44 protein-coding genes, 2 pseudogenes and 1 riboswitch are annotated in these 51,264 nt (G+C 71.4%); of the genes and pseudogenes, 10 read left to right on the forward strand and 36 right to left on the reverse strand.

The window, feature by feature from the left end; genetic code table 11:
- Positions 1-183: riboswitch (cobalamin riboswitch) on the forward strand. This riboswitch is flagged as partial in the annotation.
- Between the two features lie 315 nt (positions 184-498).
- Together E1J50_RS08995 and E1J50_RS28015 are read left to right on the forward strand one after the other, a co-directional pair.
- Complete coding sequence (locus tag E1J50_RS08995) at positions 499-2,679, forward strand: TonB-dependent receptor (protein WP_132252659.1); 2,181 nt, start codon at positions 499-501, stop codon at positions 2,677-2,679.
- A 4-nt stretch (positions 2,680-2,683) separates the two neighbouring features.
- Positions 2,684-4,138, forward strand: coding sequence for a PepSY domain-containing protein (locus E1J50_RS28015; protein ID WP_132252661.1), 1,455 nt, complete (start codon positions 2,684-2,686; stop codon positions 4,136-4,138).
- A 68-nt stretch (positions 4,139-4,206) separates the two neighbouring features.
- Here E1J50_RS28015 and E1J50_RS28520 read toward each other — a convergent pair.
- Positions 4,207-4,893: pseudogene (locus tag E1J50_RS28520) on the reverse strand (aminoglycoside adenylyltransferase domain-containing protein); the annotation flags it as partial.
- 126 nt (positions 4,894-5,019) lie between these two features.
- Positions 5,020-5,640 (reverse strand): DUF938 domain-containing protein, encoded by a 621-nt coding sequence (locus E1J50_RS09010; protein WP_132252666.1) that lies wholly within the window; start codon positions 5,638-5,640, stop codon positions 5,020-5,022.
- A gap of 104 nt (positions 5,641-5,744) precedes the next feature.
- On the opposite strand from E1J50_RS09010, the gene E1J50_RS09015 reads away from it, so the two are divergent.
- A complete protein-coding gene (locus E1J50_RS09015) occupies positions 5,745-6,419 on the forward strand; it encodes an HAD family hydrolase (RefSeq protein ID WP_132252668.1) in 675 nt (224 codons plus the stop codon).
- A gap of 7 nt (positions 6,420-6,426) precedes the next feature.
- Here E1J50_RS09015 and E1J50_RS09020 read toward each other — a convergent pair whose 3' ends face one another.
- Positions 6,427-6,714 (reverse strand): hypothetical protein, encoded by a 288-nt coding sequence (locus E1J50_RS09020; RefSeq protein WP_132252671.1) that lies wholly within the window; start codon positions 6,712-6,714, stop codon positions 6,427-6,429.
- Between the two features lie 205 nt (positions 6,715-6,919).
- Positions 6,920-7,579, reverse strand: a complete 660-nt coding sequence (locus E1J50_RS09025; protein WP_132252673.1) for a ParA family protein — start codon at positions 7,577-7,579, stop codon at positions 6,920-6,922.
- 213 nt (positions 7,580-7,792) lie between these two features.
- On the opposite strand from E1J50_RS09025, the gene selA reads away from it, so the two are divergent.
- Positions 7,793-9,187: an L-seryl-tRNA(Sec) selenium transferase gene (gene selA / locus E1J50_RS09030; protein ID WP_132252675.1), complete on the forward strand. Its 1,395-nt coding sequence runs from the start codon at positions 7,793-7,795 to the stop codon at positions 9,185-9,187.
- A 3-nt stretch (positions 9,188-9,190) separates the two neighbouring features.
- Here selA and E1J50_RS09035 read toward each other — a convergent pair whose 3' ends face one another.
- From E1J50_RS09035 to E1J50_RS09065, 7 genes are all read right to left on the reverse strand, one after another.
- Positions 9,191-9,454: a YARHG domain-containing protein gene (locus E1J50_RS09035; RefSeq protein ID WP_132252677.1), complete on the reverse strand. Its 264-nt coding sequence runs from the start codon at positions 9,452-9,454 to the stop codon at positions 9,191-9,193.
- Positions 9,455-9,551: 97 nt separating this feature from the next.
- Positions 9,552-10,601: a selenide, water dikinase SelD gene (selD, locus tag E1J50_RS09040; protein ID WP_132252679.1), complete on the reverse strand. Its 1,050-nt coding sequence runs from the start codon at positions 10,599-10,601 to the stop codon at positions 9,552-9,554.
- Between the two features lie 1,439 nt (positions 10,602-12,040).
- Positions 12,041-14,098 (reverse strand): ATP-binding protein, encoded by a 2,058-nt coding sequence (locus E1J50_RS09045; RefSeq protein ID WP_132252681.1) that lies wholly within the window; start codon positions 14,096-14,098, stop codon positions 12,041-12,043.
- A complete protein-coding gene (locus E1J50_RS09050) occupies positions 14,095-14,625 on the reverse strand; it encodes a hypothetical protein (RefSeq protein ID WP_132252729.1) in 531 nt (176 codons plus the stop codon). The genes E1J50_RS09045 and E1J50_RS09050 overlap by 4 nt, the downstream gene beginning before the upstream one ends.
- Complete coding sequence (locus E1J50_RS09055) at positions 14,625-15,944, reverse strand: SIR2 family protein (protein ID WP_245516499.1); 1,320 nt, start codon at positions 15,942-15,944, stop codon at positions 14,625-14,627. The genes E1J50_RS09050 and E1J50_RS09055 overlap by 1 nt, the downstream gene beginning before the upstream one ends.
- A gap of 276 nt (positions 15,945-16,220) precedes the next feature.
- Positions 16,221-16,889, reverse strand: coding sequence for a uracil-DNA glycosylase (locus E1J50_RS09060; protein WP_132252683.1), 669 nt, complete (start codon positions 16,887-16,889; stop codon positions 16,221-16,223).
- Positions 16,886-18,037, reverse strand: a complete 1,152-nt coding sequence (locus E1J50_RS09065; RefSeq protein WP_050735147.1) for a nucleoside triphosphate pyrophosphohydrolase family protein — start codon at positions 18,035-18,037, stop codon at positions 16,886-16,888. Before E1J50_RS09065 ends, E1J50_RS09060 begins: the two co-directional genes overlap by 4 nt.
- A 204-nt stretch (positions 18,038-18,241) precedes the next feature.
- Here E1J50_RS09065 and E1J50_RS09070 point away from each other — a divergent pair, with 204 nt between their 5' ends.
- Together E1J50_RS09070 and E1J50_RS09075 are read left to right on the forward strand one after the other, a co-directional pair.
- The gene (locus E1J50_RS09070; RefSeq protein WP_007565621.1) at positions 18,242-18,769 is read left to right on the forward strand and encodes a hypothetical protein; all 528 of its coding nucleotides are present in this window, start codon (positions 18,242-18,244) and stop codon (positions 18,767-18,769) included.
- A 7-nt stretch (positions 18,770-18,776) separates the two neighbouring features.
- Positions 18,777-19,370, forward strand: coding sequence for an Nmad2 family putative nucleotide modification protein (locus E1J50_RS09075; protein WP_132252685.1), 594 nt, complete (start codon positions 18,777-18,779; stop codon positions 19,368-19,370).
- 617 nt (positions 19,371-19,987) lie between these two features.
- Here the strand turns inward: E1J50_RS09075 and E1J50_RS09080 are convergent.
- The 16 genes and pseudogenes from E1J50_RS09080 to E1J50_RS09155 all read right to left on the reverse strand — a co-directional run.
- Positions 19,988-20,383: pseudogene (locus E1J50_RS09080) on the reverse strand (efflux RND transporter permease subunit); the annotation flags it as partial.
- Between the two features lie 458 nt (positions 20,384-20,841).
- Positions 20,842-22,701, reverse strand: a complete 1,860-nt coding sequence (locus E1J50_RS09090; protein ID WP_132252689.1) for a TniQ family protein — start codon at positions 22,699-22,701, stop codon at positions 20,842-20,844.
- Between the two features lie 10 nt (positions 22,702-22,711).
- Positions 22,712-23,839, reverse strand: a complete 1,128-nt coding sequence (locus tag E1J50_RS09095; protein WP_132252691.1) for an ATP-binding protein — start codon at positions 23,837-23,839, stop codon at positions 22,712-22,714.
- Positions 23,840-23,849: 10 nt separating this feature from the next.
- Positions 23,850-26,111: a DDE-type integrase/transposase/recombinase gene (locus E1J50_RS09100; RefSeq protein ID WP_132252693.1), complete on the reverse strand. Its 2,262-nt coding sequence runs from the start codon at positions 26,109-26,111 to the stop codon at positions 23,850-23,852.
- Positions 26,093-26,314 carry a hypothetical protein gene (locus E1J50_RS09105; protein WP_007565593.1) on the reverse strand — a complete coding sequence of 74 codons (222 nt, stop codon included), beginning with the start codon at positions 26,312-26,314 and terminating at the stop codon, positions 26,093-26,095. Before E1J50_RS09105 ends, E1J50_RS09100 begins: the two co-directional genes overlap by 19 nt.
- Positions 26,311-27,006, reverse strand: a complete 696-nt coding sequence (locus E1J50_RS09110; RefSeq protein WP_132252695.1) for a TnsA endonuclease N-terminal domain-containing protein — start codon at positions 27,004-27,006, stop codon at positions 26,311-26,313. Before E1J50_RS09110 ends, E1J50_RS09105 begins: the two co-directional genes overlap by 4 nt.
- Positions 27,006-28,205 (reverse strand): hypothetical protein, encoded by a 1,200-nt coding sequence (locus E1J50_RS09115; RefSeq protein ID WP_132252698.1) that lies wholly within the window; start codon positions 28,203-28,205, stop codon positions 27,006-27,008. Before E1J50_RS09115 ends, E1J50_RS09110 begins: the two co-directional genes overlap by 1 nt.
- A 98-nt stretch (positions 28,206-28,303) precedes the next feature.
- The gene (locus E1J50_RS27215; protein ID WP_165937823.1) at positions 28,304-28,474 is read right to left on the reverse strand and encodes a hypothetical protein; all 171 of its coding nucleotides are present in this window, start codon (positions 28,472-28,474) and stop codon (positions 28,304-28,306) included.
- 464 nt (positions 28,475-28,938) lie between these two features.
- Positions 28,939-29,448, reverse strand: a complete 510-nt coding sequence (locus tag E1J50_RS09120; protein WP_132252700.1) for a hypothetical protein — start codon at positions 29,446-29,448, stop codon at positions 28,939-28,941.
- Positions 29,449-29,976: 528 nt separating this feature from the next.
- Positions 29,977-31,383 (reverse strand): serine/threonine-protein kinase, encoded by a 1,407-nt coding sequence (locus tag E1J50_RS09125; RefSeq protein WP_132252703.1) that lies wholly within the window; start codon positions 31,381-31,383, stop codon positions 29,977-29,979.
- 502 nt (positions 31,384-31,885) lie between these two features.
- Positions 31,886-32,761, reverse strand: coding sequence for a 3'-5' exonuclease (locus tag E1J50_RS09130; RefSeq protein ID WP_245516500.1), 876 nt, complete (start codon positions 32,759-32,761; stop codon positions 31,886-31,888).
- Positions 32,762-32,829: 68 nt separating this feature from the next.
- The gene (locus E1J50_RS09135) at positions 32,830-33,810 is read right to left on the reverse strand and encodes a metallophosphoesterase family protein (RefSeq protein ID WP_132252708.1); all 981 of its coding nucleotides are present in this window, start codon (positions 33,808-33,810) and stop codon (positions 32,830-32,832) included.
- Positions 33,807-35,750, reverse strand: a complete 1,944-nt coding sequence (locus E1J50_RS09140; protein WP_132252711.1) for an AAA family ATPase — start codon at positions 35,748-35,750, stop codon at positions 33,807-33,809. Before E1J50_RS09140 ends, E1J50_RS09135 begins: the two co-directional genes overlap by 4 nt.
- A gap of 84 nt (positions 35,751-35,834) precedes the next feature.
- On the reverse strand, positions 35,835-36,620 hold the full coding sequence (locus E1J50_RS09145) for a metallophosphoesterase (RefSeq protein ID WP_132252713.1): 786 nt from the start codon (positions 36,618-36,620) through the stop codon (positions 35,835-35,837).
- A gap of 54 nt (positions 36,621-36,674) precedes the next feature.
- Entirely contained in the window at positions 36,675-37,106 is a 432-nt protein-coding gene (locus tag E1J50_RS09150) for a hypothetical protein (RefSeq protein WP_132252716.1), read from the reverse strand.
- 89 nt (positions 37,107-37,195) lie between these two features.
- The gene (locus tag E1J50_RS09155; protein WP_132252718.1) at positions 37,196-38,224 is read right to left on the reverse strand and encodes a hypothetical protein; all 1,029 of its coding nucleotides are present in this window, start codon (positions 38,222-38,224) and stop codon (positions 37,196-37,198) included.
- Between the two features lie 643 nt (positions 38,225-38,867).
- Between E1J50_RS09155 and E1J50_RS09160 the strand changes: the two genes are divergently transcribed.
- The 4 genes from E1J50_RS09160 to E1J50_RS09175 all read left to right on the forward strand — a co-directional run bounded on the left by E1J50_RS09160 (position 38,868) and on the right by E1J50_RS09175 (position 42,436).
- Positions 38,868-39,653: a hypothetical protein gene (locus E1J50_RS09160; protein ID WP_132252720.1), complete on the forward strand. Its 786-nt coding sequence runs from the start codon at positions 38,868-38,870 to the stop codon at positions 39,651-39,653.
- A 17-nt stretch (positions 39,654-39,670) separates the two neighbouring features.
- Positions 39,671-40,003 carry a hypothetical protein gene (locus tag E1J50_RS09165; protein WP_132252722.1) on the forward strand — a complete coding sequence of 111 codons (333 nt, stop codon included), beginning with the start codon at positions 39,671-39,673 and terminating at the stop codon, positions 40,001-40,003.
- 607 nt (positions 40,004-40,610) lie between these two features.
- Positions 40,611-40,925 (forward strand): ArsR/SmtB family transcription factor, encoded by a 315-nt coding sequence (locus E1J50_RS09170; RefSeq protein WP_053620341.1) that lies wholly within the window; start codon positions 40,611-40,613, stop codon positions 40,923-40,925.
- A 188-nt stretch (positions 40,926-41,113) separates the two neighbouring features.
- Positions 41,114-42,436 carry a type II restriction endonuclease gene (locus E1J50_RS09175; RefSeq protein ID WP_132252724.1) on the forward strand — a complete coding sequence of 441 codons (1,323 nt, stop codon included), beginning with the start codon at positions 41,114-41,116 and terminating at the stop codon, positions 42,434-42,436.
- 464 nt (positions 42,437-42,900) lie between these two features.
- Here the strand turns inward: E1J50_RS09175 and E1J50_RS09180 are convergent, their stop codons facing one another.
- The 9 genes from E1J50_RS09180 to arsH all read right to left on the reverse strand — a co-directional run bounded on the left by E1J50_RS09180 (position 42,901) and on the right by arsH (position 51,186).
- Entirely contained in the window at positions 42,901-44,019 is a 1,119-nt protein-coding gene (locus tag E1J50_RS09180) for a DNA-binding protein (protein ID WP_050735158.1), read from the reverse strand.
- A gap of 637 nt (positions 44,020-44,656) precedes the next feature.
- Positions 44,657-45,391, reverse strand: a complete 735-nt coding sequence (locus E1J50_RS09185; RefSeq protein WP_050735121.1) for a DUF4396 domain-containing protein — start codon at positions 45,389-45,391, stop codon at positions 44,657-44,659.
- 8 nt (positions 45,392-45,399) lie between these two features.
- A complete protein-coding gene (locus tag E1J50_RS09190) occupies positions 45,400-47,841 on the reverse strand; it encodes a heavy metal translocating P-type ATPase (protein ID WP_132252727.1) in 2,442 nt (813 codons plus the stop codon).
- Positions 47,842-47,925: 84 nt separating this feature from the next.
- Positions 47,926-48,423, reverse strand: a complete 498-nt coding sequence (locus tag E1J50_RS09195; protein WP_050735157.1) for a DUF305 domain-containing protein — start codon at positions 48,421-48,423, stop codon at positions 47,926-47,928.
- 56 nt (positions 48,424-48,479) lie between these two features.
- Positions 48,480-48,812 (reverse strand): four-helix bundle copper-binding protein, encoded by a 333-nt coding sequence (locus E1J50_RS09200; RefSeq protein ID WP_050735119.1) that lies wholly within the window; start codon positions 48,810-48,812, stop codon positions 48,480-48,482.
- Between the two features lie 371 nt (positions 48,813-49,183).
- The gene (locus E1J50_RS09205) at positions 49,184-49,660 is read right to left on the reverse strand and encodes a hypothetical protein (RefSeq protein WP_050735118.1); all 477 of its coding nucleotides are present in this window, start codon (positions 49,658-49,660) and stop codon (positions 49,184-49,186) included.
- Positions 49,661-49,754: 94 nt separating this feature from the next.
- On the reverse strand, positions 49,755-49,967 hold the full coding sequence (locus E1J50_RS09210; protein WP_050735117.1) for a heavy-metal-associated domain-containing protein: 213 nt from the start codon (positions 49,965-49,967) through the stop codon (positions 49,755-49,757).
- Positions 49,968-50,098: 131 nt separating this feature from the next.
- Positions 50,099-50,404 (reverse strand): hypothetical protein, encoded by a 306-nt coding sequence (locus E1J50_RS09215; protein ID WP_124262909.1) that lies wholly within the window; start codon positions 50,402-50,404, stop codon positions 50,099-50,101.
- Positions 50,405-50,439: 35 nt separating this feature from the next.
- Positions 50,440-51,186 carry an arsenical resistance protein ArsH gene (arsH, locus tag E1J50_RS09220; RefSeq protein ID WP_050735116.1) on the reverse strand — a complete coding sequence of 249 codons (747 nt, stop codon included), beginning with the start codon at positions 51,184-51,186 and terminating at the stop codon, positions 50,440-50,442.
- Positions 51,187-51,264 lie beyond the last annotated feature (78 nt).

The raw sequence follows: 51,264 nt of genomic DNA on the forward strand, positions 1-51,264 counted from the left end.
TGCTGACGGTTCCCCTCGGGGATCAAAAGGGAACGCGGTGAGGAGCCTGCTCCGAGGCCGCGGCTGCCCCCGCAACTGTCAGCGGCGAGCCCTTCACCACCATGTCACTGGGTCGTGCCCGGGAAGACGGTGCGAGGGCGGCGACCCGTGAGCCAGGAGACCTGCCGTCAGCCGTGGTCACACGCGAAACGCGTCGGGCGGGGTGTCCTGACGGGTGTCGAAGCGCCGTCCATCCCGTGCGGAGACGGCGGCCGAGGCCTCGTTCGCGGTGACGTGCCACACCGAGCGCGCCCGCGTGTCTGCCCCGCCCCCGTCCGCATCTGCCGAAGGCGTCGAGCCGGCGGCCCAGATCCAGGCCGCCGCATTGCGCGGCCGCCGGCTCCGGGCCTCCCGCCTCCCGATCCGCCGGCGCATTGATTGTAATGTTATGACATTGCATCAATGGCGGGGAGCGGCCCGGCATCCGGTCGTGCCTCGACCCTCGGACCCGACACGACCATGCCGTCCCCTCCCCTTTCCCTCACCACCCGGCCGCCCGGCCGGACTCGCGCCCGCCTCGCGCGCCGGCTCCTCCTCGCCGCCGCCGGCCTCGCCGGCTGCCCCGAGGGCGCCGAGGCGCAGGAGACCGTCACCCTGGACACGCTCTCGGTGGCGGGCTCCGGCGCGCCCGCCGGCCTCGCCCTGCGGGCGCCGAGCCGCTCGGCGAGCCGCCTGGGCCTGACGCCGCTGGAGACGCCCGCGAGCCTCGACGTGATCGCGGGCGAGACGGCGCGCCTGCGCGGCCAGAATACGGTGGTCGAGGCGGTGACCCAGAACGCCACCGGCATCACCACGATCGCCTCGCCCGGCAACGGCAACGGCGCCTTCACGGCCCGGGGCTTCGCCGGCCCGAACTCGATCCAGCAGCTCTACGACGGCACCCGCCTCTTCGTCGGCGCCGGCACCGTCAACTTCCCCTTCGACACCTGGAACGTGGAGCGCATCGAGGTGCTGCGCGGCCCGGCCTCGGTGCTCTACGGGGACGGCGCCATCGGCGGGATCGTCAACGTGGTGTCGAAGAAGCCGGTCTTCGTGCCCCTGAACGAGGCGCGGCTGGGCCTCGGCACGGACGGGGTGGCGCGGCTCGCCGTCGATTCGGGCGGGCCGATCGGCGAGTCGATGGCCTACCGGCTGAACGTCAGCGGCAACCGCGCGGGCGGCTGGATCACGCCGGACGGCGATCTCCGCAATCTCGCGGTCTCCGGCGCGCTCACGTGGCGGGCGACGCCCGATCTCGACCTCACCGTCAGCCACGATTACGGCTTCCAGGAGCCGGCCCGCTACTGGGGCACGCCGCTCGTCGAGGGCCGTATCCTCGAATCCTTACGCTTCAACAACTACAACATCCGGGATTCCAAGATCCTCTGGCAGGACAACTGGACCCAGGCGCGGGCGGAGTGGCGCCCGAGCGCCGACGTCACGATCCGCAACACCGCCTACCGGCTGCAGAGCCGGCGCCACTGGCGGGACGTCGAGCAATATGCCTTCAACCGGGGCACCGGCCTGATCGACCGCTCGGACTACATCGAGATCTACCACCAGCAGGAACAGGTCGGGAACCGATTCGACGCCGCCGTCCGGGGCGAGGTCTTCGGCTTCCGCAACGAGTTCCTGGCGGGTTTCGACGTCAACGCGATCCGCTTCCGCCACACGAACAACGCGCCCTATGGCGGCGAGTCGAGCGTGCCGCCGACGGGCTACGATCCGGGCCTGTTCATCAACCTCGCGGGCACGCGGCCCGCCTACGCGACCCGCACGAGCCAAGCCTCGGTCTTCGCCGAGGACCGGCTGATCCTGTCGGACCGGCTCTCGCTCTTGGCGGGCGTGCGCTACGACGCGCCGAGCCTGCACCGGGACGACCTGCGCGCCGGCACGTCCTTCGACCGGGACTTCCGCTCCGTCAGCTACCGCTTCGGCGCCGTCTACAACCCGACCCCCGACACCGCCCTCTACGCGCAATACGCCACGGCGACCGACCCGGTCGGCAGCCTGATCAGCCTGTCGCAGAGCCTCGCGAATTTCGAGCTCTCCACGGGTCGGCAGGTCGAGGTCGGGGCCAAGGGCCTGTTCTGGGGCGGGCTCGGCGAGTGGACGCTCGCGGGCTACCGCATCGTCAAGGACAACCTGATCTCGGCCGTGCCGGGACAGCCGGGCGTCAGCACGCAGGTCGGCCAGCAATCCTCCCAAGGGTTCGAGGCGGCCGTCTCGCTCCAGATCACGCCCCTCTGGCGGGTCGACGCGAACCTCGCCCTCCTCCACGCGCAGTACGACGCGTTCAGCCAGACGGTGAACGGCGCCGTCATCTCCTATGCCGGGCGCCAGCCGGTCGACGTGCCCGAGCGCGTCGCCAATTTCTGGCTCAACTACGCCTTCGCCCCGTCCTGGGAGGCGCGGGTCGGCGTGCAATATGTGGGCGATACGGTCTCCGATTTCGGCAACACCGCCCGGCGGCCGGATTACGCGCTGGTCAATCTCGGCCTCGACCATCAGGTCACGCCGGCCTCGCGGCTCTCCCTGCGGGTCTACAACCTGTTCGACAAGGTCTACGCGGTGAGCGGCAACGCGGTCGACGGCATCGGCACCAACTGGCTCCTCGGGCGCCCGCGCTCCTTCGAGGTCGCCTACGCGGTGAGCTTCTGACGCGATGCGGGGTTTGAAGCGCGTCAAGCGATGGCTCGTCCTCGGCCACCGCTGGCTCGGCATCGGCACGGGCCTGTTCTTCGCGGTCTGGCTGCTGTCCGGCCTCGTCCTGCTCTACGTGCCGTTCCCGGGCCTGACGGAGGCCGAGCGGCTGGCGGGCCTGCGGCCGCTCGCCCTCGACCGCCTCGGCGTCGAGCCGGCGCGCGCGCTGGCGGCCGCGGGGCTCTCGGCCCGGCCCCGCTCCCTCGACCTGGAGATGCGGGGCGACGAGCCGGTCTACCGGATCGTGACGGCGGAGGGGCGGCCGCTCGCGGTCTCGGCGGTCAGCGGCGAGGTCCTGCCCCCTGTCGCGGCCGGGGCGGCTCTCGCCCTGGTCCGAGCCGGCCCCGAGGCTCGCCTGCGCAGCCTCGCGCGCGACCAGTGGACGGTGGCGGGCCGCTACGACGCCCTGCGCCCCTTCCACGTGGTCGAACTCGGCGACGCTGCGGGCACCGAGCTCTACGTCTCCTCCGTCACCGGCGCCGTCGTGCTCGACACGCGGGCGCGCGAACGCTTCTGGAACTGGCTCGGGGCGGTGCCGCACTGGCTCTACCCGACGCCGCTGCGCGCCCGCCCCGACCTGTGGCGCGACGTGGTGCTCTGGGTCTCGGGCATCGGGATTGCCGGCGCCGCGAGCGGGCTCGTCCTCGGCATCTGGCGCCTGCGCCCGCGGCGGCGCTACCCCTCGGGCGCCGCCACGCCCTACCGGGGCATCGGCCGCCTGCACCACCTGTTCGGGATCGTGGGGGGCCTGGGGATCCTCACCTTCGTCGTCAGCGGCTGGCTCTCGATGAACCCGAACCGCTGGTTCTCCGGACCCGCGCCGGACCCGCAGATGCGGGCGGCCTATGCCGGGGCGGCGCCGCTGCCGGGCCTTGCCGGGATCCGGGAGGCCGCCCGGCCGGACACCGTGGCCCTGCGTTTGCTCGGCCTCGGCGGCGGCAGCCATCTCCTCGCCCTCGACGCGTCGGGCGGCAGCCGCGTCAGCCCGCCGGTCGAGGAGGCGGCGATCCGCGCGGCCGCGCCGGGCCTGATGCCGGGCGCGAGCCTCGCCCGCGTCGAGCGGCTCGCGGCCTACGACGCCTACTGGTACGCCCACCACGACACGAAGCCCCTGCCCGTGCTCCGCCTCGTCTTCGACGACGCCGCCGCGACCTGGTTCCACGTCGATGCGGGGACGGGCGAACTTCTCGACCGACTCGACCGGAGCGGGCGCGTCCACCGCTGGCTGTTCGCGGGGCTCCACCGCCTCGACTTTCCTCTCCTGATCGGCCACCGGCCGGCCTGGGACCTCGTGCAAGGGCTGCTGAACGGGCTCGGCCTCGTCGTCGCCCTCACCGGCGTGGTGCTCGGCTGGCGCCGGCTGCGCCGTCCCCGCGGCGGGAGCCGGCCATCCGGGGTGCGGAGTCGGGCGGCGTAGCGGTCCACGACGAGGCGCATGAAGGCGAGCACCCGCTCGCCCCCGTCGAGGCCGGCGCGCGCGACGCGGCCCTCGCGCTGGGCGAGCGCCAGTGCGAGCACGTCGTCCCAGCCGGGGAAGCGCTCGAGCGCCCAACGGCCGGCCGCGCTCTTCGAGACGATCGCGCCGGTCTCGATCGTCGCCGCGATGCGGGCCACGCCGAGGGCGCCGGTGGACAGGGCCGCCGCGTCGACATCCCCGTCCGGCCGCCGCGCGGCGATGGTGCCCGCCGCCGCTTCGATCCAGGGCCGCCAGTAGGTGCCGAGATTGTCGCGGACGTAGCGCTCGGTCGCATCGCGGTCGGCCGCGATGCCGAGCGCCGCGACCGGTGTCCCGAACAGGACGAGGCCGTGCTCGACGAGGCATTGCCGCAGCACCGCGTTGAGGCCGTTGCAGCGCCGATCGGTGTGGAGGATGCCGTCGACCGCGAAGGGCGTCGGCAGCGCGTCCTGCTCCGGCCTGCGGAGGCGATCGAGCGTGGCGTAGACGGCGTCGAGATCGGGTTTCCCCCGCTCCGCCATCGCACGGTGGAGAGATGCGAGCCCCGCGATCGCAGCTTCGTCGGGCGGCTCGGCGAGAACGGCCAGGACGTCGATGTCGCTGTGGCCAGCCTGATAGGCGCCGAGCGCCACCGAGCCGACGAGGTAGAGGCCGTCCAGGCGTGGTCTGCCGGCCCGGGACAGCTCCGCCCGGTAGGCGTCGAGGGTCCGCCTCATCGCATCCTCTCGGCATCCCCCCCGCGCGGGCTGGCCCCGGATCGTCGGAGACCGGAAGCGCAGCCTGCCCCGCAAGGTGGGCGTGGCTGCGGCGGCGTTCTTGGGCTCGTCCTCGTCTCCCGAACCTCAGCCCGCGCGCCGGAACACGAGGGTGAGGTTGTTCGCGGGCATCGCGACGCGCTCCGCCAGGGTCAGGCCGTGCTGCCGGGCGAGATCCGTCACCGCATTGCGGTCGCGCAGGCCCCAGGCCGGGTCGCGGCGGCGCAGGTCCGCGTCGAAGGCACGGTTGCTCTCGGCCGTCTCGATATCCGCCTCCAGGAAGGGGCCGTAGAGGACGAGGGGGGCGCCCGGCGGCAGCAGCCGCTCCGCCCCCGCCATCAGACCTTCCGCCGCGGAAAAGGGCGCGATGTGGATCATGTTGATCGCCAGGATCGCGTCGGCCCGCGCCAGCGGCCAGTCCGCGCTCGCGGCGTCGAGGGGCACGGGCGCGCGCAGGTTGGCGAGCCCGGCAAGGCGCCGGTGCGCCGCGATGCTGGCGAGCGCCTCCCCGCTCGGATCGCTCGGCTGGATCGTGAGGTGCGGCAGGAAGCGGGCGAAATGCACCGCGTGCTCGCCCGAGCCGCTCGCCACTTCCAGCACGAGCCCGGTCGCGGGGAGGATCCGGGCCAGCACCGCGAGGATCGGCTCGCGGTTGCGCAGGGTTGCGGGCGCGTGCAGCGCTCCGTCCGTTCCGTCCCTTTCCTGCATCGCACGCCTCCGCTCCCTCGTCTCAGGCACTTCACGTCCGCGCGAGGCCCTTTTCCCGTCGGCCTCCGGCCCGATCTTCCCTCGGGGGCAGCCCGGAGGCGCCGATGCGGATCGAGACCAACTTCCTGTTCGACCTCGACGGGACCCTCGTCGACAGCGTGTACCAGCACGTGCTGGCCTGGAAGCAGGCGCTCGACGCGGAGGGCATCGCCCTGTCCGTCTGGCGCATCCACCGCAAGATCGGCATGAGCGGCGGCCTGTTCACCAACCAGCTCCTGCGCGAGACGGATCTCGAGATCAGCCCCGAGCGCGTCGACCGGCTGCGCCGCCTCCACGCCGAGGCCTATGCCGGGCTCTCGGGCCAGATCGTGCCGCTGCCGGGCGCGCAGGCGCTGCTCGCCGCCCTCACCGAGGCGGGCATCCCCTGGGCCATCGCCACGAGCGGCCGGATGGAGACGGCCAAGGCCAACCTCGACGCCCTCGGGATCGACCCGGGCGCGGTGCCGGTGGTGACACGGGATAGGGTGAAATATGCGAAACCCGATCCGGACCTGTTCCTGGCGGCGGCCGAGCGGCTCGGCGTGCGCATCGACCATTCGGTGATCGTCGGCGACAGCATCTGGGACATGCTGGCGGCCCGCCGCTGCAAAGGGCTCGGCGTCGGCCTCCTGTCCGGCGGCTACGGCACGGACGAGTTGGAGCGCTCGGGCGCGGTGCGGGTCTACGAGGACCCGGCCGACCTCCTCGTCCATCTCGACGAGGTGGGCGGCCGGCGCTGAGCCGGCCTCATTTCGGCTTGCGGCCTGTCCAGGCGGCCAGCATCGGCGCGGTGAAGGTCTCGTACCACCACGTCGCCGGGGTGGCGGGCCAGACCGGGAACGGCGCCAGGGCGAAGGCCGCCGGCGCGGCGCCCGCGCCCGGCCGCGCCGTCTTCCCCTCCACCACGGGCGGGCGGCGGTGCTTGATCAGGAGGTCGTTCAGCGCCTCGACGCCCAGGGCCTCGACCGGGACGCCCCGCTCCTCCGCGAGCCGGCTGAGCTCGGCGAAGCCCGGTGCGTTCACCCAGAGTTGCATCAGCCTCGGGCCCCCGGAGGCGCCGCGCGCCGGTTCGGGCCGCGGCGGCGTCGTCGAGAGCGGCAGCGGCCGCGGATCGGCCACTTGCGGCCGCGGATCGGCCTCTTGCGGCCGCGACTCATGAGGGCGCGCCTCGGGGCGCGGTTCCTGCGGGCGCGGCGTCAGGCTGGTGAGGGAGGGGCGGCTTCTTCGGGCCATGGGCCATCTACCTTCGGGTTCTGCGAGCCTTGGCGGGCCGGACGAGGTCGACCACCGTCGACCACATCGCGCCGACCTCCTCGGCCGCGCGGCTGCCGGGATCGTACTCGCCGACCGACTGGCCGCTGATCAGCGCATGCGACAGGCTCGCCCGCTGCGAGACCTGCCCGGGCAGGACCGGGGCGCCGAGATCGGTCAGCACCGTGCGGGTCTCGGCGACGATGCTGGTCGGCCGGCCGAGCCGCGTCATCGGGGGCGCGGCGTTGATCAGGCAGGCGATCCGCGCCCCGAGGCTGCGGGCCATGGCGAGCGTCGCGCCGACGGCGTCGAGGTCGAACGGGCCGGGCCGGACGGGGATCAGCGTCAGGCTCGCCCGGCTCATCAGCGAGGAGATCAGGGGCGCGTTGTGCGGCGGGCTGTCGATGACGACCCACTCCGCCCGCTCGGCCTTCGCCCGCTCCAGCGTGTCCGGGACCGCGGCCGCGTCCGCCTGGACGAGCTGCGGCGCCTCGGCGGCGCGCTGGCGGTGCCAGAAGGAGAGCGAGCCCTGCGGGTCGGCATCGACGAGGAGGGTGCGGCCGTCGCGGGCGGCGAGCGCCCCGAAATGCGCGGCGAGCGTGCTCTTGCCCGCCCCGCCCTTCTGCGTCGTGATCAGGATCACCTGCACGGCGGCTCCCCTCCTGCCCGGCCTCGCGCGGAGGTGCCGGCCGTGTCGCATTGCGGCGCGGGTGCCATTTGAGGAGAGATGGCGGGCCCTGGCAAGCCCTCGCCGCCGGCGATCCGCGCCGATGATCGCGATCTACGTCGCGATGTCCGAGTTATGATCGCACGCGATCATCGTCGCGCGTCCCCCTACGCCCCGAAAACGGCCCTCTCCCGCATGTCCCCGAACCCGGCCGGCACCCGGCGCCCCCCTTCCGTCGAGCGCCTGCTCGCGCATGAATCCGCCGCCGGTCCGATCGCCGCCCACGGCCGCAGCGCCGTCGCGGACGCGGTCCGCGCCGTCCTCGACGCCGTCCGCCAGGGCCGCCTCCCCCTCGGCGACGAGGCCGCGCTCCTCGACGCGGCGGCGACGCGCCTCGCCGAGGAGGCCCGGCCCTCGCTGCGCCCGGTCTTCAACCTCACCGGCACGGTGCTCCACACCAATCTCGGCCGGGCGTTGCTGCCGCCGGAAGCCGCGCAGGCGGTCGCCGCGGTCATGACGCAGGCCGCCAACCTCGAATTCGACCTCGACCGCGGCGAGCGGGGCGAGCGCGACAGCCATGTCGAGGCCCTGGTCTGCCGCCTGACCGGGGCCGAGGCGGCGATCGTCGTCAACAACAACGCCGCGGCCGTGCTCCTCGTCCTCAACGCCCTCGCGATGCGCCGGGAGGTCATCGTCTCCCGCGGCGAACTCGTCGAGATCGGCGGGTCCTTCCGGGTGCCCGACGTGATGGCCCGCGCCGGCTGCCGCCTGCGCGAGGTCGGCACCACGAACCGCACGCATCTGAGCGATTACGACGAGGCCATCGGCCCACGCACCGGCCTCGTCCTGAAGGTCCATCCGAGCAACTACGCGATCCGGGGCTTCACGGCGGAGGCCTCCGAGCCCGAGCTCGGCCGCCTCTGCGGCGAGCGGGGCGTGCCCTTCGCGATCGACCTCGGCAGCGGCAACCTCGTCGATCTCGCGGCCTACGGATTGCCGCCGGAACCCACCGTGCAGGCGGCCCTCCGGCATGCCGGCTGCGTCACCTTCTCCGGCGACAAGCTCCTCGGCGCCGTCCAGTGCGGGCTGATCGCGGGGCGCCGGGACCTCCTCGCCCGCATCCGCCGGAATCCGCTGAAGCGGGCGCTGCGGGTCGACAAGATGACCTACGCCGCCCTGGAGGCGACGCTGCGGCTCTACCTCCATCCGGAGCGCCTGCGCGAGCGCCTGCCGACCCTGCGCCTCCTCACCCGAGAGGCGGCCGACATCCGGGCGCAGGCCGAGCGGCTCTCAGGACCCGTCTCCGACCGTCTCCGCGACCGCGCGGCGGTCACGGTCGAGCCCTGCCTGAGCCAGATCGGCTCCGGCGCGCTGCCGGTCGAGACGTTGCCGAGCGCCTGCCTCGTGCTGCGCCCGCCACCGGGCGAGCGGAAGGCCGGTGCGTGGCTGAAGGGGCTCGCCGCCACGTTGCGCGGGCTGCCGACGCCGGTGATCGGGCGCGTCAGCGAGGGCGCGCTGCGCCTCGACCTGCGAACGCTGGAGGACGAGGACGGCTTCCTCGCCGCGATGGCCGTCCTCGCCCCGCCCTGAGGCTCACTCCCGGCAGCCGTTGCGCCGCTCCTCGCGCACGATGTCGGCCACCTTCGCCCGGTCGCGGGCCGAGAGCGGCACGTCGCGGATGTCGTCGTAGCGGCATTGCGCATTGCCGAAGGCGGCGATGCCCCGCGGCGTCCGGAAGCAGTAGCCGGCCTCCGCGTAGACGGCGTTGCGCTCGCCCCAGAGCTCCTCGCAGGGGAAGGCCGCCCGGGCCGGCGAGGCGCAGACGAGGACGAGGCACAGGATCTGGAGGCGGCGCACGGAATCAGCTCCGGGGAAGGCGGGCGGATCCTGTCACATCCGCAGGCCCCTGCGAAACGGGGCGGTCTGCGCAAGCCCCGCCTTTGGCACGATGCCGCTACGCCTCGACCCGCAGCCCGGCAGGCCCGGCCTCGACCCGGCCGACGATCGCCGCCGCAGGGTAGCCCGCCGCCCGGATCCGGTCGCGGATCGACGCGGCGCTCCCCGGCGCGCAGGAGACGAGGAGCCCACCCGAGGTCTGCGGATCCGTGAGGAGGTGGCGCCGCCAGTCCGGAAGCCCCTCGGGCAGCGCGACTTCCGCCCCGAAGGCGGCCCAGTTGCGGTGCGACGCGCCGGTGACGAGGCCCTCCCGCGCCAGCCTCTCGGCATGGACGAGCAGGGGCGCCGCCCCGGCCTCGATCACGACTTTGAGGCTCGCTCCGCGGGCGAGTTCCAGCCCGTGACCGATGAGGCCGAAGCCGGTGACGTCGGTCATGGCGTGGACGTCCGGGTCGGCCGCGAGATCCGTGCCGATCCTGTTGAGGAGCGTGGTGGTGGCCAGGAACTCGGCATATCCGCCCTCGGGCAGGCCATCCCGCCGGATCGCCGCCGAGTAGATGCCGACGCCGATGCCCTTGGTCAGGACGAGGGCGTCACCGGTGACGGCGCCGCTGTTGCGCCGGACCTGCTCGCGCCGGGCGAGCCCGATCACGGCGAGGCCGTAGATCGGCTCCGGCGCGTCGATCGAGTGCCCTCCCGCGATCGGGATCCCGGCCTCGGCGCACAGGCCCGCCCCGCCCGCGAGGATCTCGGCCACCGTCTCCGGCGCGATCTTGCCGACCGGCATGCCGAGGATGGCGAGCGCCAGGATCGGCCGGCCGCCCATGGCGTAGACGTCCGAGATCGCGTTCGTGGCGGCGATGCGCCCGAAATCGCGCGGGTCGTCGACCATCGGCGTGAAGAAGTCCGTGGTGGCGATCAGGCAGGTGCCGTCGTCGAGGGCCCAGACGGCCGCGTCGTCGGCGGTCTCGTTGCCGACGAGGAGACGCTCGAAGGGGCCGGCCGCGGGCTGGTTCGCGAGGAGGCCCCGCAGGATCGCCGGGTCGAGCTTGCAGCCGCAGCCGCCCCCGTGGGCGAGGCTCGTGAGGCGGGGCGGTCGCGCGTCCATGATTCCTCCGGAGCATCGTCCGGACCTGCCTAGCAGGGGGAGCACGCCGTGACGACGGCGAACGCGGCGGTCACGCAGTCGCGCGCCGAGCGGCCGTGCCGTCAGGGCTGGGGCCGGCGGCCAGCCGCCGGCCGTGTCATTTCTCGGCAAAGCTTGTCCTGATTTGAGGGATCCCCACAGGGAGTGCTCTCAAATGAGCTTGGCCCAAAGCACACGGAACTCTGTCCTTACAGATCCATGCTTACAGAGAAGTTTGACCTTGTTCGCGAACGGCCCCTCACGTCCGCTCAGCCTCGCGTTTCCGCGTTCTCGACCGACTGCGGCTTCCTCAATGGCTCGGAGGATAACAGATTGCCCTCGTCTCACCGTCACGCCGGCACAGTTTTTCGGATTGAGGCGGCTGTACTACAGCCTGGTTCCGGAAACGAGTCTGCGCAGCACAGCCCGCAGTAGATCCGACAACCCGCCTTGGCGCAAGCTAACATGAGAATTTGTCTTGATTTCTGTTACTCCCCGAGGGGCGGCCTCATTTAAGTTTATCTCGATTTGTAGGGAACGTGGTCCGCCTGCTCCCTAGACCCGACATGCCCAGGCGCGGATGCCTGGTCCAACCCTTGGAAACAGAGGCCGGCATCAAACCCGATGCCGGCTCGATCATAGGGCCGATGGGTCCAGACCGCACCCTTAGTGTGATCTGCGGACCGGGCCATGCCCTTCGGGTTTCCGTACTTTCTTTTCGGAATGGCCGCGAGGATACCACCGGCCCCCAACGCCGGGGTGGGCATCCGGTCGAGCGCCCAGATCGGTCAGGCCCGCGAAGGCGTCCTGGCGGTCGGCTCGGCTGGCTTCGCCGATACAGTCGCTGCGGTCCTCACGTGGTCGGATCGGCCGCTCCACGATGATCTGGACGGCGGCCCGGCACGCACGAGGAAGCCGCCTCGGGACGAGGCGAGCCGGACGGCTAGGACAGCCGAGGCAGACTATCAGGAAAGCGTGTCCCGATTTGCGGCCCTGCCAATGGTATGCACTCAAGAGAGCTTGTCCCGATTGTCAGGGAATCCTGTCCTCACGCCCGGGATGTGCTTGAACCCGATGGCCTCCGCAGAGGGGCGCCCGTGACCGCGCGCCCCTCTGCGGACATGATGATCCCCGTGTCGGGCTTGAGCCAGGACCGCTGGCCGGGACGAAACCTTTTCGATTTCGCGGCCTGATCGGGCATCCACTCCCCGGAATTGCCGCGCGCAGGAATGCTCTCCGCTTTCGACGGGCAGGGCGCCACCCACGTCGGACGGGGTCTGCGGAGAGCGGGGAGCGTTTGCGAGGCGGTCGTCGAGCTCCCTGCCCTCTTCCCTCGTCGAGGTCACGAAATCGGGGACCGCGGGTCGAAGCACCGGTCCGGGGCGAGCACAGTCCCGACGCCGTCGGTAATCAAGGCCGTTTCAGCTCGCCGCGCTCAGGTCCCTTGCCCTCCTGAGCACGCCGACCATGGCTGGTGCGATGTCCGTCGAGCGAGTGACCGAGGCACCCCCGCCGGGAACAAGATCCAGGTCGTGGCGGCGACCGAGCGCCGTGGGCTCGCTCATGAGGCGCCGGCACAGCAATTCCGCCAACGACGGATCCTCGACGGCACAGACGATCTGCCGGCCCGACCGCTGCAGGGCCGACAGGACCTCGACCAAGTGCAAGGCCCGGAAATCATCGATGTGCTGGACCGGGTCGTCGAGCATGAGCGTCCGCCAATTGCACCACGGCCGGGACAGGTGAACGGAGAGGAGGAAGGCCAGCCCGGCCGCACGCCTCTGCCCGCTGCTGAACACGAATTGCGGGTTCAAGCCGTTGCCGACCCGCAGGCTCAGGAAACGCCTGACGTCGCCGCGTATGCCGTAATCGATGGTCCGCCACTCGGAATGCGGGCGAAGCCGCTGGTACAGCTCGTTCAGCAGCGGGCTGATAACCGCCAGGCGCTCGTCGATGATCTCGGCATTCGTCCTGCGGACCGTACGGTCCAGCGTCCGGGCGGTCGTCACCGCAGCGTGGGCGCGCGCGAGCCGGTCGCTCGCGTCGTCGGCCTCTGCCCGAAGCGCTTCGAGGCGCGCTTCGAGCTCCGTTACGCGTTCCACCGCCTGCGAAGCTTCCAAGGTGAGGATGCTCCGTTCCAGGTCGATCAACCGACTCCGTTCGGCCTCCACCACCTCCTCCAGGGCCTCTGGGTCGTAGGCCAGCTCTCCATCCAGGGAACGTCGCACGAGCTCGGCCGAAAGCGCCTCTTCCCGGGCTTCCAGCTCGGCTTGGGCGGACGCGAGGCGATGGACGACCGTCTCGGCCTGCTTCAGGATCTCGCCGGCATCCTCGACCCGGGTTCGGGCCGCCGCGACCTCGCCTCGCGCCTCCGGCACTGCCGACCGCCGGGCGGCGAGGCGCTGGCGCGCGGATGCGAGCCCCGTCTCGAACTCGGGGGCGCCCTGCGGCGCGCGGCATAGCGGGCAACGGTCGTCATGCAGGCCGATCCGGCTGCCGTGATCGACCAGGATCGCGAGCGACGCGGCGAGGCCGTCGCTTTCCTGTTCCCGGTCCAGGCGCGCCTCGGCGGCCTGCAGCTGGCGGCGGGCTTCCTGGACCGCGACCTCGGCTTCGGCCACCGCCACCGCGTCCCGGCCTGCGCTGTCGCCGTGTCGCGCGACCGTGTCGCGCAATGCGGCCACCGCGCGAGCCTCGTCGGCGACCCATCCCATCTCGCCGAGGTTCGACCGGCGCCTGGCCAGCGTCTTCCGAGCTGCCGCGACCCGAGCTCCCAGGTCGGGGCCGGCCCCAGGCGTAAGCTCGTCCAGGGTGGCAAGGACGGCCGCGACGTCCCCGGCCTGCAGGGCGACGTCCCGGATCTGCTCCAAGTCGGTCAGCGCCGCGGTCAGACGTGCGCGCGCCTCCTCATAGGCCTGCGCGGCGGCGTTGTGTACGGCCTCGGCGGAGGACAGGGCCTCACGAGCCTTGGCGGCGTAATCCGGACCCTCGATGGCGCCCAGGGCCCCGCGAACGAACTCGAACCGTTGCGTTTCCGTCAGGTCGAGGCTGAGCGCAGCGATCCATTCGTCGCGAATGATGGATGTCCTGCAGACCTGCTGGAGGGCCCGCTCGGGCTTCGCGCCCGGAACGCAGAGCATCGCCTCGATGCGTGCCGCGTCCCGGTCTGCGCCGGTCTCGCGCGAGCGCGTCACCGCGAAGCCGCTCCCGTCATCGGCGCGAAATCCCACGGTGACGAAGTGCGCCTCCGGGTGGCCTTCGCCGCGCCACCAAACGTAGTCGTCGAGGCTTTCCTTCGCCGCCTTGTCGACGAGGTATTTGTCGATTTGGCCGGTGAGGGCGAACTCGACCGCGTCGCACAGCGTGCTCTTCCCGACGCCGTTGCGTCCGCAGATCACGGTGAAGCCAGTGCCGAAATCCACCCGTTGGCGCTCCAGGAAGCCCCGGAAGCCGCACAGTTCGAGGTAGTCGAGCCTCATGGCGCATCCACCAGGATGCGCGCCACCTCGGAAGCGCTCGCAGCGCCCAGGAACGCGGCCACCGCGTCGTCCGGCAGGTCGCTCAACCGCGCCCGCAGACGGGCCCGGTAATCGGCCCCGCCGATCTCGGGTGCGCTGAGAACCGGCAGGAGGGGCAACAACGTTCTTCGCAAATCGGCGACCGTGCGCAAGTCGCCGCGCGCGATCTTTCGGGTCATGGAGAAGTCCTCCTCGATCCGCTCGATCTGCCGCGCGAGGGCCGGTTCGGAGCCGCAAGCCAGGAACAAGGCGTAAACGTTCCAGGCCTTTGTGCCTGCAGAGCGCAACGAGGCCGCATGCCGGCCGAGCGTGGCCTGCTGGATTTGCTGCCAATCGGCGAGCAGGCTCTCGCCGCTCGCGAAGACGTGCAGGAATCCGACGACCGCCGCGTTCTCGAAGCAGACGACCGGCACGCTGCCGCCCGGCCAGGTCCAAGTCTCATAGCCTGCCGACCGGAGGAGCACCTCGGATTGAGTCGCTATGTCCATCAAACTTCGAGCTCCCTGCGGGCGGCGGGAAGGTCGAGCCATGCCGCGGAGGCGCTCGGCCGGATTATGTCGCCCGGTCGCCCTTCCCGAACGACGTTCAACGGCAGGCCGACGTCGGTGGCTCCGGCGCAGACCACGATGTCGGCGACCTCGAACGGCGTCTCCCTGAACCGGTCCTGCACCGTCTGGAGCAGCATGCCCGAACCGTTCACGACCCTGATCCGGCGGCCCGCGAGATCATAGCCGACGGGGGTCTGGCTGGCACCGGCACGCCGCAGCAACAGGTGCGCGTAGCCCAGGACCTCGGACGGCCCCGGGTTCCGCAAGGTCGCCGCGGCGGTGGCCGGCACGCCCTCGGCGTCCCGTCGAAGGTCGTAGAGTTCCTCGCTGCCCAGGTCGGGCGGATCGAGCCAGCCCGCCTCGCACTCCGCCCCGAGCTCGCTCTCCAACGCGGCGCGCCCGGCGTGCAGGACCTTGCGTAGGTACGCCTGGGAAAACGCCCTCCGGAGTTCGTCCAGGACTTCGGCCCCCGAACGCTGAACATGCGTGAACCGGACGTTCTCCGAATTGGCCAGGGTCCAGAGTTCGGGCGCCTTGGCCTGCAGGACGTCCTCGGGCGCCAGGTCGACCAGCGTCACCGACAGCGGCGCGACGCCCGTCAATGCCTCGGCGAGAACGGTGTTGAGATAGGACCAATCCGACCAGAAGCCGACGACGAGCAGGTCGCTCTCGCGGAGGTGGTGGGCCATCCACGTCTTAGTCTTCTCGATGCGCGCGGCGATCACCCGGTCCTCGGTGAGCTGTGAGGCCGTCCAGACCGTGGCGCGCCGCTCGCGGACGGAGCAGCCATGAAATTTGAGCAGGGGCGCGTGCTTGCGGGCCTGGACCTTTGCCTCGTCGCCGTCGAGGGAGGCGAGGAGATCGAACCCGTATTCCTGCGCGCGGCGCTCGATCAGGGTGTCGTAATTCGCCGACACGACACCGGCGGCCAAGCGCGTGATCAGGAAGTCCGCCACCGCGGCGTGCCCGACGTTGGGCGGCCGGACGAAATCCTCCCAGGGCACGAGAGCGTCGATGAAGACCGACCCGAGCATGTCCTCCTTGGCGAAGATCTCCGCCAGGGACTCCAGGTCGCCGCGCAGTTCCTGCGGGCACGCCGGATCGATGCTCATGACATAGCGGTCGTAGCACCTGGCGGCCACGGTCCAGGCCGACGGCAGGGAACTCGGCGGCGCCATCGACAGGCCGGCGCCGCAGAGGAGCACGAGGCGCCCGGCTTCCATGGAGGCGAGCAATCGCGCACGAACCGCCGCGTCCAAACCGCCCCCCTTCGTCCGCCGGATCTTCGCCAAGGCGATAGACCGGAGGCACGCCTAAGGTAAAGCAAGGTGATCCGGCTTCCCGTTGCCCGCACCTAGGGTTCACCGGTGCGTCGCACCCTGGAAGTCTCGCCGGCATAGGTGCGCGTGACCGCCGGGGCGATGGGAAGGTTCGAGGCGTCTCATCCCGGGCCAGCATACGAACACGTGCTGGTGCGTCATGCCTGACCTGGAGGCCCGCCAGACCAACGTCGGGAAGATCCGGCTGCGGTTTCCTTACGGCAGCGTGAGTTGCACCGCGCGCGGAGCTTTGGCGGGTAGGCCGTACAACTCGCCCATCCGAGCGACGAACTCGGTCTGACCTCCGTAGCTGGGGTGCCGGACCCGCTCGGCCGCCATACCCAAGTCCGCCAACGCCGCCTCGGCATCCCTCCCGATGGCGACCAGGACCCGGGGCCGCAATTCCGACACCAGCCATTCGAGGAGGTGGCGGGACGCCTGCCGTTCCCGACGGGTGTGGCAGCGATTGGACAGCGGGTCGCCCGACGCGTGCGGATGGAGCGGGAAGACGTTCCAGAGGAAGATCGGACGTCGCAGGTCCCGGAGAACCTGCCAGATCACCGTCGCCGTGCGCTCGGTCATCGCGGGGCCGCGGGTTGCCCGCGCCAGCGGCAATTGACCGTAGAGGCCGGCATGGGCGGAGAGGTGGGCCTCGTCCGTGAGCGCCAGGCCCGTGCGCCGCCCGCCACGGTACCCGAGGTCGCGCGCGATCCAGATCGAGTCGACGCCTCCGGCGAGGGCCGCCTCCAGCACGAGGCGCAGGTTCTCACGCCGGACCTGGGGCGCACCGACGCCGTCGTGGTCCGGGCAGGCCTCGGCGTAGGGGTTGAAGGTGTCGCTGAAGCGAAGCGCCGCGAGGGCCTCGATGAAGGCGCCAGGTGTCATGTCGGCAGGTCCTCGACCAGCATCTTCCGCCCGACCAGATCGAGCCGAAGGCGCCCGCGGCGCTTCTCCCGCAAGAAACGAAACGCTTCGTTACCGGCGAGAATGGCCTCTTCCCAAAGCCAGAGCGGGCAGGCCTCGACCTCGTAGCCGCGCACGAATTGCCTCACCGATTTCAGGAAGGCGAAGCCCAGGTCGCCCGGGCGCTGTCCTTCGAAGAAGCCGAGCTGCTTCGCCTCACCGAAGACGAACGTCGCCACGCCCTCCTCGATCAGGATCGCGCGCGCTCCGTCCTGCCCCTCGTCGACGCGGGCCTCGCTTTTCCTCTTCAGGCGGAACAGCGCGCGCGTCACCGGCGACCAGCCGAGGACGGCGGCGTAGGCATAGTGGAAGGCGTCGTGGAACCGGTAATCGTCCGGCTTCATGATGTTGTCGGTCAGGCGGTCGCCGATGAAGATGCCGTTGCATCGCTGCACGACGTACCGCCTGTCGTTCCCGCCGGTGCGCTCGAAGATGTCGATGGTCAACGCGCGGGGCAGGCGCTCTTCGTCCGGGAACGCCTCGTCGAACAGCGGCGGGGCGACGCGCGTCGCCGGCCAACGGTCCTCGGCCTTCGCGAGGTTGCGCATGGCGGCCTGCTCCAGGGTGACGCCGGCCTCGTTCGCGGCCGCGACGAGAAGGCCGAACACTGCGGAGAGACGCTCCAGGAGGTCCGGGCTTCCCGCGAGGTCGCCCCGCGCCCCCAGCGCGGCCAGCCGGCCGACGGCCCCGGCCAACTGTAGCAGGGTGTGCTCGAAGGCGACGGTCGGGACGTGCAAAGGCAAGGCACGCTGTGGCTGCACGTCCGCGAAGGTCGGCTCGGGTCCGCCGGCGAGGTCCCGGCCGGCGAGATCCCCCAAGCGCAGCCCGGCGTGATCGGCGATCACCGCCAGGTACCAGAGCGCGTCGCCCATCTCCTCGACGACGCTCGCCTCGTAGCCAAGATAGGACCGCGCGTCGCGCTGCTTCTTCTTGGTCTCGCTCAGCAGGCTGCCCGTCTCGCCGAAAAGGCCGAGCACGGCCAGGTCGAGGCCGGTGCCCTTCCCTCGCGTCCGGTCCGTCCGGACCGCCCCGGCTTGATAACCGTTCAGGCTAAGCGGCGCCGTATCCATGTCCCCTCCCCGCTCCAGGTTGGCCTATCCTCAGGTTGCCATCGTCGGACCTTTCCGGCGCTCAGTCCAGGGTTGCCTGTACCCACACACGCGGCGAACGCACCCTTGCCATACCGACCGCGGCTGACCACCTAAGCTTTACTGAGCCAGGCTCCCGGGCGGAATGCGCGACGGAAGGACCTGGGCACCGGGGAGAAGCCGCACATGCCGAAGGTTTGCGTGCTCGGTCCTGTCGACGACGAGGAACGCACGGCCCTGCTCAAGCTCTTGGCCGAGGCGGGCTGCGAGGTCGTGGACGAGGAGGTCGCCGCCGTCGAGCCCGACGAAGGGGACGACGACGAGGAGGAAGACGGCGAGCACGTCGAGGATCCCGTTGCACCGGAAGACGACGAGCCCGCGCCCGCCGATGACGAGGCCCCGGCCGGTCACGCCGAGACGCCGGACGAGGACTTGGGGGTGATCGTGCTGTCTCCCGATTGCCTCGCGGACGAGGAGCTGGGGCGCGTGATGCAGCGGGCCGCCGCCCAGGGTCGTCGCGTGATCGGGATCTGGCCTCCTGGAACCCAGGACGAAACGCTGCCGCGCGCTTTCGAGGATTACGGCGGGGATACCGTTCCCTGGGATGCGGGCAGCCTGCGGGGCGCCCTACCGCGGAGGAACGCGAAGCCCGAGTGGTTGAAGCCCGACGCCCAGCCGCGGGCGGAGCGCCAGACCAAGCGGAACAAGTGCTGAGGCCGGCGTGCGCGTCCACTCCTACGTGATCGACCACGACCTCGGGTTCGCGCCCAATCCGTTCCACCGGGTGTGCACGCTGAGCGCGTGCAAACCGCTGATCCGGCAGCACGCGAGCGTCGGGGACTTCGTGGTCGGGACCGGCTCGATTCCGAACGGGATCAAGGACCGTGTCGTCTACTGGATGCGGATCGACGAGATCCTCACCTTCGACCGGTACTGGGACGACGCTCGCTTCGGCGCCAAGCGACCCGTGATGTCCGGCAGCCGCATGCAGATCTACGGCGACAACATCTATCGACGCTCGGCCGACGGCACCTTCGTCCAGGCCGATTCCTTCCATAGCGAGCCGGGGGGCGTCACCAGCCTGCCGAACCTGGTGCGCGACACCGGTCGGACGGACCGGGTGCTTCTCGGGCGCGAATACGCCTACTGGGGCGGGTCGGGCCCGCTGGTCCCTCAGGAACTGCGCGATCTCGTGCACAGCACGCAGGGCCATCGAAACCAGTTCGCGCCCGAGCGGGTGAGCGCCTTCGTGACATGGCTCCGCGGCATGCCGGGCCGCGGCTTCCTGGGTCGCCCGGCGAACTGGCCAGCCTGAGAGCCGAGCGCCCCGGCGGCCCCACCGCCGGCGAGGACGGCCGGCGAACCCGGCCACGAGGCCATGGGCGTGGCCCGCGGCAAGGTGGCCTCACCCCGGTCCTTCGGCGACATCGACGCCGCGCGCCGGCTGCCCCCGACGGGCGGCTCGGAAGGCGCGGCGCCTGCCGGAATGAGCCTGGCTCAGAAGCCTCTACCGCCGAGTTGTCCCGTGCGATGCCCAGGGGCTTTCGAGTAGGGGCGACGGGCGGAGACCTTTCATCCGGGCCGGTCGGAAGCCCGGGCGGACAGCCGCTCGTGGCACCCGATCTGGCCTCGATCCGTCGAGCCACGGTGGCGGCACGCGATCAGAGACAGGGCGTTCCCAAAGGCGATGAATGACGGCGGCACGCATCGGGCTACGCCGTCCCGCCGCTTGGGTGCCATCTCATTCGGTCCGGGCAGCCTGGGTGATGCCGATCCATGAGCGCGGCTGCGCAGGACACACTCTCATGAAAGCTTGTCCCGTTTTCGGCTCCGCGACAGCGCCGCTCTCAACACAGCTTGTCCCGATTTGCCCGGGACCTTGTCACGCCGCGATGCGGACGCCCTGATCCGACCGCTCACGAGGTCGTCCGGCTAAGGTGTTGGTGTGTCGGTCCACGCCACGACATGGCCTCGTGGAGCGGACGGGAAGGACGCCTTGGCCTTGCCGAACCGGACGTAAAGCGCCGGAAGGACCAGCAGCGTCAGGACGGTCGCGCTGGCCAAGCCGCCGATGACGACGGTCGCCAGCGGCCGCTGCACCTCCGCACCCGTGCCCGTCGCCAGGGCCATCGGGACGAAGCCCAGGGCGGCGACCAAGGCCGTCATCGCCACCGGCCGCAGCCGGGTCAGGGCGCCCTCGCGGACGGCATCCGGAATCGCCGTTCCCTACGCCACGAGCGCGCGGATGTGGTTCAGCAGCACCACGCCGTTCAGGACCGCGACGCCCGAGAGCGCGATGAACCCGACCGCCGCCGAGACCGAGAAGGGCCGATGCCCGAGGCGCGAACCGCGCCCGCCGGCGTCGATGGGCAGGTGCAAGCCTAACCGCGAGGGTGGACGTCGGCACCGGGTCGGCCTCGCAGGCCGGTAGTGACCTCATAAGCGCGTTGGAGGCCGAACCCGAGCGGCGGCAGGACGGAGATCCGATCCAGCCGATGCCGGGCGATCCGGCAGGTCGCCGCCTGCAGCGCCGCCAGCACCGCGACGCCGGTCGCACCGAGGACGGATCCGAGCGCGAGGCCGCGCCAGCCGAACCGATGGGCCGCCGCCGCGATCACGGTCGCGGCGATGATCCGATCTGTTCACGTCCACTGGAAGGCGACGGGGTCCCCGAACCAAGACGGCGTCACATCCTTCCTCGGTCGACGCCCCGCGCAGATCCTCATCGCCCCGCTCATGGCTTTGCGCCGACGGCGCTCGCGCGGCACGGCGGTCCCGGCTTGCTCCTAGGGTCGCGGCGCGTGGGTCCTGGCGATGCGGCGCCGAAGGTCCGTCGGGACATCCATCCGGCGCCATACCGTCGTGGTCTTTCGGCCCGTGATCGCGAAGGCTGGCCCGACGCCGGCCCGATCCAAGGCTTCCCGCACCCACCGCGCGCCGGATCCCATCTCCCTGGCGAGCGCACCCGTGGTGGCGTACTCGGCCTCGTAAGCCGCGAGCGCATCGTCCCTGACGAGGATCTCCCCGCACGGCATCGCTGTCCCCGCCATGAGGCCTGCCCGGACGATCAGGCCGACGCTGTCCGTCGGGACCGTGAGCCGCCGGCCGACCTCTTCGAGGGTGAGACCCCCACCTTCGCGCGAACGCCGCGCGACCCTGATGTCCTCCGGGTCGACCAGGAAGCCCGCGAGGCCGGGTACGTCCCGCAGGACCGCCCTGACCCGAAGCTGGCCGGCCAGGATCATGTCGCAGGTGCCGCGCACGCCGTCGACCTTGCCGTGCTGGCTGGCTCGCGCGAGCGGAAGGAGGCCGGCGGGCATGGCCCCGACGGTCGGCGCCGAGCCACGGATCCGGGATAGCACGGCGGCCACGGCATCCCGGTCGAAGACGTCGGCCTTGATGCCGGCGCGCGCGTGGATCTCGGCGGGCGGGACGATCCGCGCCGCGACCAACATACGCGTCTGGCGCTTCGCCAGCCCGAGCGCCGCCGGCAGATTTTCCGCGCGGAGCGCGCGGTCGAGGATCGCCCGGATCTGGGCGGCGGTCTCGCGGGCGATGCCGATGGGCGTACCCCTCCTCGTCCGTTGCGGCCAGGCGCCCAGGGCCTTGACGTAGCCGGCGATGAACTCCGGCCTTCGGCCGCATTCCGCGGCGATGTCGGCGAGGCTGACCAACGGGACGTCGGTATGCCGGATCACCACCGAGGTCTTGTGAACCGGGCCCCGGCCGGCGTGATGCGCATAGAGGGCCGCCCGAACCGCATCCCCGCTCGCTCCCGCCGGCAGCCGCTTCGCCCAGAGATACAGATAGCCGTAGACCTGTTCGGCCCCCCAGGCGCCGAGGCCGACATGGTCGGCTCGGGCCATCCCGTCGAGCAGGGCGTCGAAGGCGTGCGGCCAGTCCCGGGCGGTGGCGAGACCGGCCGAGAACACCTCCGGATGGCGCTCCGCCGGAAATTTCGAGAGGGCCCCGTCGGCGCCCCCGAGCAGGGCGACGCCGAACCGCTCCATGGCGTCGCAGGCCTCGGCGAGCGTCAGGCCGTCGAGGAGGGGCACGCTGGTCCGGGCCATGCCGCCGAGGCGGCCGACCACGTAGGCGTCCGCCAGCGTCGTCGCGGGCGGGACCCTGGCGCCGTCGCAGGCGAGAAGGGAATGGCCGTTCCTGCAACGGGTCAGCGAGCCGGCTTCCCAGGTGACGCCCGTCCGGCAAATCGGGCAGGACCCCTCCAGGCGGACATGATGGAGGGGACAGGTGCCGACGGCGGCCACGTCCCACCAGAAGCGCCGGTGGATGTTCCAGTGCGCGTGTCGTCCCGACGGCGTCCTGCGAAGGTCGTCCTGCCAACAGCAGGGACACCACCGCCGCACGTTCGTCGTCCAATCGTCCCGGTGGACCACCTCGTCCGCGATCACGACCTTTTTCTTGGTGATCTCGGTGGGCGTCCAACCCCGGAACGCGTCCTCGCCACGGCCGAGCCGATCCGCGAGGGGGCCGGCGGCGCGGCCCTGCAGGATGTCGCTCATGGAATGGCCCGCGGTCCTGAGGCGTTCGCGGCTCCACGGCTCGCCGTTGACGTCGAAGGCGCGCAGCAGGTGCGCCGCGGCGGATTCCCCGTCGATGACGGGCGGGATGATGGTCAGCCGCATCGGTTTCCCCCTACGCGTCGTCGGCTTGCGTCTCGACCCCGGCCTCGGCGGTCCCCGTCAGGCGCGTGAGCCTCTCGAACTCGATCTCCTTCATCTTCGGCAGGGTCGAGATGTCGACCACCAGGAACGGGTTCCTGCGCGGACCGAGCTCGAAGATCTCCTCGAAGACGAAGCCGAGGTGGTCGACCTGCCCGATGCTCGGCTTGCCCGATTGGATGGCGCGGAAGGCCGCCTTCTTGACGAGGTGCATCATGCGACCGGTGTAGCCGTTCGAAGCCTTGAGCATGCGCTGAACCATGTCGTGCTCCGACAGGCCGCACGCGGCCGGGAAGCCGAGCCTTGCCTCGACCAGCGACAGGAATTTCGTGGCCTTCTTCACGCAGGCTTCCGAGTGACCCAGGGGCTTGATCGGCTTGAAGACGCAGCGCCGGAGGAGCTGGAAATCCTCCTTCAGCACCTTCTTGAGCCAGGGCATGCCCGAGAGCACGAGGGAGACGGGGCGCAACTCCGCACCGGGCGGCCGAAGCGGGTCGTCCGGATCCGGGATGACGAGGTTCTTCAGCGTCTCGACCAGGGTGCGCCGCTCGTCACCGGTGCGTCCGCGGAAGGCATGGTGGAATTCGTCGATCATGATGATGGAGACGAGTTGGGCGTGCATCTGGTGGCGCACCCGGGTCCAGATATCGTGCTCCTTCAGGTTGGCGCTGAGCTCCTTCTCCGTCATGGCGAGGTACAGCGCGAGACCCAGCGTCTTCAGCGTGCAGGGGCTCGGCGCCTTGATGTAGACCAGCGGCCGCACGGGGCCGAACTCGTCGCGGAACGGCACGAGCGCCGGGCGGAGCTGTAACCGGGCGAGCAGATGCGACTTCCCGGCCCCGGAAGCGGCCGGGATGACGAGGCACTGTCCCTCGACATCGTCGCCGAGGTCCTTGAGCATCTCGTCGAAGCGCGCGACGGTCTTGATCACGACGTCGGTGTTAACGTGGATGGTGTCGACGCGTCGCTTCCAGGCCCGCCGTTCGAGGTCTTGCGGGCTCAAGCGGGTCGCGAACCGCTCACGGCGGACCGGGGCGGCCTGGGGGCCGGGAAGGATGGTGACGTCGGGGCGGAAGATCTCCCCGTCCTGGCTTTGCGGCATGCGATGGCCCTCACTCGGCAGTCCAGTTGTCGGGATCGTCGGGGTCGAACTCGGCGCCGACATCCGCCGTCACGCTCCGCGGATCGGCCTCGGCGGCGACGGGCCTCGGACCGGCCGGCCGGGCCGCCGGCGCGGCGTCCTGCGGGGCTTCCTGCGGGGCGCTGGCCGGGCGCGGGGCGGTCTTGCGGCCACCCTGCCCGACCCGGGGCGCGGGTGCCGCGTCGGCCGCGGCCGGCGGCGCGGCCTTCCGCGGGCGTCGGGTCCGCAGCCGCTCTTCCTCGTGGGCGCCCTCGTCCGCGACGTCCCAGGCGACCTCGAACATCGGGTCGTCGGCGTGGTCGCGGACCCAGTCGACGTCGGCGCTCGCCAGGCGCTTCGGCTTGACGCCGGCCTTGCGGCATTCGGCGCGCAGCAGCTCCATCGCGCGGACGAGCGTCGCGCGAGCGACGCGCTGGCCTTCCTGCGTCATCCGACGCGCCGTGCGGACCACGTCTCGCCACTCCGCCAGGGACGTCCCGTCGGCCAACCCGTCCTCGCAGGGGACCTTGATCCAACCGGCCTCCTCGTCCACCAGGACGAGGAGGTGGCCGAGATCGGACGCTTCGGCCTTGACAAGGAATTCGTCGCCGAAGTGGAAGCCCTTCCTGCGACGGACGCCCTTCAGTTCGTCGGACTGGTAGGTGAGGCCGAGGAAGGTGATCCCGTTCCGCTGGATGGTCCGCGGGACCACCAGGGCGATGAGCGGGTCGAGGTCGTCGGCCGACGGCGGCAGGCGCGTGCCATAGCCCGCCAGGTCCTGCCAGCGCAGCAGGGGCGTTCGTCCGAGCAGCCCGCCATGCTTGCGGTTGTGGTAGATGTCGACGACCCAGATCGTGAAGAACTCGACGAGTTGGGCCAGGGTCAGGGCGGCCTGCCCGACGCTGTCGTAGTCGCCGCGCTCGCGCACGTCGCGGAAGGTCCGTCCGGGAAGGTAGGCGCAGAAGTCGCGCGCGATGGTGCCGAGGGCGCGCTCGACCTTGCCCTTCAGGTGGGGCTTGCGCCGGGGCATGTAGCGGAGCTCGAACCGCAGCTGCCCGGCGGCCGCCTTCATCGACCGGGAGTGGAATTCCGTCCCGTTATCGAGCTTGACCACCTCCGGCACGCCGAACACGGGCCACGCCGTGTCGACCCGGATGCCGGTCAGGTCCTTCGGCAGCACCGCCATGCGCAGGCAATGCATCACCGAAGTCCAGGAGGGACGCTCGTCACTGAGGTGGAATCCCACGATCATGCGGGTCGCGGCGCAGATCGCGACCGTGAGCCAGACCCGCCTCGTGCGCTTGTCCTTGCGGCGCCGGTCGCGCGCCGGCGTGCCGTCGCCCTCCAGGACCAGGACGTCGAGCGGCGTGTGGTCGACCTCGACGATTTCGAGCGGCCGCGTCGCCTGCGGGGCCTTCTTGACGTGCCGGAACGCCTGCTCCGCCGCCGCGGGGCCCTCGCGATGGTAGATCACGTCGAACTGGCTGACGTTCGCCTTCACCCAGCGCCGAATCGTCATTCCGTCAGGCACGTCGAAGGGCACGGTGCGCGTCTTGTTCTCGCGCTCGATCCTGCCCTGGATGAAGACGATGACATGGCTCAGCGGCGGTCCGTTCCGGGTGAGCCAGTCCTCGCGCACGCGCTCCGCGATGATCATCTCGACCTCGGGATCGAGGCGGAAACCCGCCCGTCCCTTCAGGTCGTCCAGCGGGATCAGCGCCACGATGGACTTGCCGCCCTTGCGCCAGCGCCCGTACCAACCCTTCAGCGAGGAGCCGCTCACCCGTTCGAGCGGCACGTCGTCGGGATGGGAGCCCTCGTTCTCGATGGCCCGCTGCCGGCGCTCGGCCGCGACGAGCCTCGCGATATCGGCGTAGCCCTTCGGGACCTTCCTATGGGTCCGCTCGGCGAAGCACCGGTCGCAGGCCTGCACGTAGTCGAGGCGCATCAGCGCCGCGTCCTGCTGGCGAACGTCGAAGGTGTCGATGTTGCGCAGGAGGTTGTCCCTGACGCCTTGGGGGAGCCCGGCGGCGGTGTCCTCCACCAGTTGGAGCCGCCTGGGCTCGCCGAAGTAGAGGTCGGCCAACTCGGCATGGGTCTTCGTGACCGTGACCGGCCTCGCCCCGAGGGTGCGCAGCGTGACGCCGGCCTCGTCGCGCGAGAGCACCTTGTGGTAGACGCCCTCGACGATGACGAGCGCGTCCGCTTGGAGACGGATTTGGCAGGCGCCCATGGTCAGCGCAGCCCCCCGCATGCACCGGGTCCCGCCATGCGCACCCTCCCGCCGCGGTGGAGGTCCACCAGGACGGCGTCGCTCAGCACGACGGTCTCGGAACCGCCCGCGAGCCTGCGCAGGGCGAGGCCCGCCCGCTCGCGGGCGACGGAGGCGTAGGGGACGCCGTCGACGACGACGACCGCGCCGATGGGAAGGCGGAACTGCTGGTCGAGCCTGTTCAAGGTGCACTCCTGAGGTTCGCGGGGCGGCGGATCATGGCGTGGTCGTCGAAGGGTCGGCCGGGGTCGGCCAGCTCGGCCTCGCCGCGCGCGACCAGGGCCACGACGGCCCGGAAGGCGCGGGCCTGGAGCCCCGATGCCGCCCGGAGGTCCCGGACGAGGCCCTGGCCGCCGAAGCGGTCGAGGACGACGCGCATGGTGTGCTGCTCCGCCTCGTCGGCCACGAAGGTGCGCTCGCTCGCGACGAGCGCGGCGTTCGCGACGCGGAGCGCGTCGACCTCGACCTCGGTCCAGAGCTCGAAGCCGTCGTAGCCGGCGGCCCTGGCGCCGGCCTCGATGCGGGGCCGGATCCCGTCCCAGCCCAGCCTGATCACCCGCTTCCGCGGCTTGACCTCGACGGCGATGCGCCGCCCGTCGTCGATCTCCACGGCGAAGTCGGCCGTGTAGCGGCGCCACCGGACGCCGTCGTGCCACCGGAAGGGAGCGGGCTCCTCCTGGTAGCGCAGGACGGCATCGTCCTGCTCCAGGATCAGGATGAAGTCCCGCGCGAGGAGGCCCTCGTAGGCCACCATGCGGTAGCCCATCCCCACCTTGCCGGAGGGGACCTCGCCCGTGATGCAGTCCCGTCGGCCGGTGACGACCGGGCGCGACGGGCTCGGCTTGCCGACATGGCGGCTTCGCAGGGTCGCCGGCATCAGGGCCTCCGCCGGGTGTCGCGGCCGTCGGGTCCCTCGGCCCCGTCGGCGCCACCCGATTCCTCGCCGGTCGGGATCGCGGGAGCGGCCCCCGGCGACAGCCGGATGGGATAGCGAGCGACCCCCTCCTGCCAGCGGTCCAGCGGGGTCCGCCGGTCCGCTCCGGAGCGGCGGAAGTCCAGATCGGCGAGCCAGGCGTGCGCCCCCGCCATCAGGCCTCCTGCGTCCTCGACCGCCTCCCCCCGGGCCGTCAGCCAGCGCTGCAGGCCCGCTGCCCGGCAGGGAGCGCCCGGATGGTCGACCCCGGCGAAGTGCAGCCGGATGCCGAGCGCCGCCGCGGAATGCTGGAACGTGGCGCCGAGGAAGGCGGGATCATGGTCCAGCACGATCACCTCCGGCAGTCCCATGCACAGGCGGGCGGCGCCGAGCGGCTCCGCGGCAGCCGTCGCGGTCCGCGCCCCGAACAGGCCGAGCAGGTCCTCCCCGTCCGGCGGCGCAATGCCGAGCGCCGCCGCCACGATCACGCCGCTGTAGCTGTCGCGTGCGGTGACCAGGTGGACGCGGTCGGCGCCGAGTTCCGGGATGGCGAGCCGCAGGACTTCCCGGGCGACGACGACCTCGGCGAGAGGACGCCCGCACGAGAGCTGCCGGTACCGATACGCCTGCTGCAGGGAACGCAGACGGTCGCCGACCATCCGCACGAGGGTCCGGAAACCGGGAACGTGGGCGGCCGCGCCGCCCCGCGCAGGCGCCGCTTCCAGGCACCTCGCCTGTGCGAGGCGGGCCATGGCCGTCAGCGTGACGCCCAGGCGCGGGTCGGCCTCGGCCACGACCTGGTCGACCAGCTCGCCGATCCACGGGGCCCAGTGGGTCTGCTGCCGGGGCAACCGCGCCATCCGCCGGTCGGCGAGGCCGGCCGGGTTGCCGCCGGCCTCCCTCAGCCGCGCTTCCCATGTCCTGACCTGGCGCGGCGTGGGCGGATCGACGTCGTCGCTCAGCTCGCAGACGGCGCGGATCGCGGCCCGCATGTGGCGGTCACCCCGCCGTCCCTGCGGGAGGTCCTCGACCGCCCGCACGTAGCGGTGGCGGCGCAGCGCGGCGGCGCGCTCGCGCTCCGTCATCTCGTCGAGGGCCTGGATCTCGGCCCGGAGCCGGTCAGCGTCGGCAGTCGTCGACGGAAAAAGTTCGAGCTGCTTCATGGTCGTATGGGTCCTTGAAAGGCGGACGGGGCCAGCCTTGTTGATGGGATGGGATGGGGCGGCGGCCCCGGCCCGGAGGCCGGGGCTTCGTCGGCGGCTCAGAACTCGGTGGGCTCGCTGGCCTCGGTCTCCGGCTCGAACGTCCCCCGCGGGACGCCGAGCAGCGCGGCGACATCCCCGTCCCAGGCATCGAAGGCCCGGTCGATCAGGGGGGCGAGGGGCGGCTGGAAGTCGGCCGTGAGGGGCTCGACGCGGTACGGCTCGTTCATGATGCTCTCCTCGGATGGGGTCGCGCGGGGCCGGTCCGGATCCGTCGCGGGGACGGTCCGGGCGCGGCCGGCTTGGGCCGGCGGATCCCGAGGAGGCGGAGCGCAGCCCGCTTGCTTTCGCAGGCGAGAGCTGGCATACGTCGTCGGTCTCGAATGTCGGCCTTGATCCCGGTGGTTGGCCGGTCTGGTTTTCGGCAATCGTGATCACGAGGTCTGGCAATGACGCGGTCGAGAGGGCTCAAGCTCTCGGCCGACGGGCCAGTCCTAACCTGCTACGGCTTCGCAGCTCGGTTGCGGGCAAGCTCAAAGCGTGCGGTCCGGATCGGACCGTGCGCTTTTATTTTGCCGCTCCGATCACTTCCCGACCCGGTGGGTCGCGCGAGCGCGCGCGGAGGGCTGCGCGAGATATGTTGCGCATTGCCATTCTCCTCGATGATTGATGAGTTGTTGGATCTAGACTGGTCTTATGACGCCGAGGCCTTCGTTGGATCTTTCAGATACCAATGTTGTGCCTTGCGATCATGGTAAACCAGGTTTTTATTCTTAAGGCGGGTCTTGTTTTTCTCCGAGGCATCGAGCGTAAAACCGGCGTCCCGAACCGCGTCATTGACTTCGCTTCCCGACAACCCCTTGGCGCCTGCCTTCGCGAGTGCGTCGACGATGACTTGGGCAACCAGGCCCGAGACTTGCGGCACCGGCACCCGCTCGGCCCCGCCCGAGACCGGCTCGTCGGCCGGCAGCGGCTGGGCCGGCGCTTCCATCTCGGCCTGGTCGGCCGCCGGCATCGGCTCCGGCGCGTAGGCAGCCCCCTGCCGCAGGGTCGCGATCACCTGGTCGAGGCGGGCCGCCTTGGCGGTCTCCGCCGCGATGGCGCTCACGTGTTCCAACATGAGCTCCTGAAGCTGCCGCGTCCTGTCCGCGGCGGCTTGCCGGGCCCGGTCGCGCTCCTGGCACATCTGGGTGATCACATCCATTCGGCACCCCCGACCAGGTCCAGGTCCGCATCAGGTCCGGAGTAGCTCCGCGACCTGATGATCGGACCATAGACCGGGTGCCCGCCAGGCCGCAAGTTCTTTCGCCCAGGTCCACCGGACGTGGTAAACGGAACCTGACCCGGTCGGACCGGTCGACCGGGTGAGTGAAACCGGATCGCGCACCCGGCCAACCTTGTCCGTCGCGTCCCCGGGGTTATCCTCTGGCCGAGTGTCGCGTGTATCGAACGGCTGGCGACAATCGAAGTGACCAAGGGCGCCCGCAAACGCCACGTCCGCGTTCGTCGATCTTCAAGTCGATGAAGCATTCATTCGAGCACAGGCCGCCGTACCAAATGTCGGTCTGCGTATTCCAATCAGCATCGGCGCCGAGACGAAGGCGTATGCCGCATTTCATCAAGCTGGCCCTCGGGGGTCAGCTGGTATCGCGACCCTCGCACTGGCCGAGCGGCTTTGCCGTCGACAGGGCCCCCGAGCCGGTCGGCGACCCGGCCGTGGTGGACCTGGTCGTCATGGGCCTGGCCGACCGGTGGGTTGGGCCGGGGCGCGGATCAGGCACCGACCGGCCGGCCCGTCGTGCCACTCGAAGCCGATCTCGACCAGGCCGGACGCCAGCACGAGGTCGCGGACCGGGTCGAACCTGACGGCGCTTCCCTCCTCGTCGGCGGTGCGGACAAGCTCCTCCAGCAACCCGGCATCCTGCGTCCGAACCGGCTCAGGAGCGACCTGGAGCTCGCCGGTCCCGTTGACGTGCATGTGGAGGCTGGGCGCGCGGTCCAGCCGCGAGAGGCGGCGCATCGCGCGATGTGCGGGTGTGTCGAGCTCGTCGGGGATGGACGCATCGAGGATTGCATCGGCGTCTTCGGGCGCGAGCGTCGTCGGCGCGCCGTCCGACGAGACGACCGCGGAGGATTGCTCGAACCGCCCGCCGGCGACGTCGAAGCGGACCGTCAGGAGCAGCCTGACGCCGGCGCGGGACAGGGCGAGGTCCAGCCGGCCTCCGTGCCCCTCGCCCCGGGCATAGCGGGCGTCCCCGATCTCCAGGCCGGCATGCCGTCGCAGCAGTCGACCTGCGGCCGGCGCGAGCGCCTCGTCGATCAGGTCGCGGGAGAGCGCGCCGGCGAGGCTCCGGCGCCATTGCGGACCGCCCCGGTCCGATGTCCGGGCGCCGCGCGCGGGCGGCGCGAGGAGCGCGGCGGCCGTCCAGCGCAGCGCGGGGACGTCGGCCGCGGCCGCGGGGCCGCGGTGAACCAGGTCGGCCAGGTCGCCGATCAAGGATGGAAGGCCCGGCGACAGCGCCGCCTTGAGCCGGCGCTGGACCAGTGCGGCGGCGTCGGCGAGGGCCGCGGAACCGGGTCCGGATGCGGGGCGGCCCGTTCGGGTGGCGCCCGGCGCGAGCCCTTCGAGATCGGCGAGGGCCTGCAGGATGAGCGGCAGCATCCGCAGGTACTCGAAGGCCCGCCCGAGGTGCGCCCGCGTGCCGTCGGCATCCTCGGGGACCCAACGGGCGATCCGTTCCAGGGCGGCCAGCACCTCGGCGTGGGCCCTCAGGGCGAAATCCTTCGGGATCGCGTCGAGCACGGCCCGGTCGGCCGGATGGCGCGACCGGGCGAGGGGGGCGACGATGCCATCTATCCAGGCCTGCCTGATGTGTTTGCGGATGGCGCTCTGCAGCCCGGGGATCTTGGAGACCTGGAGACCGCCCCCGGAGAGCGCCGCATGCAGGGTGCCCATGGCCGTGTCGACGATGGGCCGCGTGTCGGGATGGGCCAGGGCGGAGATGGCCTGCCGCGCCCGCGCGAGTTCGTGCACGTCCGCCCGCACCGGGCGGACGCCGGCGGGGGAAACCGGGAATTCGGGGTCGGGATGCATGGCCGGACGGTGCCCCAGGCGCGCGGGCGTCCGGTCGAGGCGCACGGCACGGCCTCGCACCGGGACTGTGCGCGGAGGCCGGGCCGGGTCGGTCCTGTCCTTGGACGGCGCCCGGGAATCGGGCGCACAGCCCATTGTGCGAGGCGCGCGGCAAGGCACAAACGCCGTCCCCGACCCTGCCGGGACGTGCCGCCGCGCCGCCGCCGGCCGCGACGTTCCCGACGGCGACCCCGGTGAAGTTCCGCTCGCGCGTTCCGCCATGTCCCGCCTCGACATCCAGGGGTTCTCGGGGACCGGGCCGCCTCAGGCGGCACGGCGCGAACGCATGGGGCGCCGGACCGCGGCGCGCCGCTTCGGCATCCGTCGCACGACGGCGCCCGCGGTGGGCGTCACCGGTCCGGGCGCGTGCGCCGGCGGCCGGTCCGGTGTGCCGGCGACGCCGCGCGGCCCGGGCCCGAGACGCGGCGATCTGGACCGGGGCCCCGAGCCCGATCCGGGTGCCGCGCCCGCGACCCGGGGAGACGGGACCGGGACCCGAGGGCGAGGGTCATCCGCCCCGGCGGTCCCTGTCGACGACGAACGCCGGCCGCGTGTCGGACAGGCGTCGCCAGGCGTCGAGGTAGGCGCCGAGATGCGGTCTGCGGGTCCGCTCCAGCTCCAGGTAATCCTGGAGGCCTGCGATCGCCCTGTCGTGGGCCGCGGCGTCGGTCCGGCCGGCGAGATACGCATGGCGGACGTAGATGCCGAAGGTCGTCATCGTGTCGGTCTCGCAATACGCCCGGACGCGCTCGATCTCGCCGGCGGCGACCATGTCGGCCACCAGCGACCCGTGCTCGCCGAGTTTGCCCGGCATGCCGACCAGCGCGGCGGCCTCCTCCAGGGTAAGCCGGCTGGCGCACCCGAACCCGGACATCTCGTCCATGACGTCGACGTGGGCGCCGCCGTACCGGTTGCCGTAGCCCGACCAGCGCGTGCCGCGCCGGAACCAGGCTTCCGCCGAGATGCCGTGGAGCATCGTGCGGTGGAGCAGCGTCGGCATGTCGAAGCCGCGGCCGTTCCAGGTGACGAGCCGGAATCTGCCGGAGGCGAAGTGCCGCCAGAAGCCGCGCAGGATGCGGGCCTCGTCCCAGCCCGCCTCGCCGCCGCTCCTGCAGGCGGTGACCCGATAGTCCTCCAGTCCCGTTTCGCCGTCGCGCAGGATCTCCGCCTGCACGAAGCTGACGGCGACCACGGCGTGCCACGCGCATTTCGGAAACTTGTCCCTGGCCCACACCTCGGGCGGCGGCATCAGGGTTTCGTCCGGCACGGTCTCGATATCGACGACGAGGAGCGCGTCCGCATCCGCGCCGGGTTCCGCCGCCGGCCGACGGTCGTGGCGGACGGCGGAGCGCGCGCCGGCCGCGGGTGCGCTCGCGTCGGACATGGAGGGGAGCCGAAGCCGGGGCGACGGGGAGCGGGTCTCGTGCATGGGGCGGTTCTCCGGGGCGGCTGTCAGACCAGGATCGTGCGGCTGGCGTCGAACCCGTTCGTCGGGTCGTCCGGGTCGTAGGGGTTGCTCACGACGCGCGTGCGCCCGAGCCGCAGGTCGCAGGCCTGCGGCACGTTCCCGTGGATCCAGACGGCCGGGGCGCCCCACCCCTCCATCACGGGGTCCAGGGCGGAGGCGTGCCAGCAGACCCGCCACGGGTCGAGCACGGGCCTCGCCAGGGTGGGCGGCAGGCAGGACCGTGATGGGGCGAAGCCGGTGACGACCGCGGCCCGGTCGCCCGGGCCGATGTCGCGCAGGACCGGATTCGGCATATGGCCGTACGAGCCGGCACCGACGGCGACGGCGTTGAGGGCGTCCTCGATGAAGGCCCGCGAGCGGGCGTGCGCACCGGCCGCGTCGTGCGGGAAGAAGGGCACCCCGGGCGCGCTCGCCGCCCTGTCCGTCACCGTCCAGCGGCTCCGGGCGTGGGCGCGGGCGGTCCGGGCGTTCTCGACGCCGTCGAGGGCGAAGTCCGTCCAGAGCGTCGCGCCCAGGATGACCAACCCGGGCCGGAGCGGATCGCCGAGGCGAACGGCGCCGTCGTGGAGCACGGTGATGCCCAGCGCCGCCCCGAGCGGCACGGCCTCGGCGAGCGCCTCGCCCACGGGTTCGCCGTCGAGGTACTCCGCCGGTCCCGGGACGAGGACGACCGGCCGCCGACCCTGGCGGCCGCCGAGCGCGTCCGCAAGCCAGCGCACGGACCGGCACAGGCCGGGCGCGATCCCGCCCGGGACGAGCAAGGCGTCGAAGTCCGGCAGCGGGTCCGGCAGCACGTGGGGCGCCCGGTCGACCCTGAGGTCGGACAGGGTCCACAGACGGAACGGGACGGGCTCCGACGGCGCGGACCGCGCCCCGGGGGCGGCCGGCACGGCGGACGGGCCTTCCGTCGGTACCGGTGCATGCACCTCGGCGCGGGCCACCGGATCGGGAACGTGGAGCGTCACGGCTGTCCTCCGTCCTGCGCGGCGCGGTGTTGGTCCGCCTCGGCGATCAGCGCCCGGAGCGCGTCGCCCGAGACCAGGCGCCGCGCGATCAGCAGCTCGGCGACGGCCGCCACGGCGGTGCGGTTCGCCTCCATGACGGCCAAGGCCTCGCCGCTCAGCCGGTCGAGGTCGCGCTCGACCGCCCCGAGAAGGGCGGGGTCGAGCGACAGCGCGACCGCGACCTCGTGGGGGGCGCCGCGATACGCCAACCGGTCGCCGAGGCCGAGCGAGGCGTGGTTGCCGGCGAGCAGGGTCGTCACGCGCGCGAGGTCCGAGCGGCTATCGCCGCCCGCCCCGGCGCTCGGCTCCCCGAGGAACAGGATCTCGGCAGCCCGTCCGCACAGGAGCGCGACCGCGAGGCCCTCGATCTCCGCGCGGGTCGGCGACTGGCCGAGGCGGGTCGCCACGGAGGTCGCGCCGAGCGAATCCCGGCGCGGGACCAGGTCGACCTGGGCGACGCGGGCGCCGATCCGCTCGAACGCCACGGCGTGCCCCGCCTCGTGGTACGCGCTCCGACGTCGGTCCGCCGGGCTCCCTTGATCCGGCGGCGCGACGCGGCCGAGCAGGTCCTCCGGGCGCATCGGCCGTCCGGCGGCGCGCGCGGCGGCACGGGCCTCGGACACCCACCCGGCGACCTGGGCGCCGCTGGCGCCGAGCGCGAGCGCGCCGAGCGGCGCGAGGTCCATGTCGGGCACCTCGCCGTCGTCGAGGTGTTGCCGGAAGATGACCGCCAGGTCGGCGGCCGAGGGCGGCTTGATCTCGATCACCCGGCCCAGCCGTCCGGGCCTGATCAAGGCGGGATCGAGCCTGTCGCCGTGGTTCGTCGCCGCGATGATGCACACCTCGGGGGCGCCGGGCGCGTTGAGCGCATCGAAACCGAGCAAAATGCTCGTGCACAAGGGGGTCCACCACTCGCGCGCGTGGTTGTCCATCGTGGCCCTGTTAGGAATACTATCAGCCTCGTCTAGGAACAAAATACTAGGAGCTAACGCGCACGCGTGCGTGTACGCGGCATCCCAGGCGCGGAGCACGCCGCCCAGGTGTCCGTCGGATCCGGTGAACCAGGCGCCGACCGAGGTCGCGACCAGCGGCAGGCCCGCGGCCTTCGCGAGCGAGCGGACGAAAGATGATTTTCCTAGTCCCGGGGCGGAGCTGAGGGCGACGTGCCTGTCGAGCCGCTGGAACGCGGGCGCGCCGCCGGAGGCGCGCCAGGTCGCGATCTCGTCGATGAGGCGCGTACCCCAGGCATGGGCATCGCCGAAGCCGACCAGGGTCGCGAAATCGGGCGCCGACCCGACGGCGGGATCCGCGGTGGCCTTCGAGCGCGCCGCCGCGGCGAGGCGCGCGACGCAGGACCGCGCCGTCGTCCCGCGCACCGCGGCGGCGATCTCGAAGAAGTCCAGCCCGCGGGCGATCCCGGGCGGCAGGGTCGGACGCCGCCCCGTGGCGGCCCGGACGACCCGCGCGATCACGGCGTCGGTCGCGCCAGGGAGCCGAACGTGCAGGTCCGCCGCGGCGACGAGGGCCGAAGGCAGGTAGCGCGCGGGCGATTGCGAGACCCCGAGCACCCGGTCGCCGCGGGCGAGCCGGTCTGCCACTCGGTCATTTCCGCGGTCCGCACGGTCCTCGCTTCTCGAACCGCCGTTGCGCGCCACCACGTGACCCCACGCCGCCAGGCGCCCACACGCCTCGCGGACCGGCTCGACCCAGTCGGCGGCCGGAACCTGGACGACGAGGGCGAAGGCGGGATCGGCGGCGATGCGGCGGCGCTGGGCGGGCGAGAGCGCCGCTTCGAGCGCGAAGGCCGCGAGCGTCTCGGTCGCGGGACGGCGCTCGTCGGCGGCGACGTCCCCGGTCTCCGCCTCGTTCAGGTCGTCGCGCAGGAAAGTCAGGTGGGGCATCGTCGCCTTGCTCCGAGGGTGGGTTGGGGTCCGGGGCCGGGGCGCGGCGGGTCCCGTTTCTCGGGACGCATCCGCGGGGGCGGCCTACGACGGCACCTCGACGACGCAGGCCGGGTCGAAGGCGGGGTTCTCGCCGTCGTAGCCGAGGGGGTTGCACAGGATCCGGGTCGGGCCGATCCGGTGGTCTCGACGGGCGTGGACGTGGCCGTGGAGCCAGAGATCCGGGCGGCCGGCGGCGATGAGGCCGCCGAGGTCGCTCGCGAAGGCCGGGTTCAGCACGCTTCCGGCAAAGCTCGGGTCGAGCGAGGCACGGGCCGGGGCGTGGTGCGTGACCACGACGTGCGGTCGCACCCGCGCGTCCGGCGGGTCGACCTCCAGCAGCGCGCGGAGCAGGAAGCCGCGGGTGGTGGCGTGCAGGGCAGCTGCATCCCCCGGCCGGAAGGTGCGCCAACCTGGATTTCGGGTCGTCGCCACGCAGCGGTGGTCGTTGAGACCGGCCTGCGCGGCCGCCATGGCCCGCCGGCGGTCGCCGTCGAGGCCGTAGTCGGTCCAGAGCGTGCCACCGGAGAAGGCGACGCCGCCGATCTCGACGGTATCGTCGTCGAGCAGGGTCACGCCGTGCCGTTCCGCGGCCCGGCGCCCGAGCGCGCGCTCCTCGTCCACGGCCGAGCCGTAGAATTCATGGTTTCCCGCGACGACCAGGACCGGCATGAGCGGACGGATGGTTTGGCCCAGCCATAGGACGGTGTCCGCCAGGCCCTGCCCGACGTCGCCCGCGACGACGGCGACGTCGGCGTCGGGGATGTGCGCGGGTGCCCAGGGCGCCCGCGACAGGTCGCGGTGCAAGTCGCTGAAAGTCCAGATTCGCACGTGTTTGGCTCCTGGGTTCTCAGGATCGTCTCGCTGTTCGGGAGGCGGCGGCGGTCACCGCCGCGGCGGGGGGCGGCGCCTGGGCCGCAACCTTTCGCGTCGGACCGGACGACCGCCGCGCCGGTTCGGCGACAGCCTGGCGAGAACGTGGGCGAGGACGGTGCGCGCCGCCGCATCCCCCCGCCAGGCGGCGACGAGCACCGCTGACAGCGCGAGGTCCACGACGGCGGGATCCGGTTCGGTGCCCCGGGTGAGGTCGAGCGTGACGGCGATGGCGGCCGCGGCCTCGCCTCTCCGGGCCGCGGGCCAGGACTTGTGATGCAGGCAGACGCCACCGGCGAGGGCTCGGCGGACCTCCTGGATCGCGGCGGCCGCGATGTTCGGAAGCCGTTCCGTGCGCCAGAGCGCGAGCGGGTGGCATCCCCGGGCCAGCTCGCAGCGCAGGGAAGTCGGGTCGGAGGGCTGGGGGTCGTCGCTCGGGCGCATGCGTCCTCCGGGCTCGCGATGGGCAAGACGGCCCCGCTCCCGCGTGCCGAGGCGCGCGGGCGGGGTTCGTCGGACGGGATGTCGGAGGGCTAGTGCCGGTCGAGGCGCTCGGCGCCGGCGTCGGGGTGTCCCAGGACGAAATACCTCGACAAGGTGCGCGCCCAGCGCCGGCCATCGGAGGCATACAGGTCGCTGGTTGTGATGCGCCGCCCATCGGGGAAGTTCGGATGGCCGTAGACGTCGCCGGTGAGCACCCTCACGGACCGGGTGGCAGACCGCCACCGCTCCAAGCGTGGGGCGCCCTGCAAGTCATCCGGCGTCGGCTTGACCTGGTCGCGGATGCCCTGGAGTTCGTCGGCGAGGTCGCGCAGCCGGTCGCCGGCCTCCCGGTCGTCCGGGCTTCGTGCCTGCTCGGCGTCGACGCCGAGGGCGGCGGCGTAGGCGGCGGTGTCGACCGCGTCGGCTGCTGGCTCCTCGGCGGCGGCGCGCAGGGCCGCGAGCAGGGCCACGGAGGCCACGAGGCTGCGGCTCGTGCGATCCCCTTCGGCGATGCGCTGTGCCTCCCCGCGGCCGAACGCCGGCACGACCATTGGCAGGGTCCGGATACGACCTCGACCCGGCACGAGCGCCTCGTGCCCGCGCATGACGCGGCCGAACGCGTCGGCGGCGGAGGCGCCGCCGCTTCGGCCGCAGCCGAGAAGCCAGGGCGGCGAAACGACGTCCAGACCGAAATCCTCCGACGCGTTCATGCCCGCGAGCGCGGACGCTGCGGCATGTTCCTCGAAGGGGGTCGGCCCTACCGGCAGAACCGGCGCGTCGATGCGCGCCCTCAGCCCGAGGTTTTCCAGGCACGCCGCGGGCAGGTCGAGGACGAGATCATCGTCCCGCCCCACGGCCTCGGCCGCGATCTCGCCCGCCTCGCGTGCGTCGCGCGCCTCGCGCTCGATCACGGTGAGGCCCTCCTCCGTGACCGTCCGGCCCGGCAACGGCGCCTCCTCGGGGAACCTGACGCGGAGGAGCGTGACGGGCCGGCCGAGAACGCCATAGGCGTCGGCGAGGAGGAGCGCGGCGTAGGCGGCATGGGTCCGGCCGGCGGAGCCGAAGAAGGCAGAGATCAAGGGCAATCTCCATGACGGAATCCGGACGCCGGCACGCCCGGTGGAATGGCCACCTGGCGCGCGACGTCGGACCGGTTGTGATTGATCCGTGAATCGTAAGGCAAAAGAGCGGAAATGAACAGCATATTCTGCTCGTTATCAAGAGCCGGATTTCTGGCATGGTTAACGGCTGCGTAGTGTTACAGTCTTGGGTCCGCAGGATTACTTACGCATGTGCGTGAGGTGGCTCGGTGACGCCGCTCCGGGGATACGCTCGCCACGACCGGCACGAGGCAGGTCCGCGCGCTCCGAACGTGCAAGGCGGCATTGGCTTATCGCGCGCGAAGTGCGCCGGTCCTGGGAGCTCCACGCGCCACGCATTGTCGCACAGATGACCCGGAGCGCCGGCGAGAGGCGGCTCCGACCGGCATGCCGGCGCGGCGGGCGCCCGGAACGGCGCCGATGCCGGGACGTACCCGCGGCGCGACCCTGGGGCAGAGCGGGACGATGACAGTGATCGGCGCGACCTTAGGAGCGCGAGTGACTCGATAGACTGTCAGCGAGCGCGGCCAGGGATCCGATAACCAGTAAATTCGGTACTTCTAGACATATGGAAATAGGGATGGCAAGATTCCTTCGATGCATCGGCCCAAAGGAGGACGCCGTGATCGCGACCATCCATTCCAACGACCGCACCGGGCTGCTGGCCGCAGCGCTGGTGGCCGGCGGCCTGACCGCCGCCGGTACCCGTCCGACCCTCGTCGCGGTCGGCGCCAACGGCGCCCAGGCCTGTGGCCTGGCACGCCTCTCGGGTTCGTTCGACCTGCTCCGCCCCGATCCCCGCGACGCGGCGGCCGTCCTCTCGGGACTGGCGGCACGGTCGGAAGGCGACGTGATCGCCGTCCTGCCGACGGACCTGCTTCGCGAGGGCGGTCCGGGCAAACCCGGACACCTGCGCGTCGTGGCCACGGCGTGCCGGCTGACCGCGGCCCAGGCCCTGCACGCGACCGCGTCGGGGGCTTGGCACCTTCGGTGCGACAGTGAGCTCGGCCAGCCGGCCTGGCGGATCGCCCCGCGCGTTCTGCCGCTCAAACTACCAAGGCTCTCGCCGCTGGAACAGATGCGGCTGCTCGCGGGCGATCTCGGCGAGAGCATGCGGTACGCGGCGGTCGCGCTCGCGGCCACACTCCTCGCCGTCTCGGCGGACCCGGACGCCGAGCGCTTCGAGACGGGTGACCTGACCGCGCTCATGTCGCCGCTCTCCCCGGCTCGGGACCGTGACCTGCACGAGCGGCTCCTCGACTGTGCCGCCGCCCTGGGCGACCCGGTTCTCCAGGGCGCGCCGGTCGGCACCGCCGGGGCCGCAGGCGGACGCCTCCGCAAATCCCGCCCGACGCCGGTGGCGACCGCCCGCCTCCGCGCCACGCAACCCGCCCGCCTCCGCGCCTGACGGAAAGGACCAGAGCCATGATGAACCGCACGAAGCCGAACCGCGTCTCGCTGGCCCCTCGGCCGCGCGTCGCCTCACCCGGGACCGGTCGTCCCGGTCGCTCCGGAAGCGCCCGGCGAGCGCGCGCGGGGACGAGTTCCTCGCGGGCACGGGCCGGTCGGGGCCACGTCGCCCGGAACGTGCCGCCGACGGCGACCCCGCGCTGGGAGGCGAACCCCTACGAGGCGTTCTACGCCTTGTCGGCGGACGGGGTTGGCCTGCTCGACCCCGGTTTCGACGACTGGGACTTGGACCCCTGCGTCCTCGTCGGCCTGGCGCCGAACCGTGGCGACGAGCGGGAGGATTCGTGACCGTCGTCCGCGCGGCCCGCGGGACCGGGCTTCGGACGACGCGAGCCGGCCCCGGCTCCCGCTTCGCCGCGGGAGCCGGGGGCCGGCGAAGGATCGGCGTTCCAGGTTCCGGAAACCGTTTGGAACCCGTAACGTCTATCGCTATGCGTGACCCGTTACGGGTTGCGACCTGCGGGTATGTACCCGAGCCGGAACATGGAGGCGCTTTCGGCGGGAAGCGGCTGGTCGAGCTGCTCAAGCTGTCTCCGGGAGAAATCAGAGGCGACGCCGCATCGGGGATGCCACGCCGCTGCCACAGGCCGAGATCGGCGATGGCTCCGGCGACGGTTCGGCTACGTCTGTCGCGTCAGAGGATAAGCCGGATGGCTGGCCACGCAGCGCCTCGCGACCGATATCGGCGCCGGTGCGGGTGGACCCGATGCCCCCTCGACATCCCGCCGCGCTGATGGTGCCGGACTTTCGAACGTGAAGGAGCGCAACGGCCGGCCGCGAAGGATCGACACCTCGCGGCGCCGGAGCGTGCGGTCGACCACCGAGCCGCTGCGGTAGTTCCGGATTGATAGAAATAGGGGTTGCACGGTCCGTTCCGCGTCTTCATGGTAATTCCATGGAACTCGAATTAGCGGCACGACAATTGGAGGCGCTCGGCAATCTGACCCGCCTGAAGGTGTTCCGTACGCTCGTCCGGGCGGGCCATGACGGCCTGCCGGTCGGTGCGCTCCAGCAGCGCGTCGATGTCCCGGCCTCGACGCTGTCCCATCATCTGCGCCGTCTGATCCACACCGGTCTGGTGGTTCAGGAGCGCCAAGCCACGACCCTGATCTGCCGGGCGGCCTACCCGGCGATGAACGCTCTAATCGACTTCCTCGATGAGGGAGAGCACCGCGGGCGGTCGGCCGGTCCCGCTTCGATGTCGACCTGATGGACCCGTGCCTGCGACCAGGCATGGTAGCGCCGCTCGAACTGCGCCGTTCCGACCGCCGCGACCCGTCGGGGTCCGCGCCGCCTGTCCCGCCGGAGGCGCGCCGGTGAGACTTGCCGACGACAGCGCCGACCGGGGCGGGAATGGTATGTTCCGGGCCGAAGCCGGATTTTGGGAATGCCGCGCCGATGCGCCTGACTGACGAGACCGGGACGGATCACCGCCCCTCGGACGAGGCCTGGATCGGCAACCTGATCCGGCATTGGCGCGAGGACCCCGGCGCCTCCTATCGGACCTGGTTCCTGTGGGAGGAGCGCATCAAGAACTTCCGCTCGATCCGGCGCGGCCTCCAGGCGGTGATAGACGAGATCCGGGCCGACGCGTTCGGCAACGCCTATCGCGGCTCGTCCTTGGAAACGGTGGTCCACTCCATCGCGGAGCAGCGCCAGGTCTTCAAGGGCGCCGACCACGCATTCCTCTGGAAGCCTAAGCTGCGCATCCCCGACATCTACGAAGACCGCGCCAACCAGGTTGCGTTCGGCCGGTTCCTCGACGCCTGCCTGTGCTGCAGTGCAGAGGACGGGGTGCTGGCCGCCATCCACGGCCTCGACCGGCAACGCATCAAGGGGCTGGGTCCGGCCGCGGCGAACCTGCTGTACTTCCTGCACCCCACACTTGTGCCCCCGTTCAACACGGCCATCGTGAAGGGCTACAACGCCATCGCCGGCGCCAATGTGAAGCTCGGCAAGTGGGACGAGTACCTCGCCATGCGCCGGGGCATCGTCGCCCTCAACGCCGCCCATCGCGGCCTGCTCTCCAACGATTACGGCGCCATCGCGGGCTTCCTGTTCGACGTCGGGTCCGGGCGATACCCGCTGCCGGAGCGCGACGGGGCCGCCGCGCTGGCGCGCTGGCGCGAGGATCTCGACCGAGTGCGGGCGGAGGCCGCGGCCACGGCCTCCAAGGCGGCGCTCGCCGCGCGTGAGGCGGACCACACCCACACCGAGGTCCAGGGCTGGCTGCGCGACCTCGGCCTCGCCCTCGGCTTCGACGTCTGGATCGCGTCGAACGACGGCAACCGCCCCTATGCCTCCGGCCGCCTGTCCGACGGCTGCCTCGACCGCCTGCCCGGGCGGCTGACGGCGAATGGGTCGGCCGAGATGGTCCGGCTCATCGACGTGATCTGGCTGGACAAGGCGGACGGCGACGTCGCGGCCGCCTTCGAGGTCGAGCACACGACGAGCATCTACTCGGGCATCGTGCGGATGCTCGACCTGGCGCTCGGGGTCGAGGGCGGGGCCGCGCGCAACTTCTTCCTGGTGGCGCCCGACAACCGCGAGGAGGACGTGCGCGCGCAGTTCGCCCGGCCCGCCTTCTCGCGGGTGGCCGAGCTCGACCTGCGCTACCTGCCCTACAGCGAGCTGCGCGGGCACCGGGAGACGATCGCCCGCTTCGGGAGCGGCCTGAAGGGCGTGCTCGCCATCGCTAAGCCCGTCGGGCGTCCGCGCTGACCCCGGTGACCGGCGCGACGAAGCCGGCCGGAGGGATTCGGTCGTCATTCCAGCGGCTGGCCGAGAGCGTCCGGAGGTCGCGCAACCGCATCGGCCACTATCGCGCCGTCCTCGACGAGGGACCGACCAACCACCACGCCGACGCCCTGGACCCGATCCGCTGGTGCCGTCCGACCATCGCGCGATGGGCGAGCACCGTGTCACGGGTGGCCGCCGTCGTCATCGGGCGTCCAGCCGCGGGCGCGGGTTCCGAGGGCGCCGGACCGCACGCGCGGATCCCGACGGTCACCGAAGACGTTCGCGGCGCGGCCGATGTTCCGCCGTCGGCCGGGATGCCGGTGGCCCCACGACAACGAACTCCGCCGGTGCGGCCGGACCCCGCGGCGTAGCCTTCGAGCGGGCGTCGGATAAGTCGGCTGTCGCGTCGCGGTGGCCCCGCTCGCCGCGGGCCTCGGCCGCGGGCGTCATCCGGCCCTCGCCGCCGGGGCCTCGGCCGGGCTCTCACCGTCCCAGGGAGCCTCGCCCACGAGGGCGGCGAAGCGCTCGTCCGGGAGTTCCTCGAACGGCCTCCGCTCCGCTATGCGCTGGCGCAGCTTCCACCGGAGCAGCCGGGGCGTGATCCTCTGGAAGCGCCCCGTCGCCGCGACCAACTCAGGATCCAGGCCGCCGAGGATGCCTTCCGCCGTCTGTGCCCCGCCTCTGGCGAGAAGGGCGTGGACCTCCCGCATGAACAAGCGCCAGAACGGCCGCTTTCCCATCGCCGCGACCGCCTCGGCGAGTGGCGGCTCGGGCGTCGCCGCGACGTCCGGCTCGGGCTCGGCCAGCCCGAACCGATGGCCGACGAGGGTCAGCCCGTTGCCGTCCTGCACCAGGCGCAGGAGGTGATAGCGCAGCCACGCCTCGGTGAGCGGGAAACCCGCCCGCTCGCCCTCCTGCTTGAGCCGGGTCGGGAGCGCTCTCAGGAGCGGGTGGACCGCCATGGGGCCGCGTTGGCGCACCGCCGCTTCGACCGCGTCCCGCACCTGCCCCCAGAAGTCGTTCGCCTCTCGCGCCAGCTTGAGCCCGTGCGCGGTATCGACAAACCCGGGCCCGGCGCGACCCTGCGCGAGGGAGTCCGCCTCTCCCGCGGCGGAAACGGGCGGCGCGGCCCCGCCGGCCTGAGTGCCGACGGCCCGCACCCGGTCGAGCTCGACCTGCAACGCCGCGACCCGCTCCTCCAAGAGATCGACCCGGTCCAGCGCCTCGTCGAGCAGATCCCTCGCCGCGGCCCTGCAATCCTCGGCTCCGACGAAGTCCGCCAGACCCGCCCGGGCCGCTTCGACCCGGGCCAACTCAAGCAGCTCCCGCCCGATCACCGTAAGCCGCCTCTCGAACGCCTCCGGCAGGTCCGCCCGTTCGATGGCCGGCCGGTAGTCCTCCCTGTCCTTCCACTTCCTGAGCTCGCGAGCGATGTCGCCGAACGACCCGCCGCCGAGCTCCCTCCGGACCGTGCGGACCGAGACCCGCTCCTTGGTGCCACCGGGCGGTGCCGGCCTGGCCCGTATCCGATCCGCGGCTGTCCAGACCCCGTTCTCCGTCACCATGCCCGCCATCCCAAGCCGTTACCGGTATCATCGCCGCGAGCGGTGAAGAAACGGTCGCGGTCCGCGTGGAGGCTCGGTGTGGGCGCGAGCGCGAGCCGGACCCGAAGGCGACCGGACAGATAGGCCGCGGGAGGCCTTCGGATTGAGGAACGCCCGGTCGGCGAACGCCCCCATCGTGTAACGCGTACGCATAACGTTACCCGTTATGCGTACGCCTCGGAGTCGCGTGCCAACCGCCGGCGGCAGCAGCCGCCATCCCGCCTTGAGCCGCCGGAAACCTCGCTACCACCGAAGACGTACTTCGTCGGCCTGCCTCGCCGCACTACGAAGCCATTCAGGACCGTCGCGGCCGACCAGAAGGTGATCCTGTCGGCCCGTACGCAGGGGCCTCACCGAGGTGCGGCGGCCCGCGAGATCTCGGCACGGGACGGCAGGGGCGCCCATGCTCTTATCCAAGTGCGGTTGCTGCGGGCGGACGGTTCGCACCGACGCGACGAGGTGCCCGAGCTGTCGCGCCGCAACCGGGGCGGGCATGCGCCCTTCCCCGAACGAGGCGGCATACCGGATCTGCATGCTCGCGGACGCGTGCGCCGTCCTCTTCTGGCTCCTCGTGATCCGCCGATAGGCGCGGACCGGCCTACATCCGCTCCTTGATGCCGGAGCCGACGAGCCACCAGTTCACCGGGTAGCTGGTCAGGAATCCCGCCACCATCGCGACCTGCATGGCGAACCAGAACTCGACCGAGTTCACCGGGGCGCGCTGGCCGGCCCAGTGCGGGAACAGGAAGAATTGGGCGAACGCCATGAAGCCGTACATGCCGACCTGCCAGGCGATCAGCGAGACGGTGTCCGCCTTCACGGCCGCCACCAGACCCTCGCCGGGGGATAGCCCGCGCATCGGCACGATGGCGTAATACTGGAACGCGATCCCGAGCGCGTACGCGAACACGAAATCCAGGACCCAGACCGCGTACATCTTCTCATCGAAGAGGGAGTGCCAGCCGAACCAGACGGCGACGGCCGGCACCACGAAGGCGAGCCACTCGGCGGCGACATCGCCCAGCAGGCAGCCGCTGCCGCAGTGGAGCGCACCCTTGCCGACCATCACCGGGAAGGGCATCCCCGTCGTGTTCGGCGGCTTCTCGCCCCGCTCCTTCGCGTCGTGGTGCGCCTCCATGGTCGCGAGCCGGCCGTAACTGAAATAGGCCCAGACCACGACCACCGTCCCGAACAGGGCGCTGATCGGCCAGACCACGTTCATCACGGTCATGTGCTGCGGGTGACGGATCACCTGCGCCGACAGCAGCAGCGAGCAGGCCGCCCCGAGCAGCAGCGCGGCGATCGAGATGGCATGGAGCCAGGTCGGGAACATGCGCGCTCCTAGCGGGCCGAGGAAGGGTCGAGGTTGGCCGCCCGCAGGCGCAGGGCATTGCCAATGACGCTCACCGAGGAGAGCGCCATGGCGGCCGCGGCGATGACCGGCGAGAGCAGGATGCCGAGGAACGGGTAGAGGATGCCCGCCGCCACGGGCACGCCCGCGGCGTTGTAGATGAAGGCGAAGAACAGGTTCTGGCGGATGTTGCCCATCACCGCCCGCGACAGCCGCCGTGCCCGCACGATGCCGAGGAGATCGCCCTTCAGCAGGGTCAACCCGGCGCTCTCGATGGCGACGTCCGTCCCGGTGCCCATGGCGATGCCGACATCCGCCGCCGCGAGCGCCGGGGCGTCGTTCACGCCGTCGCCGGCCATCGCGACCACCTGCCCGGCCGCCTTGTGGCGCTCGACCACCGCAGCCTTCTGGTCGGGCAACACCTCCGCCTCGACCTCTTCGATGCCGAGCCGGCGTGCCACCGCCTCGGCGGTGGTGCGGTTGTCACCGGTCAGCATCACCACCCGGATGCCCTCGGCCCGAAGCGCCGCCAGCGCCTCGGCCGTCGTGGCCTTGACCGGGTCGGCGATGGCGATGACGCCGGCCACCCGGCCATCGACGCCGGCGAAGATCGCCGTCGCGCCGTCACGCCGGAGTTCGTCGGCTTCGGTCGCATGGGTCGATACGTCGACCCCTTGCTCCTGCAGGAAGGCGGCGTTGCCCAGCGCCACGCGGCGGCCCTCAACGGTGCCGAGCGCGCCCTTCCCGGTCGGGCTGTCGAAATCCGCGACGGGGCCGGTCGCGATCCCGCGCTTCCCGGCGGCCGCCACGATGGCCAGGGCGAGCGGGTGCTCGCTCGCCCGCTCGACGCTCGCCGCGAGGCGCAGGAGCGTGTCCTCGTCGAACCCGGCCGCCGCCACGACCCGCGTCACGGCCGGCTTGCCTTCGGTCAGGGTGCCGGTCTTGTCGACCACAAGAGTCGTGACCCGCTCCATCCGCTCCAGTGCCTCCGCATTCTTGACGAGCACCCCGGCCCCGGCGCCGCGACCGACGCCGACCATGATCGACATCGGCGTCGCGAGACCGAGCGCGCACGGGCAGGCGATGATCAGCACCGCCACCGCGGCGAGGAGCGCGAAGGTGAAGCGCGGCTCCGGCCCGAACGCCATCCAGGCGGCGAAGGCCAGCGCCGCCACGCCAATGACCGCCGGCACGAACCAGCCCGCGACTTGATCGGCGAGGCGCTGGATCGGGGCCCGCGAACGCTGCGCCTCGGCCACCATCTGGACGATGCGCGCCAGCATGGTGTCGCGCCCGACCCTGGTCGCCTCGACCACGAGCGAGCCGGACTGGTTGAGGCTGCCGCCGATCACCGCGCCGCCGACCTCCTTGGTGACGGGCATCGATTCCCCCGTCACGAGGCTCTCGTCGACGGCGCTGCGGCCCTCCACCACCGCGCCGTCGACCGGGACCTTCTCGCCGGGGCGCACGCGCAGCCGGTCGCCGATGGCGATGGCATCGAGCTGCACCTCCTCGTCCTCGCCGTCGGGCCGGATGCGGCGGGCGGATTTCGGCGCGAGGTCGAGGAGCGCCCGCAGCGCGCCGCCGGTGCTCTCGCGGGCGCGAAGCTCCAGGACCTGTCCGAGCAGCACGAGCACGGTGATCACCGCCGCCGCCTCGAAGTAGGCCGGCACCGCCCCGCCGTGCCCGCGTAGCGCTTCCGGGAACAGCCCCGGGGCAAGGGTCGCCACCACGCTGTAGAGGTAGGCCGTGCCCGTCCCGAGGGCGACCAGGGTGAACATGTTCAGGTTCCGAGACAGGACGGAGTGCCAGGCCCGAACGAAGAAGGGCCAGCCGGCCCAGAGCACCACCGGGGTGGCGAGCGCGAACTGGATCCAATTCGAGGTCTGCTGCCCGAGCCGTTCGGTCAGGCCGAAGAGGTGCCCGCCCATCTCCAGCACGAACACCGGCAGGGTCAGGACCAGCCCGACCCGGAACCGGCGGGTCATATCGACGAGCTCCTCGCTGGGGCCGTCGTCGGCGCCGACCATCGCCGGCTCAAGCCCCATGCCGCAGATCGGGCATGCCCCGGGGCCGACCTGCCTGATCTCCGGGTGCATCGGACAGGTGTAGATCGAGCCTTCCGGCACCGGGTCGGACTTGGCTGCGGACTGGCCGGGGTCGAGGTAGCGGACCGGCTCGGCCACGAACTTCGTCCGGCAGCCGTTCGAGCAGAAGTAGTAGGGATGCCCGTCGTGCTCGGCCCGGTGCTCGGTCGCGTGCGGGTCGACCATCATCCCGCAGACCGGGTCCTTCACGCGGGACGCACCCGCGTCATCCGCGGCCATGCCGGCATGGTCGTGCGCATGGGAAGCGACGGAGTGGTCATGCCCGTGTCCTTCGGAGCAGGCGCGGGCCGCCGGGGCGAGATGCGTTTTCGACGAATTGCTCATGACCGGTCCCTCCGCGCGACTTCGATCTCCGCGGCCCGCGAGAGCGGACGCGATTTGGGCCGCGGACAAGTGGTTCTCTCAGGCTTACTGCTTGCCTTCCTTACGGGCGTTCTTGTCGAGCCAGGCAGTGAGCTCCTTGATGCTCTTCTCCTGTTCCTGGATGCTCTTCTCGGCGATCTTCTTAGCCTCGGGATTGTCGCCGTTCCTCAGGCCGACCTGGGCCATGGCGATGGCGCCCATGTGATGCGGGATCATCGCGCAGATCCAGGCGACGTCGGGGTCGCCGGCCATCATGCCTTCCATCATCGGGCCGTTCATCTGCATCATGGCGTGCTGCAGGCCCTTCTGGGTGTCGGTCGCCTGACCGGACATGCCCTGCATCGCCATCGACATGTGGCCCTGCATGTCCTTCATCGAGGACTCCTTGCCGGCCGACGCCGCCTTGCAGGTTGCGGGCAGCTCGAACGACGGGGCCTGCATGGAGCCGTGGTCGTTGGAGCCATGGTCGTTATCCGCGGCGAGGGCCGCGCCGATGCCGGTCAGCGCCAGGGTCATCGCGAGTGTCAGGGTACGAACGTTCATGATCATCTCCTCCAATTGATCAATCGGGACGGCCGGCTCGGCCGCCCCGTCAGGGTTCAAGCGGTCATTTTCCGGCAGGTCTCGGCACACCGGCGGCACTGCGCGACGCAGTCCTGCATGTCGCCGACCGCCTCACAGCTCCGCGCGCAGGCCTCGCAGACCTCGGCGCAGGCTCGACAGGTGTGCGTGTGCTCGGGCAGGCCGATCAGCATGAAGTGCGCCGAGGTTCGGCATATTTCCGCGCAGGCCATCATCAGGCGAAAATGCTCCGGCTCGACGTGCTTGCCGCCGGCGGGGAGACAGTGGTTGGAGGCCATGCCAAGGCAGCTTTGATAGCAGCGCAGGCACTCGTCGATGCAAGATTGCATCTCGCCAGACATTTTGTGCATCCTTGTTCTCCTTAAGTTGATGGGTGCTGCCATAAGTTCAGCAAATACATAGACGTAATTTGCGTTTTTGCTGAATTGCGATCAGATCCATAACCATATTCGTCGGATTACGTTCAATTTATTGTCTATAATATTTCTGTATGTCTAGGCGCGGGTCTGCAATGAGGGCACGCGGCGGCGAGGCTCGTCGAGGCGTCGCCGACCTTGTGCTGAGCGTGGGCGAGCATCCCGCTGAGACAGCGGCAGAGGGACCCTACGTCAGCGGCGCCGGATCAACGCGAGATGAGAGATGGGCCTCGCCACGGGATAGTCGGTGCACGCCACGACTGCGGTCGCACCTCGGGCGTCGCGCGCCTCGGGCGCGCCTCATCTCACGCGAGGGTTCGTGGGGGCTTGCGCAGCGCCTCGGGAGCGATACCCGCGCGTCCGGCGACATTATCCGGGATTAACATGGCCGCCCGAAACATGGGCATGGCGGGTGATGCGGGTCCGGCAAAAACACCGAATGTGCCGCCCACCGTCGTCCCACAGCAGCGTCGCTTGCAGGGGCCGGGGCAGCAGCATCGGTCGGCATCGACCGCCCGAACGGATGCCGTCGACTTGCCGGTGGTCACGCGTAGGCGAGGCGCGGTCAACAGCGTCACCGCCAACTCGGCGATGCCCGACGCCTTGTCGAGACCCGGGTTCGCCGCGGGAAGGGACGCCGTGGCGGCATCCGAGACCATGCGACCGCGGTGGCCGCAGTGGACGTGCCCCTCGTGAGCCTGGACGGCGGACGGCGCGACATGGGCGATGATCGCGAGGATCATCGCCGCCATCAGACGCACGATATGCCGGTCGAAACCCATGCCGGTCGCCAACCTCGGCCCAAACGTAGGGACGGCGTCGTCCCTGGGACGTGAATGCGCGCATTCGGGTTTGGTTGCGGCTCGTCCCCCCGACTCACGCCGTCGGGCTCAGCGGCTCGGCGGGGAAGCCTGCGGCGACTATGGTCTCGGCAATGCGGTCCGCAGGGCCGGTCGCGCCGGACACGGTCACGAGCTTGGCCCCGAGGTCCACCTCGACCAGGGCGCCCGGCTCGATGCCGGCGATGGCCCGGGTCACGGACTTGGCGCAGCCTCCGCAACCCATCCTGTCGACCTTGTAGCGGTACATGACGCTCTCCCTGTGGTGGCGTCCCGCACAGATGGGGCTTCCCATGGTGGGAAGGTCAAGGGTCGCGGAATGCCTCCCGCCAGGTGGGAATGGCGTCGATTCGGGCGGGCGCCCAGGTCGGGGCCGACGTGTTAGGACACCGTGCGGATGATCGCGGCGAACTTGCCGACGGTCATTTGCGTGCGGTCGCCCTCGGTCACGTCCCGGAGAGGATGAGGGTATCCGATCAAGCTTCCGGGCTTGCGCCGCGTTCGAGGGCGGCGAACCGTTCGGCCTTCACCTCGGCGACGTGGCAGCCGCGTTGGATCGTCCGCCTGGCGTGACTGAACACCCATGGGCGTCTCCGGCTGCGTATCGCAGGCAGCGCGCAGGGCACCCAGCGGTATGTCGCTGGCGGCGGCCGGTGCCATCGTGTGCGGGCGTTCAAGGGTCAGCATCGGCATGCTCCTCGGGTTGTTTCCCGGGACTGGTCTCAGCGCTTCACAAAGCCAATGTCGGCGGCCACCGCGCTCAGCCGCTCCGGCGCGCGCTCCTTCCGCTCGCTGTAGCGGTCCACCAGGTAGTCGGCCCGCTCTCGGGTCAGGAGCGTGAACTTCACCAGCTCCTCGCACACGTCCACGACCCGCTCGTAGAGCGGCCCCGGCTTCATCCGGCCCGCGTCGTCAAACTCCTTGTAGGCCATCGGCACGGACGATTGATTCGGGATGGTGATCATCCGCATCCAGCGGCCGAGCACGCGCAAGGCGTTCACGGCGTTGAAGCTCTGCGAGCCGCCGGAGACCTGCATCACGGCAAGGGTGCGCCCCTGGGTCGGCCGCACGCTGCCCTCGCTCAAGGGCAGCCAGTCGATCTGACTTTTCATCACGCCGGTCAGGGTACCGTGCCGCTCCGGTGAGACCCACACCTGGCCCTCGGACCAGATCGAGAGATTGCGCAGCTCCTGCACCTTTAAGTGGTCGGCGGTCGCATCGTCCGGCAGGGGCAGGCCGTCCGCGTGGAAGATCCGCACCTCGCCGCCCATGGCTTCGAGGAGCCGGGCGGCCTCGTACGCGAGGCAGCGGCTGAACGAGCGCTCCCGCAGCGAGCCGTAGAGGATCAGGAAGCGGGGCGCATGGGTGAACGGCGCCGCCGCGTCTAGGCTGTCGCGGGTCGGCACCTCGAAATGCGCTTGGCTGAGGTTCGGCAGGCCATCTTTGAAGGGCTGGCTGAGCTTGTCCAAGGGACGTCTTTCTTGTACGTTCAAAATATCGTTTGAAGATTGTAACGAAAATGGATGAACCGCAAGCCCTCGCCGCCT

Source organism: Methylobacterium segetis, assembly GCF_004348265.1.
Classification (GTDB): Bacteria; Pseudomonadota; Alphaproteobacteria; order Rhizobiales; family Beijerinckiaceae; genus Methylobacterium; species Methylobacterium segetis.

Bases quoted from the DNA above. Each gene is read 5' to 3' on its own strand.
- E1J50_RS09020 (WP_132252671.1), bottom strand. From the start codon at position 6,714: ATGCAACTCTGGGTGAACGCACCGGGCTTCGCCGAGCTCAGCCGGCTC.
- E1J50_RS09195 (WP_050735157.1), bottom strand. From the start codon at position 48,423: ATGAACGTTCGTACCCTGACACTCGCGATGACCCTGGCGCTGACCGGC.
- E1J50_RS09130 (WP_245516500.1), bottom strand. From the start codon at position 32,761: ATGTCCGACGCGAGCGCACCCGCGGCCGGCGCGCGCTCCGCCGTCCGC.
- E1J50_RS09115 (WP_132252698.1), bottom strand. From the start codon at position 28,205: ATGAAGCAGCTCGAACTTTTTCCGTCGACGACTGCCGACGCTGACCGG.
- E1J50_RS09185 (WP_050735121.1), bottom strand. From the start codon at position 45,391: ATGTTCCCGACCTGGCTCCATGCCATCTCGATCGCCGCGCTGCTGCTC.
- E1J50_RS08995 (WP_132252659.1), top strand. From the start codon at position 499: ATGCCGTCCCCTCCCCTTTCCCTCACCACCCGGCCGCCCGGCCGGACT.
- E1J50_RS09215 (WP_124262909.1), bottom strand. From the start codon at position 50,404: ATGCTGACCCTTGAACGCCCGCACACGATGGCACCGGCCGCCGCCAGC.
- E1J50_RS09060 (WP_132252683.1), bottom strand. From the start codon at position 16,889: ATGACACCTGGCGCCTTCATCGAGGCCCTCGCGGCGCTTCGCTTCAGC.
- E1J50_RS28015 (WP_132252661.1), top strand. From the start codon at position 2,684: ATGCGGGGTTTGAAGCGCGTCAAGCGATGGCTCGTCCTCGGCCACCGC.
- E1J50_RS09140 (WP_132252711.1), bottom strand. From the start codon at position 35,750: ATGCCCCACCTGACTTTCCTGCGCGACGACCTGAACGAGGCGGAGACC.
- E1J50_RS09045 (WP_132252681.1), bottom strand. From the start codon at position 14,098: ATGAGGCTCGACTACCTCGAACTGTGCGGCTTCCGGGGCTTCCTGGAG.
- E1J50_RS09070 (WP_007565621.1), top strand. From the start codon at position 18,242: ATGCCGAAGGTTTGCGTGCTCGGTCCTGTCGACGACGAGGAACGCACG.
- E1J50_RS09170 (WP_053620341.1), top strand. From the start codon at position 40,611: ATGGAACTCGAATTAGCGGCACGACAATTGGAGGCGCTCGGCAATCTG.
- E1J50_RS09165 (WP_132252722.1), top strand. From the start codon at position 39,671: ATGATGAACCGCACGAAGCCGAACCGCGTCTCGCTGGCCCCTCGGCCG.
- E1J50_RS09120 (WP_132252700.1), bottom strand. From the start codon at position 29,448: ATGGATGTGATCACCCAGATGTGCCAGGAGCGCGACCGGGCCCGGCAA.
- E1J50_RS09180 (WP_050735158.1), bottom strand. From the start codon at position 44,019: ATGGTGACGGAGAACGGGGTCTGGACAGCCGCGGATCGGATACGGGCC.
- E1J50_RS09110 (WP_132252695.1), bottom strand. From the start codon at position 27,006: ATGCCGGCGACCCTGCGAAGCCGCCATGTCGGCAAGCCGAGCCCGTCG.
- E1J50_RS09065 (WP_050735147.1), bottom strand. From the start codon at position 18,037: ATGGATACGGCGCCGCTTAGCCTGAACGGTTATCAAGCCGGGGCGGTC.
- E1J50_RS09010 (WP_132252666.1), bottom strand. From the start codon at position 5,640: ATGCAGGAAAGGGACGGAACGGACGGAGCGCTGCACGCGCCCGCAACC.
- E1J50_RS09100 (WP_132252693.1), bottom strand. From the start codon at position 26,111: ATGCGGGGGGCTGCGCTGACCATGGGCGCCTGCCAAATCCGTCTCCAA.
- selA (WP_132252675.1), top strand. From the start codon at position 7,793: ATGTCCCCGAACCCGGCCGGCACCCGGCGCCCCCCTTCCGTCGAGCGC.
- E1J50_RS09150 (WP_132252716.1), bottom strand. From the start codon at position 37,106: ATGCGCCCGAGCGACGACCCCCAGCCCTCCGACCCGACTTCCCTGCGC.
- E1J50_RS09050 (WP_132252729.1), bottom strand. From the start codon at position 14,625: ATGGACATAGCGACTCAATCCGAGGTGCTCCTCCGGTCGGCAGGCTAT.
- E1J50_RS09205 (WP_050735118.1), bottom strand. From the start codon at position 49,660: ATGGGTTTCGACCGGCATATCGTGCGTCTGATGGCGGCGATGATCCTC.
- E1J50_RS09190 (WP_132252727.1), bottom strand. From the start codon at position 47,841: ATGAGCAATTCGTCGAAAACGCATCTCGCCCCGGCGGCCCGCGCCTGC.
- E1J50_RS09090 (WP_132252689.1), bottom strand. From the start codon at position 22,701: ATGCGGCTGACCATCATCCCGCCCGTCATCGACGGGGAATCCGCCGCG.
- selD (WP_132252679.1), bottom strand. From the start codon at position 10,601: ATGGACGCGCGACCGCCCCGCCTCACGAGCCTCGCCCACGGGGGCGGC.
- E1J50_RS09095 (WP_132252691.1), bottom strand. From the start codon at position 23,839: ATGCCGCAAAGCCAGGACGGGGAGATCTTCCGCCCCGACGTCACCATC.
- E1J50_RS27215 (WP_165937823.1), bottom strand. From the start codon at position 28,474: ATGAACGAGCCGTACCGCGTCGAGCCCCTCACGGCCGACTTCCAGCCG.
- E1J50_RS09175 (WP_132252724.1), top strand. From the start codon at position 41,114: ATGCGCCTGACTGACGAGACCGGGACGGATCACCGCCCCTCGGACGAG.
- E1J50_RS09210 (WP_050735117.1), bottom strand. From the start codon at position 49,967: ATGTACCGCTACAAGGTCGACAGGATGGGTTGCGGAGGCTGCGCCAAG.
- E1J50_RS09200 (WP_050735119.1), bottom strand. From the start codon at position 48,812: ATGCACAAAATGTCTGGCGAGATGCAATCTTGCATCGACGAGTGCCTG.
- E1J50_RS09015 (WP_132252668.1), top strand. From the start codon at position 5,745: ATGCGGATCGAGACCAACTTCCTGTTCGACCTCGACGGGACCCTCGTC.